Origin of the sequence: Paenibacillus sp. MY03 (assembly GCF_002165585.1) — a bacterium.
In the GTDB taxonomy this organism is placed as follows: Bacteria; Bacillota; Bacilli; order Paenibacillales; family Paenibacillaceae; genus Pristimantibacillus; species Pristimantibacillus agaridevorans.
Map to the genome: position 1 here is coordinate 57,672 of NZ_MXQD01000046.1, position 52,194 is coordinate 109,865.

Below are 52,194 nucleotides of genomic sequence, written 5' to 3' on the forward strand. Positions count from 1 at the left end.
CTCAATACCGTTTACTACTGGAGGAACGTTATCAACTGTCACAGTCATTTCGCTAGCTGCTGAAATATTTCCTGATTTGTCAACAACATAGATTTTATAATCTCCGTCCGAAGATGGTGTAACGATCCCAGTTGAATCACCAGCAGCTTTTGTCATCGTCACGCCTTCAGAAAACGAAGTCGTTCCAGCTGGCGCTAACCAAATGGTATCTTCACTATCGTCGGAAGGCTGAATCGTAATCAACGTGTTGCCTTGAGCAATTACATTTCCTCCAAGAACTTGATCTTGATTGGTAGGCGCTGTTTTATCAATATTTACAACTTTTGTTGTCGTAACTTCATTGCCGGCTCTATCCCTAACCATAATTTCAATTACGGTTTCTCCTTCTTGCGTAATGTCAAATGCTCCCGTATATTCTACGTATTCATCTACGCCAAGACCAGGAATTTTGTAGTATATAACAGAATTTTCGCCCTCATCTTGATGCTCTTCATCAAATGTTTTTGTAATGGTTACCGTTATATTTTCATTACTAAATACTCTGTCTGGTGAAATACTTACCGTCGGGAATACCGTAAGCTCTCGATTAATAACAATTGTACGTACAGCAATATCACTAACATTTCCTACATTGTCATAGGTTCTTGTTTCTATCGTATACGTACCTGCTTCAGTAAACAGTAGAGCTTCATCGTATGCCGTCCAATCTGCCTGGGCAGCGCCCGTTATACGATATTCTGTATAAGCTGCTCCTGATGCCGTATCTTGGCCAGGCGTAATTGAAATCGTGTAGTCACCGTTAAAAAAATCTCGATTAGGCTCAAGCTGTATACTAGGTGAGGTAGGCTTCCCCTTATCCATATTGGAAATTGCGATAGTTTGAACGCTCTCATTACCTGCGTAATCACGAACATAAACGGTATAAATACCATTCATATTAACTTCAAAGCTATCACTATGGACGGAAGTCCCATTTGCTATAAAATAGTTAGCGATTTGAAGGCCATATGCATACTTCACTACAGCAATTCCACTACCATCACTATCAGTAGCATTAATCGATACTAGAACCGAATCATTCACCCAGTCTGTTGTATCTGGATCCAACGAATGAATCGTTGGTGCAATATTATCAACAACAATGGTGGCATTACTAGGCTCTGATACATTACCTGCCGCATCCATAATATAAATATGATAGATGCCGTCAGTTGTTGGTGCATGAATCGTATCATAAGTTCCTGTAACGCTCGTAATCATAGTACCATTTGCGACTAAATCATCTGGTGCTGTTCCATGCGGTGCGACAAAGATGGTCAAGCCTTCACCAGCTGCTGCATCCAGTGTAATGACTGTATTGCCTTTAACAGCTTGATTACTGAAAAGTACATCATTCTGGTTAATAGGCGTAACGGTGTCTTTTTGAATGGTTTGATCGATCTCTGTACTTTCATTGCCCGCTGCATCAATGACTTTCACGCTAACCGTAATTGCTCCATCAGCTAATGCGTTAATATCGCTAGGATCAATACTCCAATCACCGTTTCCATCAGCATCTGTTGTAATAACGATTGTCTCTGAATCTTTATCTGTGAACGTTACTTCAACTTTTGCATCTCGTTCAGATGTGCCAGAAACGATAAGCTGTTTAGCCTCATATGAATTAATAACATTGTCTCTAGCGATTGGTACTTGAATTTCAGCCATATTAGGAGGCGTATTATCTACAATGACTGCATTTTCGGAAGCAACGGATACATTGCCATGAGCATCAATGACATACAAATAGTATGTTCCTTCTGCTTGAGGCGCTAGAATCGTATCGCCTGATCCATCGCCAACTAATTTCGTCATTGTTGAGCCTTCTTGAAAGCTTGTCGTACCACTAGGCGCTAACCACGCTGTTTCGCCTGCCGCTGGCGCATCAGATGTAATTTCAATGCTTGTACCAGGTTTAACCGTTTGAGACTCTATACTCGGTCGATCTGGAGCTATCGTATCTATAGTGAGCGTGTCCCAAACAAAGTCTTCTGGCAATGTTAAATTCGCATTGTTATGATTTCCATCCTGAATAGTTCCACCAGCTAGCTGCAGCGCCTGTTCAGCTGCAATACGAATTTCCTCCGTATCGTCGCCATCCTGTACTGTATATTCAAAGATTAACTCATTAGATGAGCTGCCGCTCAAATATGGCGCATAACCAGGCGTTGGGTTGCCAAGATCCAGTACTAGCTCAGGCAAGCCTGTAACGTTAACATCCTCATCGAAAGTAACTTTAATAAGAATAACGTCTCCTGCTTTATAACGAGTCTCAGGATCAACAACATCAACACTAACGATAGTAGGAGGTACTAAATCACTTACCGTAACCGTGAAAATTTGAACTGATTTTTTCCCGCTTGGATCAGTTGCTTCAATCGTAATATCTGCAGTTCCAGAAGCACCGGCAACCGGAGTAAAGCTAATTGTACGATTCTCATCTGTTCCACCAATAACAATACTACTGTCCGCTATTAGCTCTTGATTGGAGGAAGTAGCTGTAACAGTAATCAAATCAGCCGAAAAATACTCATCGCCTACCGTAAAGTCAATGACTTCAGAAGGATCGCTAATGTTTATACTTTGATCTTCAATCGTACTTATTGTTGGAGCCGTCTTTTCAACGACAGTAACTGTAAAGGTTTGCTGGATAGTCATATCACCATCATTAGCTAACAATGTGATTGTAACATCGCCCGCTTGTCCAAATACGGGCGTGATCGATACAATTCGATCCTTTCCATTTCCGGTAACAACAATATTTTCATTAGGAATAATTGTTGTATTAGAAGAGGAGCCTACTACCGTTACACTATAAGGACCCGTTTCTTCATCTGTTACCTGGAATGGAATTTCTTTCTTTACCCCTTCAGTAACCGATTGATTGCCAATGCTAGAAATCGCAGGTTGACTGTTAGGAAGTATTTTCAAAAAGCGACTAAAGGTTTCCGACCACGTACCGCTTTGATTTTTGGTTCTTAATGAAATCTTATAGGTACCAACACCATCACTAGTGAAATCAAGCTTTGGCGAGCTGCCTGTATAAACGACATCATTATCTTTGGTTACGGTCCATTGCTGCTCCGTTATGTCCGCACTACGAGGATCATAGCTTGTATTTTCAATTTGGATCGTGCTTTCCGGCCATACGAGCTGATTCGCGCTTAACTCAAAATCAGCGATTGGCTTTCCTGCGCCTGACTGTGTCGATTGATAACGCGAACGAGCCGTACTCCATGTGCCTTCATAGTCCTTAACCATAAGCTGAATAATGTAATCCCGGTTAGGCACAAAGCTCGCAGGCTGGCCGCTTGTCCATTCTTCGTCAGTCGTAAGCTTCCACTTCCAAATCGCCTCATCAATGCCGTTATTTTGACTTGAATGATCAAGGTCATACGATAAATTTGTTAATATAACCTCATTATTGCCGTTAACCTCAACATCAAAGCGACTCACCGGTTTTCTGTGTACATATAGTGTCTTCACAAGTACGTCTGAATAATAAATATCGTACTTTCCAACTTTATTGAAAGTAGGAAGGAAGTCATCCAAGTACTGTCCGCTATATGGGACAACCCCTGTATTATTATCATAAACGCTTGGGTCATGCCCGATTCTCCATTTACCTTGCGGCCAATCCTCATCCTTCGTATTCGTAAGCTCGGATGACGGAGAAACGATTAAATCATAATTTTGACCAAGTTCCAAATATTCATTGTTAGCTTCATTACGCGATTGATTCGCGATATATTCAGCCATTGCATCTACTTGCTGCTGATAGGTTGAACCCGAGCGATTAACAAACGTACCCTTATCGTTGTTTTTTCTAATAAAGGATTCTGCCTGATTTTGTGTTAAATCATTCGTGCCCGTACCGTCAGCATCTTCGCCCCAGCCAATATAATGGATTTGGTCGTTGTCCATTCTTGTCATAATTTCGCCAAGTGCAATGGAGTTATCGAAATCAGGCACCGTTTGGTCATTCAGGTTAACGATGTACTTTCTAGCCGAAGGTCTCCAATCTGGTTCACGAAGAACCTCCATGAAATCCTTTGAGATAACCTCTACTTCCTTACCTTTAAAAATCGATCCATTGTAGGCATGAAAATCCCATGAATCCTCAAATCGCTTAAAGCTACCAAAATAAAACTTAGTACCAAAGCTTACAATACTAGAATGACTAAAAACTTCGTTGTCTACTCCATTTAATTTCTTGAAGAGATACATGGTCGTCAACGCTGAACCATTATATGGATTTATATAGACTTTAAGCTCTTTAACTGCCGCTGGAACTGTATCTAGACTTAACGCAATAATTTCTCCAATTCCACCAACTGTGTCATCATAGTCTAATGTGCTTCCATATACTGCTGGATTATCATAAAACAGCTCTGCTACTTTTGAAGTCTGATTCCAGAACTCTACATGAGAATCCATGTCTATCCGTCCTGTAGCAGGTTTATCCCATTTTAAATTAAGCTTAAACTCGCCCTCTAAAATATTTGTTTCGTTTACTTGCACAGATTGAATATTAAGATTACTTGCACTTATTCCTCTGCTTTCTAATGCACTCTGTAGATCTTCCTTATAGGTGTCAATATTTTGCGTAGAATTATCTACCGCTAGTACGACATCTACATCATAGGCCTTCTGTACATCAATTCCAATCTCGACTGCTTCTGCTGCGCTAGCATGAATTGGTATTGCTACAGAGATTAGCGACACAATTAATGTGAAGCTTAGCATGGAAACTCCCAGCTTTTTTAGCCACCGTTTACTCACTAATGTTCCTCCTGTTGTTCGAATTTACTAAAGCAATTCATTTCTTTATTACTTCTTTCCTATTATATCAATCGACACTGAACAAATAATAAACAAACGAAGAATTGCTAATTAAGTATAGTCTGATTTTCACGGACATGTGAACATAAAGTCTCAAAAAAATCTATTACATTCTTTTTTAAACGAGAAAAACAGGACTTAATAACTACAAAAAGTTATTCTAGCAATCTAGCAAATGCCACACCCATTTTAATCTAGCTTGCTTATTGATTACATGTTGGCTTAATGAAACTGGTCTGCATAATTATTAAATGCCTAATTTATTGACTTTTACGTTCTTACAGGACCTAAAAAGCACTTATAAAACCACTACTCAACGCACTCGTAATGCAGGCCGGGGGTTCAATTTCCTTCATCAGCATCTTAAAAAGAACAATGACGCGGATTCTGGGAAACACCCGATCCGCGTCATTGCTTTTCATGCTTTATGAGCTGTTTCTTATATTTTATGCCGATAAGCGGTCGGCAGCATGCCAATCTCCCTACGAAACGTTCGGATAAAATAGCTTTTGCTATCAAAACCAAGCCGATCAGAGATTTGCTCAATGCTGTAATCACTATGATCCAGATATTCGCAAGCCCTCTCCATTTTTAGCCGCAACACATAGTCGACAAAATTTTCATTTGTTTCCTTTTTAAACAATCTGCTGAAGTAGGATGCATTCAAGTGAAGGCGCTGAGCTACCTCCGACATCGAAATTTTCTCATGCAAATGCTCCATTACATATCTTTGGGCCTCAATAATTTCGCGGCGTTTTGAGCTTGTGTTAATATACTGCACCACATGAAGCAAATCCGCCAATTGGGTCCACATCATATCTTGAAAATGATCCAACGATTCCACCCAAAACAAGTTTTGATGGACAACCTCCTCGGAAAAACGCGTTTCAAAATAATGCAGCGACTTAATTTTCATTCTGAGGTCGAGTAATATTTTAAGTCCCCATTCCCGTACCACTTGAGGCTTGTATCTTGTTTCCCTAATTAAAGCAATCCAATACGCCAGCTTCCGCTTAAGATTTTCGACATCCTCTTTCATAATAAGCTGCTGAAAGTGCTCGGTAGCTTCCACATGATGGATAAACAGATCTTCTTCGGAATATTGATAATCCAGCGCGTCCAGCTTAAGAATGGATCCCTCAAGCCGATAAAAGCAATGATCCTTTCCTTTAAGCAACTGCTTAATATTAGATTTGAGCGAAGTGGCATTTTCTGAATTTGTGCCGACAATGAAAGTAACCGAAAACTTCAAATAATCTTTAATAGCATCATTAATTGTCCTCAGTGTACCCTCAAGCGATTCATACACATTTGTTTTAACAAGATCCCGGTATTGAAATAACAGCACCGTTTCTTTTCCGTTATAGGACAAATGAAAAATCCCTTGCTCCTTCTCTTTCGCAACAACTTCCTCGATTACATTCTGCATGGAAAAAGACAGCAGTTTCTTAGACGAGTACCGCTTCTCTGCAACCTGTTGGCGATTGATAACACAGAGAACGGGGATGTATACATAAGTTCTAAAATCCAGTCCTATCTGATCCGTCTGATCGGCCCATGCCGCTTCATCTAATAAAGGATTATCTTCGAGCGATGTGATCAGCTCCTTGCTGACCTCCTGCTTTTTTAAAGTTTTCTCCTCATCTAGGCTATGCTTCATTTGCTCTAGCAGCTTTATTAATGAAACGGGATCAAGTGATTCCTTCAAAATATAATCCACCACATTAAGCTTGATCGCCTGCATAGCAAAAGAAAACTCATCATGACAAGACAAAATAATCGACCGAAGATTTTTTTTCCGCAACGTTAGCGCATTAATCAGCTCTAAGCCATTCATGACAGGCATTCCGATATCCGTAAGCAAAATATCAGGCAGATTTGTCGCGTAATCATACGCCTTTTGCCCATTGGAAAACCCGCCGATTACCTCCATATTAAGCGCTTGCCATGGTATGGCTTGCTGCAAATACTCAATTACCGGATAATCATCGTCAACCAGCATGACTCTATACATAACGTGCCTCCCCCGCTGTCATTGGAATAAGCAGCGTTATTTGCGTGCCTTGATCAGGAGCGCTATCGATCAACACCTTAACAGTAGGACCATATATAAGCTTCAAACGCTCATAAACATTTTTGACCCCAATTCCACAAAGACCGCCTTTTCTTTCCTCGGTATACAGCGCCTCTTCCTCCACATAAAGATGTTCGAGCAATAGCTTCCATCTATCTTCTGTCATCCCCTTTCCATTGTCCGCCACAGTTACGCGCAGGCACTGGTGATCCACACGGGATGTGATCGTAATCGTACCTCCGCTTTCATTTAAACCATGAATATAGGCATTTTCAATGAGTGGCTGAATAAACAAACGAGGTACCTCAACCATTCTTGCTTCCTCTGTCATATCAACCTCGTATAAAATCGGATGCTGCTGACGCATATTCATCAGCTTGATATAATGAGATACGATTTCAATCTCTTGATATAACGGAATAAATTCATTATTTCGGTTAATCGTCATTCGCAGCAAATGAGACATGGCTTGGATCAACGATGCATTTTCCTGATCGTTTTTCATTAAAATTTTAAGCCGAATCGAATTTAAAATATTAAATAAAAAATGTGGGTGAATTTGCGCCTGCAGCATCTCCAGTTCCAGCTTGCGCTTCTTTGTCTGATCGAGCACTGCTTGTTTAATCATCCCTTCAATCCGATCCAGCATTTTGTCAAAGGATCGGCCTACCTTTCCGATCTCATTATTCCCTTTAATTTTGGCACGAATCGTTAAATTCCCAGCTTCAATCTCCCCTGCAACTCTTCCAAGTCGAGCCAGAGGTTTGGTCAACTGTCGCACAAAAATAATCAATATAAATAGAAACAACGAAAAGAACGAAACCTGAATGAACAAATTCGTTCGCCAAATAAAATTAATTTTTTGGGTAGCATCCTTATAACGAGTTACATGAACGATAGACCAGTCCGAATAAGTCAACTTATGGCTTGCAAGTAAATATTGCTCCCCATCGATCGTCGTTACCTGAGCATCATCTTCATTAAAGCGAATCCGATCGGCATACGGAAAAGGCTGACCTATTTTATTGGAGTCTTGATGCGACAATACGTTCCCTGTCGAATCCACCAGCATAATTTCTTGATTGCCAGAAATCTTCGAAAAAGACTCATGAAAATCCGTTTCTTTAATGCTGATAATGGCATAGCCTGAAGGTACGGTAGAGTATTGAAGTTTTCTCGCTATCGTCATCAAATAAGGACTGCTCTGCTTGGATGACAGTATATAATTAGGCTGCCCCCCTAGCCAGTGCAGTTCATGAGCATCCGTTTTTTTCAGTTTGTCAAACCAAGGCTCATCATAAAACAGCTGAAAGTTATGATTATAGAGGGAGTAATTTGTATATCCACTCCCCTCTTCCTCTTCCGTCAATATGGTGATATAAATATCATTTAATGAATTTGCAATGCTCCCCAGCTTGTTTGTTATTTTTACATGATTAAGTGCGCGCTCTCCATCATTTTTACTTTCCTTGCCAGCACTGATAAGCGAATTCATCTCGCCATCAAACTGGATATAATTTGTAATATAGAGCATGGTGTTAATTAACCCGGACAAATTCAACTCGACGATTTGCATCGTTTCTCGGGAGTTACTGATGGCATTATCCATCAGCACATCCTTAGCAAAATAATTCGACACCGTCGTAGATATAAGCAGCGGTACCAGCAAACAAATTACGGCGGTAACGATCAGCTTTTGGCGCAAAGAGATCGTATTCCACTTATTAAGCAGCTTCTTCGTCACACTATACACGACCTTTTCTAGTCATCCGAAAAGCGGTACAGCAGAATAAGTGATTACCCTTTCACACCGCCAACGGAAATTCCTTCGATAACTTGCTTTTGAGCGACTAAAAATACGATTAACAACGGTATGATCGCCGACACGGCGCCAGCCATCGTCAAAGCATAAAATTGGCCTTCGCCATCGGCAAATTGACGCATTCCTATTTGAATGGTGTACAGTGCCTTATCGCGTATAAAAATAAGCGGCGTCTGATAGTCGTTCCACGTCCAAATAAAACGCAGGATCGCGTAAGTTGCAATCGCGGGACGAACTAATGGCAGCGCAATGCGAAGGAAGATTTTGAAATAGCCGGCTCCATCCATTTTCGCAGACTCAATAAATTCCGGATGTATGCCAATAAAAAACTGTCGCAGCATAAAGGTGCCAAACACGCTAAAGCTGTTTAAAAGAATCATGCCCAGATGTGAATCATAAAGATCCAACGATTTAAAAATCAAAAATTGTGGAACAAGAATAGCCTGTGTTGGAATCATATACAGCATCAAAATTAACACGAACAAAAAGTTCTTGCCTGCATATTGCAATTTCCCAAAGGCGAATCCAGCCATACTCGATATAATAACAGACACGACAGTCGTCAGTACAGCAACTTTCATCGAATTTAGATAATACAATAGAAATGGATATTGCCCCATCCAGACTTCGCGATAGTTCTCAACCATATTCCAGCGTACAGGCAACCACTCGATAGGGAAGTTAAATACATCATTCTCAAATTTAAACGAGGTTACAAGCATCCATACGAATGGCAGGAGGAAAATTAAACCCACGATTAACATAATTATTGTCGTAATAAGCTTTCTACTATCAATACGTTGAAGGCTCCGCATCTTCGTCCTACTCCCTTCTATTCATTTACCCATTTTTTTTGCGCTACCCATTGAATCAGGGTAATAATGAATACAAACAGCAGGAGCACCATCGCAATCGCTGAAGCATAACCTGATTTCAAATTAACAAATGCTGTATCATACAAATAATAAACTGCCACGGATGTAGAATTGGAAGGTCCGCCAGCTGTTAGCACAGCAATTAAATCAAATACTTTAAATGTTCCGATTATTCCGATAATAAGCAAGAAGAAGCTTGTTGAGGATAACATCGGTAATGTGATCTTTTTAAATTTATGCCAGCCATTTGCTCCGTCAATGTCAGCTGCCTCATATAAATCACGTGGAATGTTCTGCAATGCAGCCATATAAATAATTAATTTAAAGCCGATTTGCACCCAGATCATTATAAACATAACGGAAGGCAAGGCAAAGTTTATATCAGATAGCCACTTTGGCGGATTATCAATGCCAATTGACATTAAAAATTGATTGATCGGTCCAAAAGTAGGATGGAATAACACCTGAAATACGACTGCTACAGCTACGACGCTAGAAATATAAGGCATAAAGTAAATAACCTTCATCGTATTCTTCAAATAAACGTGACTATTAATAATAATAGCTAGCAATAGGGCAATCGCCATACCTATTGGAACGACAAATAACAATAAAAAGTTATTTTTCATAGATGTGAGAAAGATATCGTCGTCCAGCAATTTAGTGAAATTATCTAAACCGATAAACTTCGCTTGTTCAAATCCCGCTACGAAATTCCAATCCGTAAAACCCAGTACAATCGTTGCCAGCACGGGAATTAATACCAGTATGATAACCCCTATTAACATTGGGCCCATAAACATATAACCAGCCATGGTTTCCCTCTGTGCTGCTTTGCTTAATTTTTGGCCAGCCGCCACAATTCCCACCCTCTTCTCGCTGTCAAGTTACTCCATTGCGAATGTAATCGTGAAAGAGTACACTCCTTTGTCTGCATTTGTTATCTTCCAACATAATGGTAAGCATTGAATCGCAGGAAATACGCTGCTTATCAATTCCCCATTTCCAGTTTTTTTAGAGAACTGTTCTCCAGTCCCGCTGACTATGAGCGCAGCTGCTTGTTTAGTGAGTTGCAAACCGTTCTCTGTTTCTTTTACTTCTGCATGATCCGAGATAATAACCGGCTCGGTTATACTAAGTTCAGCAACTGGTATTTGAACATCAATATAATAGGTTTTAATGATTTGCTTGTCTGACCATTCGTAATCAATCGTATAAAATAATTGGCTTTCAATTTGTACCGCCAAAGGAACAGACTTTAATTTTCCAGTCACGCGAACCTTGCGCTGATCTTTCATCTGCTCATGGAAAAGAAGAGCTGGCTGGTGCTCATATAAGCTGCTAACGACTTCCCCATTTATAGCAGCTTCTATTCTGGGCGTTGTCGGTCCTTGAAATAATCCTGGGTATTGTGGCATATTAACGATTTCAATTCGCTTATATACCGTAGCAGAACCAGCTTGCACTGCACCTAGTTGTTCATTCCACAAATAAGACATCATGCCGCCGGTAGGAGCGTTTATACTGCCATAGCCGCTAATCGTTCCCATCCAAGACTGACTGCGTATATGCGCGCTATTAAGAGACGGATAATATTTGAAGTTAAAAATGTTGTCTGAAGGGAGCTGAGCCGTTTGGCTGGTTAATGCTCCCCATTTTCCATAAACCAAAGCAATGGCCAGGCTATCCGCCCGATTAAATGTGCTATGGATGCAGGATTCATCGAATATTTGCTCATGTGCCGGTCCATAACCAACCATGCCTTGTTTCGTTATGCAGCTAATCAGATAATCCATATTACGTTCTGCTGCAACTGCAAAAGCAGGGTCCATATCAGCCAATATCATAAACGCCATCTGACAGCCGTGGGCTGTTTTACTGCCGTACATGGTCCACTTATAACTGCGGCTGCCGAAGGAATTATCAAGCGAGCCATCCGGATACATCATCTCCATATGGGTTCGTAAAGCACGAACGGCTTCCGCTCTCACACTTTGATCATCTGTCAGCATCGCATATTCCGCTATGGCTCCAATGGTCATATCGATATTGTAGCCGATATCAATTTGATCGCCGGCAGCATGCGGAAACTTGGATTCACCTACTATAAATCCATCACGATTTATACGAAGCAGCGAGGTCTGCATTAAATTTCTGGCTTCTTCGGCATAATCAGCTCTTTGCAAAATTTGCGAACACCACTGTAAAGCGGCAGCCGATGAAATCAAATAATTGATATTATTTTTTGGAATACCGCCTTTACAAAAAGCCCAGACAAGGTATTCCGCTGCATTCTCAATCATAGGCAGTAATGGCTCTGCTTCTTTTTGTTCGCCAGCTTTCAACAAATAGTCGTAAGCATGACTTAACGATAACACTTGAAATACAGTCGTGCCTTTCCAGTCAGACGGCTCGTCATTGAGCCAAGAACCATCAAATAATTGTCTTCTTTGCATATAAGAAACAAGCAGCCGGGCTGCTTGCTTGTATCGCAGCTCTCCAGTTTCTACTGCCATAAAATAAAGCGGAAATATAGCATCGCCGCTGCGTCCATGAATACTTTTACACGCTGGACAAGCAAAGCCGCCCTTCCAGCTCGGCAATAAATCTGTTACCTGATGATCGATCAATGTATTACAAAATTGTTCGACCAGCTGCTTCATTTTTGTATAAGCCATCATCGTCCTCCTTCCATGCTCCGGGCAATACCTTATGTATCGCCCAGAGCTGAAGAGATAAAGTTAACTTGAATCAACAATTACTTATTCGTTTCAATGATTTTTTCAACTTTTGTTTTAATGTTCGCCATTGTTTTATCAATATCTTGTGTACCAAGCAAATACAATTGAGCCTCGTCAATAAATGCTTTTTCTGCTTCAGTAATATAAACCGGCGGGATGATTGTCTTTGCCGGCACCGATTTTTCAATCGATTTGATCAGAGACTCTTTATCAATGGCTTCAGGCCTTTTCGTTCCAGCTACAATATTGTCTACGGATTCGATCGTATTTGCTTGCTTCCAACTTGACAAGCTTGTACCTTGTACGTCAATCCCTTTCGTTGTAAACCAGCGTACAAATTTATAAGCCGCTTCTTTGTTAGCCGACTTTTTTGCTACGCCAACAATGTCGCCTTGCGGTCGAATATAGACTTCCTTATTTTCGGCATTTCTAGGCAAGGGAGCCCAAGCTATTGTAAAATCAGGCGTGAAATTCCCCCACTCGGAAATGAGCCAGCTTCCCGCCACCATCATACTAACTTTGCCGCCAAAAAATTGTTGACGGTAGTCAAGTTTTTGGGAAATCGCCTCTGACAATGGAACTGCCGATTTATCGACATTCTCCAACGTGTTGCGTAATTCCAACGCACTGCGATAGACTGGGTTGTCGCCATTATACGTATCGTCAGTTACGAGATAGTTTTTATCAGGCAGGCTCCCCTCTCTTACGACATAGTGCACATATGAATCGCGCAAGTAAGTACCATATCGTTTTGCTGCACCTTCGCCTTGCGTTAGTTTTTTAGAATACTCCGCAAACTCTTCCCATGTCCAATCTGTTGGAATCGGTAAATTTGCCGCATCCAGATGCTCTTTGTTCAACAAAACCATTGGTACTACATTTTTTGCAGGTAGACCATAATATTTTCCATCAATTTTTGGATCAAGCGTGTATTCTTCTGCCACATTGACGCCATCTTTAGCTAAAAACTCATCGATCGGCTCCATCATGCCAATTTTTACGCGCTTAGCAAATTCACCGCTAGTATGAAAAGCCACAACATCCATTTCTTCGCCGGATGCCGTCATCAGATCAAGCTTTTTCAAATAATCAGCTGCGTTTACGTTGTCAACCAACGGCATTGATTCCACTTTAATTCCTGGGTGCGCTTTTTCAAACTCTTCAATAAGACCGCTCCAATTTCCGCTGTTTTCGTTAAACCAATGTAAAAACTTAATAGTCACGACTTCTTCCTTGTCACCATTGCCCGGCTCTTTTTTCGATGGATCTGCCGGTGTGCTGGAGCATGCTGCAAGAAGCAATGCAACCGTCAATAAAACAGTAAGCAAACTCGTTATTCTTTTTCTTTTGTTCACTTGTAAAACCTCCCCAAGATGTATAATTATTGTTGTAACTACAACTTCTGTACAACATAACCGTAGAATATCATTTTCTTAATTGAGCCAGAAAGTGTACTCCCTCTACTAAATTGAGATTTTTTTGACTTTCTGCATCACTTACTATCGATGATCATACAATTTTCTACGTACTCCGATTTCTTTTAGCTATTATTTCCAATATTTTCTCTCTAGGCTTGACTCCACAGCGAGTTGCCCAACGATCATATTGCACGATCATTTGCTGTACTCTTTTAGGATATTGATCTGCTAAATTATAAATTTCAGTACGATCCTGAGCCATGTCAAACAGCTCCCATTCTCCAGGATAGTTTTTAACCAGCTTCCAATTCCCTTCTCTAACGGCCGCGTTGCCCTCATGCTCCCAAAAAAGGAATCGATCCTCGGCATGATCATCGCTCACAAAAAGCTTTTTCATACTTTTGCCTTCAGGCGGGCAGATAGCATGTCCATTATAAGTTGCAGGGTATGCTGCATTTGTAATATCCAGTATCGTAGCCATAACATCCGTTAATTGGCATGCCGTATGACGAATTTCACCCTTTGATTGGATTGCTTCCGGCCAATGAACAATAAACGGTGTTGCTATTCCGCCTTCATGAACCCAGTGCTTATACAGACGAAATGGCGTATTCGATAAATTAGCCCATGCAGTACCATAGCTCTGGAATGTTGTCTCTGCTCCCGGCATAACATCAGGTCGATTACCAAAGGCGACATCAGCTCCAGTACTTGTTCTACCCCAGTTTTTCGGTATTTTATTTGGTTGAACAGGTTCGAATTCCTCAGTACAGCCACCATTGTCTGATAAAAAAAGGATTAGCGTCTGCTCTAATTGACCCGTTTCCTCAAGAGTTTGCAAGATACGGCCAATTCCTTGATCCATGCTGTCAATCTGAGCGGCATAAACCTCCATGCGACGCTGTTCCCATTCTTTATGTGCCGCATCTTCCCATGCGGGCTGGCTGTTATCACGATCGGTTAATGACCAGCCGGCATTTAAAATACCCATCTCTTGCATACGCTGCATTCTTTCTATTCGCAGTTGATCCCACCCGGCATTAAAACGATCTTTATACTTAGCGATATCATCTTCTTTGGCATGCAGAGGCCAATGTGGAGCAGTATAAGCTACATACTGAAAAAAGGGTGTGTCCGGATACTCCTCGACATGCTCCTTAATAAACCTGACAGCCTCATCGCTAATAGCATCTGTATAGTAATAATCTTTATTTAACGCTTCATGTTCTATATTTTCATTATCACGTGTCAATGTTGACGGGTAATAAAAGTTTCCAGAGCCGGCCAACGTGCCATAGTAACGATCAAAACCGCGTTGCAGAGGCCAAGTATCAGTAACCTCGGAAATATTATTCGCGATATGCCATTTACCGCTCATATAGGTACGATATTTCGCTTGACGCAGCACTTCGGCTATCGTGACGCATTGCTTATTTAAATTGCCTTGATAACCCTCCGGCCCATCATCATCAACTAATACCCCTATTCCTGTCTGATGGGGATGCAAGCCAGTAAGTAAAGACGCTCTTGATGGACTGCAGCGAGCCGTATTATAAAACTGCGTAAACCTTAGCCCTTGTTCCGCTAATTGATTCAAAAAAGGGGTGTCCATCTCTCCACCATAACATCCAATATCTGAGTAACCCATATCATCATTTAAAATCAGCAATATATTAGGGCGTCTCGCCTCTTGCTCATGACTCCGCTTCTCCGCCTCTTCATCTCGCATCATTTTTTCACGTCCTATTTATTAACTTTGAAGTTTTCTGGTATTTCGATTAAACAACATAAATTGGTGAAATCCATGCACACTGCCCATTTACTTGTTGAACCTCAACATGATATACGTCGCATTCGTCTTCCTTTTCGGAATCCGAGAAGCTGCCGCTATATACATATTGCCCAACAGGCACAGCCGGGTGAATAACGACGGCTTCCGAATTAAAGCTATGTTTATGTCGAGTCATATTACCACTCAGTAATTTTCAATTGTCGTCACCATGCCGCTATCATTTAGATTCGACATTCAGTCTTGTGTTTTATTAAAGAATAACATGTAGCAAATCGATGCATGTAGACCACATCATTTACTTTATTGAGATTATTTTGACTTAAAAAACATATCAACTTGATAAACTTCGCATTCCTGTATGAGCAAGTACACAAACAGGCTGAACGGAAAACCTTACGTTTTCTCGCCCAGCCTTTTTATTTTGGGGACTTATTGGACGGCCCTAAGTGCTAATCATTGCGAAAAGTCAACCCGCCAAGCGGAGCTTGATCCAGCGAATGTTGCCGACTCCGTCTTCAACCGCCCAGAAACTTACGAAAATATGATTCGAATGCGTACGGATCAGCGAAGGCGCACCGAACTGCAATGCGGTGAAATCCGCTGCCATGTTGCCCGAATGAGCGGTCAGCCCTGACCTGCCGCTGCCCCATAACGGATACTCCGCTTCGTTCACCCATTCGTCGCCCGCGATCCGGGAAATATTCGCCCATAGCCCAGGCACATCCGTTCTGCGATAAACGGTCAGCACCCTGCCCGGCGCGATTTCCATCAAATTCAGCGTTTGCCCTTGCAAGCCGCATGACCGCGGCTCCGTGAACGGGCTGCCGATTCCCGCCGCGCGGGTAATGACGTAGTGATTGTCCCGATCCTTCCCCGCCTCCCGGTCATATACCCAGGCTGCAGCAAGTATTCTGCCGTCCGTCAGTTCAATCATCTTGGACTCCCAGAAAATATCGATGTCTCTCGCATCCGCCATAACATCGATGTAATCCGGCCAGGTGCTGCCTTGGTTATCGGAACGGAATGCGACCATCTTCATGCCGTTCGGGCAATAGCCGTCGAAGCCTTTCCAGGTACAGGTCGGCAATATCCACGTACCGTCGCGCAACGGCACGATCGGTGAAGTCATTTCGAATTCCGGGCCGACGAGCGGCGGGGCGATCGTCTGCGGCTCGCTCCATGTGCGTCCTCCGTCAGATGACCGGAACAACAACTGCTCGGTTTCGACGAACCCCAGATTGTCGGGATTGACAAAGCCGCAATCCTGACGGGAACGGTCATGACGAATAACGTATGCGATCACTTCTCCGTCGGCACCATGGGATAGGCGGCATGATTCCGACGTGACCCTGTCCGCCGTTCCGGGATATAAGCGGCCTTCATGCACCCACGTGGCTCCCTGATCGGAGGAGCGCGACAGTTCCGTGTGCAGGTCGGCGGATTCGAAGGCTTGGCCGACCGTAAACGATGCCAGCATCTCGCCGTTCGTCAACTGAATCACCGAAGGAAAATAGGCATGCCGGGCGTAGACATGGGGAAGCGGGTTACGAAAAACAAGTCCGGTATCGACAATTTCAAGTTTAATGTGATCGGCAGTCATGTCGGACATAGGTAAATCCCCTTTCGTCGAATGAATAGTCTGTTCGGATAATGCTGGTTCAGCCTGTCGATGGAATCCGGCGGCAATTGCCTTGCGCATCCTCTGGTAACGATTGTCCGTTACGGACCTGAACCGCAGGACAGACCTGTACGGCTACCTGTCCGGCAACATCCGTGCCAGGTATAACCGCCGTCACTTGAACGGATCCGGCATGATTCGGCGCCTGGAACAGGGCGGAGAACGCTCCGTCTTCACCGGTTGCGATTTCTGCAGGATCGATCATACCGGACGAAGCGGACAAGCGGACCGTAATACCCGCCATGCCAGCTCCCTCGGCGTCATACACGGCGCCGGTTACAACCGCTTGCTGACCAAACGCGACACGGTCGGCATCCATCGCGAACGAGATGCTGGCAGGAACCGGCGCCGCGTTCACCGTCACCGCGCTGGTTGCCGTCCATCCGCCATCGATGGCCGTTGCCGTTATATGCGCCAGGCCCGGCGAAATTGCGACGACCCGCCCCGCTTGGTCAACCGTTGCCGCTTCTTCATTGTCCGAGGTCCACAACACGCGCTTATCGGTCGCATGATCCGGCGCCAATGCAACGGTCAGGCGATAATCTTCTCCTTCCCGCAGTTCCAGTTCCGCAGGTGTCAATTCAATGCCGGTTGCGGCGAAAATTTTGGAGAAGCGAATATGGTCAATGTACAGCTCGTTCGTACCGGACTCTCTGTCAAGCGGAATCGAAGCAATCTCGATATGTTCCGGGTTCGGGTCTGCGAAGCCCATTCCGGCATGCTCCGCGATCTTCACCCCATCCAGCCAGAGCGAAATGGCCGATTCCCCGTCATAGCGAATTTCCCAAGCGTGGAACTGATCGTCATTCGGCATCTGAATCGGATAAGTACCAACATTGCGATAAGCCTGGTCGCCACGGAAAGTTACCTTGGCCTTCCCGGTAGCAGGATCATAGGAGTTGAAAGCCAGTACATACTTCAATCCGTTCGCATTCACCCGGAACAGGATGCCCCGGTCCGGCAAATAGTTGGCCGGCGTCATCAGATCGGCGAAACGTGCTGAATATTCCATCTTCCAAGGTCCCTGGCCGATCGCCAGATTGCGAAGCATCGAGCCCCACTTGCCGCCCGAATTTCCATCTCCATAAATCAGATATTGGCCTTCCGTCACCGGTTTCAGCGCAACTCCCTGCGGGTTGCCGAGCGTATTCGCAGAATCGGTGATGTAGACGCCCGGTTGCGGCGCCGTCACTCGCCAGCTCTTATCTTTCAGACTTGCAGCGTCATCGTTGAACAATAAGCTGCGCGGCGCCCCCTCGACATAGACGCTGTCCTGCGTCCATTCGGCGGGATACGCGAATGTATGCCACTTCCTCACTTTCACTTTGTCTCCCAGCTCACCGCGAATGACGCCGCCATTCGCCGCCGTTCCTCGCCAGTTGTTGTAAATATAGATGCCATCGTATCCGGCTTCATAGAACTGGTGCGCCCGCAACAAATATTGCTGTTTGCTCACATAATTGAACCCGGCGGTAATCGGAATGCCGCGCTTCTTTAACTCTTCCTCGATTTTGGTCATTTCATGGCCGGACAATGTCCCTGTTATACCGCCATACAGCTTCACATTCGTCCCTTCCGCCAAATCGGCGAACTCATCGATATTGCTGAAGAAACCTTCATGGTCAATCGAGGCCGGAATGAGAATGTCGATCAGTCCGTCGGCGATCCACGTTTGCAAATCGAGCGCAGTGACCGGATAATAAGGAACACGCACCGCAATTCGCTTGCCCGGCAACGCAATGCGAAGCTCGCGCAGGAAATCGGTCATGATCGTCGCCGTCGACATGCTCGCCGCCTCACTGCCGAACAAGTCCGGATAGCGATTAAAGTCGAGCTCCACGCCAGACACAACCTGCTCGCCCTGATCATTCGTCGCAAAGGCTGCTTCCACCAGCACATCCTTAACGAATTGCCGGAATTCGGGATAGGCATAGCTCATCCGGAAGCTGCGCGAGCCATCCCCCAATTGCTGCCAATACCCCTTGTTAACAAACTCATCGTATCGCGGCCCGTTCAAATAAGGGTGTTCTCCCGGATTGTAAAAGGCGTTCATCCGCAAGGAGGCAAACCCGTTCATCCCAAGCTCTTCAGCCCGTCCGGCTACAAGCGCCAACGGATCTTTGCCGCTGTTGATCAACTGCAGAATCAGATTCATTCCCCGAACGTCATCGGACCGCATTAAATCTTCCTGCTCCGGCGTCAGGTTTGTATATGGCTTCAACGCTGTCTCGCTGTCGCGAATAATCATCATCGTCGCCCCCAGCGACCAATAGATCGCTTCCGCGTCCTGGCCGGCCAGAAGATCAACGGCATACTCCTTCAGCTTCGTTTCATCCGCATACAATCCCGAAGTAAAGTCGCTATAACCATCGTTGTTGTAAATAACCCGTTTTCCTCCGCCAAGCGCTGTTTCGTCCGCTTCCATGTAAAGGGCGATTTCATCCGCAGTCAATTCTTTGAGTTTAACGTAGGCGATGCGCGCTTGTTTCCCTCCCGCTGTCTTCAGGGTGACGGTTCCATTCTGAAACTCGGAAGCGAAGGCGAAGACTTCCGCAATAGCCTTGTTGCCATACGACTGACCAGGGTCGATAGCGCTGCCGCCGACCGTTACCGTCTGCTCCAGCGTGCCGTCGCTAACGATAAACTGTTCGGTCCCGGTCACATAGCCGACATAAACGCCGAACCAGCCGTTCAGGTTGATCGGCAAGGAGAGCGTATGCGCGTCGCCGACATTCTCCAGGAAGACGCCGCCTTCTTCGGTTCCTTCATATTGGTACGCGGCAGTCTCCCAGCCGGAAGTTCCCTTCACAAACACCATGTTCGCCGTCTCATCCCACACATCCGTCATTGCCTTGTACAGATAGACCGCACCGGTCGTCGCCGTACCGCCTGCCACCGTCGCTTGCTGTCCGGGCGCGAGCGCCTCAACCGTCGGATAAACCTCGAGATTCCGGGTATACGTTGTCAGTTCGGCGCCGTTGTGCAGCAGCCTGACGGTCAACTCCATCCGGCCTGTCGCCGCCACGGCATCCAGCCGTACGGACACAGCCGGCCCGGTTGCCGCTTGCAGTTTACTGGCCATCATTGACCCGTTCTGCCGCAGGCTCGCTTCTACTTGCAAAGAACCATCCTGGTAGGACAGCGGGTTCGCATCATCAATGGAGACGACCGTCTCGATGCCGTTTGCTTGCGAGGAAGCCGGCAATATGGAGATACTCGTGATAGCAGGCGCGAATTGAGCCCAGTCTGGAAGCGCGTTCTTCACCAGACGAATCCGGTCAATGGCGGCTTCCGTCGTGCCGGTAACCGCTCCGGTCGCATCGTTGTAAATGCGCACACGATCCGGCCCGGTCTGTGCCATACCTAGCCCTTGCCAACTGCCCAACTTCATCCCATCAAATGAAACGATAATCTGATGCCGGTCGTAGGCAATTCCCCACTGATGAAATTGCTGGGCGTCCGGTATCGTCAATTCCAGTGTTTCGTAACCGCCATCGGCTTTCAGCAAGCGCAATTTTTCGCCATCATGCCAGACAAGCCGGTACAACTTGCCGTCAGCGACGATTTCCAGGCCAAGCCCCTTGGAAGGATCGCCGGCCGCAGCGTCCAACTCGACCAGTGATTGGATCCGGGCATCGAACTCCAACGCCCATGGCGCGCCTGCAATCGCGACCTGTTTGGATAGCTGAGCCGCCTGGCCGCTCCCCGCTGCCGCATAGGTCGCATAAGTGCCCTCGGCCGCCGGTTTCATGCCGGCGATTACGCCGTTTGTTTTCCTGTAGTCCGTGAAATAAGCATTCGCCGCCGGTGGATCGACCTGCCAGTTCATCGTCGGAAACCCGGACCCTTCATCATCGATCAATACATTCGGGTTGCCCTTCACGGATTTGCTCAATCGGATATCCTCGAAATAAACTTCATTTGCACCGGCTTCCCAATCCAGCGGAGCATTGAAGATATACAGACCATCCGCAGCGTTTACCGTTCCCGCAATGTTCTCGAATCGAGCCAGAACGACGCCATCGACGCTGACCGATACGGCATTTACGCCATCATAAGCGATCTTCCACGAATGGAACAGGTCATCGTTGGGCATATTCACCTCTCTGACATCCACCGCGCTGCCGGACCCGACCTGGGCCACAATGCGGTTGCCGGAGTTGAAGGCGATCTTGTAACGCTTTTGATTGGCGCGGACATCGAAGAATATGCCCCGCTCGGCCAGATAACGCGAAGGGGTCATCAACTGACTGAATTTCGCCGAAAATTCCAGTTCCCATGCCCCTGCGCCAATCGGCATACTTTGACTGATATAACTATATTTATTGAGACCGCTTGCACGCTGATCGCCATAGAACAAATACTGTCCGGCAGGGACAGGCTGCATGGCTGCCCCGTTCGGATTGCCGAGCGAATCGCCGGAGTCCGTTATATACAGCCCGTCGATCGGAGCTTGAAAGCGGGTCCAGCCGGCATCCGCCAATGAATGGGCGTCATCCTGCGCATAGACGTCCGGATTTCCTTTGTACAGTTTGAAATAATCAAAGTAAACTTCATTCGTTCCCGCTTCCCAGTCAAGGGGCAAGTTGCCGATGACGACGCTGTCGTTGCGCCCGGTTGCCGGAAGGGCGATGCCGGAGAAAGCGGCAACCTTGATTCCGTCAAGTTTAACCGAAACCGTCTGCAATCCATCGAATGTAATTTCCCACTGGTGGAAGGCGTTATCTTGCGGAAACTCGATCTCCTTGTCCTGGAATGTCGTGCCATGGGTATTGGTCAAGCCGTACAGCTTGTTCATCGCATTGAAGGCAATCTGATACCGCTTCTCGTTGGCATATACGACGAACAGAATACCGCGTTCTGCCGGATATTGTTTCGGCTTCACCAGGTCGACGATCCGGGCGGAGAACTCGAGTGTCCATTCACCTTCGCCGATTGCCACCGACTTGGTCATCATCGTATAGCGAATGCCGTCGCTTGCCTGCTTGTCGCCATAAAACAAATATTGTCCCGGATCGACCTGCTTCATCTCGATTAAGTTCGGGTTGCCGAGCGAACGACTCGCATCAGTCGCATAAACGCCGCTTTCGGGCGGCTTGCTTAACGTCCATCCGGCCTGCTGCATATTGTCGGCATCATCTTCGAACAACACCGGGAGGGCGTCGACGGAGGCGGGAGCAGTGCCCGCCCCGTCGGCCATGTTCGCATTCAATGGAAAGGCTCCAACCGGGAATATAAGTCCTGCAGTCAATACAGTGATCAACAACTTGCTGACAAACCTGTATTTCATCTACAACACCTCATTCTGATCTATTTGTATTCGCCTTTTACGCCGTTTGCCTTCATCGCCTCATTGACTTCCTCGATCATTTGCGTGCCGCCCTTGTCTCTCCATTCTTGAACCATCTTGTCCCAGTCGCTGATCGGCCGTTGCCCGAAGATCATCTTCGTCTGCTCTTCGTACAGGAACATATCCAGTTCCGAACCTTTGGAAATATAGGTCTCCGAGAAAATTTGGTAGATCGGATTGATAAAATGTTTCGTGTTTTTGTGCATTTCCTCCAGTTTTTGGGCCAATTCTTTAGCGGCGGGCGATTTATACGTTCGGGAATACTCATTGGCATCATCGCTTGGCGCCCACATCAGCCCGTCAATGTAGAAATTAATCGGAGCGAGCCCTTTCTCCGCGCTTTCCGCCTTGGCAGTGCCATCTTCAACCGTGTAGCCGGTTCCTTCATTGCCGTACATCCAGTCGTAATCCGGGTTGCTCTTGTTCCGTTCGTCCAACGGATAGAACGTCCGGCCGAAATCAAGAAACTCAAGCACACGATGCAACTTGTCCGGATCGTCGGCCAGCTCTGCGCTCAACATCGTCATGCCATAATACGCCTTGTAGGCCATGAATCCCTGTTCTCCATCCGGAGCGACGAACGGTTCGATCGGTTCGATCTTCGCATCCGGGTTAATATTCAGCAGTTCGTTGAACGCCGCTTCATCCATCCCTCGCGGAGAGCTAATCCAAATGCCGGCTTTGCCGGAGAAGAAATCATTAGTCGCCTGTGTGGCATTGACAACAGCGGAGTTCGGCGTCAGCGCTCCTTCTTTCTCCAGATCGGCCAACCAGGCGACATGTTCTTTGCGCGCATCGGATATGAAGTTCGGGATGTAATTCCCTTCCTCGTCCTGATGATACCAAGAGCGGAATTCCCAATAACCGCCCAATTCATAAGCCGGGTTGACGTATTCGGAAATTGCCATGCCGTAAGTATCATTCTTGTTATTGCCGTCCGGGTCGTTCTTCGTGAAGGCAATGGCCACTTCCTTCAGCTCTTCATAGTTGGTGGGCGCCTTCAGACCAAGCTTGTCGAGCCAATCCTTGCGAATAATCGGCGAACCTAGGTAAGAGGATGGGAAATACCGTGGAATCGCATAGATTTGGCCGTCGAGCGTCATCGACTTCCATACATAATCAGGGACGAGCTTCAACGTCGGGTACTTGTCGATATAGTCGTTAAGCGGCAAGAACGCCCCTTGCTTGGCCCACTTGTAAAAGTTGGCGATCGGCCCTTCCATCGTCATAATATCGGGTACCTCGCCGGAAGCGACGTTGGCGCTCAACTTCTGCATATAATCGTTAATGACGACAAACTGCGGCTTGTAATCGATATTGAACTTCTCGTTGATCATATCCAGTCCACGGCCGGTTGCCGGCGGAATCGCGGCAGGGTTTCTAAAGTCAATCGCATTAATCGTAAATTTCTGTCTGCGAGCATTGTCTCCATTGCCGCTTGTTTCGCTCGCCGAAGGTGAATTTGATGCAGATGGCTGATCTCCTGTCGACGGTTTGCCGGGATTGTTTCCGCCGGTTGAACAAGCTGTAAGAACCAAGCATAACAACACAGTTGCGATGGCCTTGTTTCGTTTCATGTGGATCCCCTCCTGAAATGAGTTCCTTGCACATTCGATTGCACGATGCCAATCATTATACAGCCTTATCCCTTAACCGAGCCCAGCATCACCCCCTTGACGAAATGTTTTTGCAGGAACGGATAGAGGATCAGGATGGGCAATGTGGCCACCAGTGTCGCCGCCATCTGTACCGTTTCCCCTGGCGGAGCGAATTCCCTGGGCATATTCAATGCGGCCAGCGGTTCGTTCACGATGACCATCTGCCGAAGAATGACCTGAATCGGCCAGTCGGCCGGGTCATTCAAATATAAGATCCCGGTAAAGTAATTGTTCCAATGCGCTACCGCATAGAACAACCCGAATGCGGCCAAAGCCGGTTTCGACAGCGGAAGCATGATTTGCGCAAAGATATGCAGATCATTCGCGCCGTCTATGGTGGCCGCTTCGCTCAACTCCCTCGGAATATTGAGAAAGAACTGACGCACAACGACCAGATTAAACGAATTGATCGCCGCCGGAATGATGAGCGCCCAGATCGAATTCAGCAATCCCGTCCCCTTCACAACGAGATACGTAGGAATCATGCCGGCCGAGAACATCATTGTAAAAACGACCAGAAACATCATAATGCGCTGTCCGATAATCGGACGGGCAAGCACGTACGCGAACGTCGTGGTGAAGAGCAGGTTCACCAATGTTCCGATGACCGTAATTTCCACCGTCACGAACAACGAACGTACGAACCGTGAAGAAGCCAGAATATATTCATACGCATCCAGGACGAACGACTTCGGAATAAGTGTAAAGCCGTGCTCCAGATAATCCCGGTAAGACGAAATCGATATAGAAAATACGTACAGAAAAGGAAACGTCATAATAATTGCGATCAGAAACAGAAATACATAGTTGAATCCCTCGAACAAACCGATGCCTTGGTTTCGGCGAGCAGCCCGTTTGCTCATGGACATCTTCCTCCTTTCATTGTCTCGTCCAAAATTGCCTCAGTAAATGCCCTCTTCCCCCATTTTCTTCGACAATACATTTGCCGCGCTGACCAGAACTAGCCCCACGACGCCTTTCAACAATCCAACCGCCGTAGCGAAACTGAAATCGGATTGCTCAATTCCTTTGTAGAACACATAGGTATCCAGCACTTCTCCAGTCTCTTTGTTGAATGGATTCAGCATCAGAAAGAGCTGTTCGAAACCGACATCGAGCACGCTGCCCAGCCGGAGAATGAGCAAGATGACGATCGTGCTTCGAATGGCCGGCAATGTAATATGCCACGCCTGACGCAACCGGTTCGCGCCATCCATCGTGGCTGCCTCGTACAATTGCTGGTTAACGCCGGCGAGTGCTGCCAGAAATATGATCGTTCCCCAACCTGCTTCCTTCCAGATCACCTGCAGGATAACCAGCGGCCTGAACCAGTCCGGGTCGGTCAGGAACGGCACCGGAGACATGCCGAACAGGTTCTTCAATGCCCCGTTCACCAGACCGTCGCCCTGAAGGAAAATGACGAATATGCCGACAACAACAACCCACGATAGGAAATGCGGCAAATAGATGATGGTTTGAACGACTCTTTTGAACATCCGATGACGAACCTCATTCAGCATCAGCGCCAGTACAATCGGGATTGGGAAAGCGAATACAATTTGCAAAAGGGAAATGACAAGCGTATTCCATAACACATTCATGACTTCAGGCTCTGCGAAGATCGCCTGGAAATGCTTCATCCCCACCCACGGACTGTCGAAAAAACCGAGAAACGGGCTATAGTCGCTAAAGGCAATCACAAGACCGAACATCGGGGCAAATCGATAGATCAGGTAATACAACAAGCCCGGAAGCCCGATCATCAGCAACAACCAATCTTTACGCAATCGTCTGGCAACAACCATGCACACTCTGCCTCCCTCTGTCACGACTCTCTCTTTTCGGATGATGGCGGTTCTCCAAGCATAATGGCAACCTCGCTTACGCGGGGCGTGCTGCCGCTATTGATCGCTCCCAGCGCCAATCGATATTGCACCCATTTGCCGGATAGAGATCCGACGACGGTTTCTCCGTTCTTCTCGAACCAGCTATCCGCGCCGTTTTTCCCTATCCAGGGAGCGCCATTCAGATCCGCCTCGCTGGGTGCGGTGCGAATTTGCGCTTTCACCCACGTTTTGGCTGGTATTTCCGCCATCCAAGAAATGCCGCCGATTCGTGAATCTTCCGACAATTCAATCGGTCTTGATTCATAAAGTTCTTCATCTCCGCGATCGGCGATGTTGCCGATATCCGAATGGGTCATCCCGTGCGGGCCGAAGGTCGGAAGCTTGGTTACGCGTCGTTCAGTGAAACCTTCAGGGCCATTCCACCATACATAAGACATGCCGGGATGGTTGCCTTGCGTCTTGTGATTGACGACTGCCAGATCGATGAAGCCGTCTTCGTCGAAATCGGCGGCCAACGCTCCGGCAGCCGAATGATGCGGCAAGACGGTCCGATTGGATTCGGAATACACGCCTCCCGAGCCGCCCCAATAGATGAAGGAGTCGATGTCACGGCTCCGCAGGCCGTGATAGCAGGAGACGAAAATATCCAATATGCCGTCGTTGTTGAAGTCGGCAATCGTAATATCCGCCGCGAAGCTGGCCGGAAGCTGCGTTCGACGATCGTTGGAGAAGCCTTCCGGCCCGCCCCAATAGATATAGACGAACGTATTGTACGGGTCTCCGGGATCGTCTCCCTTGTACCCGCCCACGATCAGATCCAGCCATCCGTTGCCGTTCAGATCGGCTGCCCGCGAAGATATGGTCGGACCTGAGGGAAGCAGGGTCGCACGGCTGGCGGCGAAGCCGTCGGGGCCGCCCCACAAGATGATTGTTTTGCCGGAGGAGCCGCATTCGGGAATCACAAGATCCAGCCATCCGTCACGGTTAAAATCGGCCAATGTCATGAACCTCGGATTGTCGAAGACGATTCCTTCGATGTCCAGCCTGACCCGCTTCGGCTCATCGGCGAATCCTCGCTCGGATCCGTAAAAGATGAGCAGCTCATTATTGCTGAAGCCGACAACGAGCAAATCCAGATAACCATCTCTGTTCAAATCCGCGCAGCACGAGCTCATATTGTAACGGGTCGGCAATTCCACCCGGTGATTCGCGGAGAACCCGTTCGGGCCGCCATAATAAAGATAGGATCCTCTGTCCAGATGCATCGCATTTTCATTGCTGTTCACAACAAGCAGGTCTACATGCCCATCGTCGTTAAAATCGCAAGCCCGCACTTCCGTCGCGGCCCAGCCCGGCAACTCCTCTCTGCGGTCCGGCGAGAACCCGTCCGGACCGCCCCAGTAAATATAAACGGGAACATTGCCCAGAATCCGGTTGGAGAGATGATTCAGAAACACGAGCCGCGCCGGCTCGCCGACCGAATCGCGGGAAATGAAAGCATCCAGAGCACAATGGGTTTCCAGCCGGATCGGCGGCTGATGGATGCCTGCCGGAGAGCACCTATAGAGAAGGGAATGGTGGCTGTACCACTCTTCCACCTTATCCTGACAAAAGACAATGTCCCCGCAGCCGTTGTCATTGCCGCTCAGACGACCGATGATCACGTCGTTGGCGCCGTTCGTAGCTACGGCTGTCCGCCGTTCGTTCGCGTAACCACCCGGTCCGCCCCAGTAAATCCAGGATCGTTGCCCGCCCATTTCGTCGGTCTGCCGCGAGGCCAGTACAATATCCTGTTCGCCGTTTCCCCGGATGTCTCCCACAGCAGCGCTCATCGCCTCCCCGCTGTTAAGTACAAGCGGCTCACCGGCTTCGCGGTTCGTACCGAACGGAATAAACAAGGTCTGTTCTCCTATGCAAACAAACAGATGCGGGCGGCTCTGCAGAGCGACGACTTTCAACCGGGGCCTCGCCGGAACGCCGTATACGCGCAGCGTCGCGCCTCCTGCGCCGCTGGCAGCCAAATCGATCCCAATCCCGATGAGCCCTTCCCCGGACAAGCGCTTGTCCAGCTTCGTCCGCCTGTCCGCACGAATCCCATCCGGCCCGCCCCAGTACACTGCGATCGACCGGTCGCTGGAGCGGACGACCAGGTCGGCGTATCCGTCGCCGTCCAGATCGGCGGCGGCAATCGACTCCAGATCATGCGGCAGATCGATATCCGTATAGCCGCCGGAAGCAAATCCTTGCTCTCCTTGGTAGAAAATCCGCAGCTTCCCCCGGCTGATCAACGCGATGTCAGGTCTGCCGTCGCCGTTGAAATCACAGATTTCCACATCTTTGGAGGAAGGAGCCCACAGCTTCAACATCCGCTTGACGCTGAAGCCCTCGGCCGATCCGTAATAAACTTGCGCATATACCTCGTTGGATACGCCGTCATATTGATTGGCGATGACCAGATCGTCATACCCGTCGCCGTTAAGATCTCCCATCGCAGCTGCATAGCCGCCGTCCGTAGGCAACTCCAGGCGTTCCCCGCTTACGGCAGGATTCCGATAAATATAGACCGGAACCCGCGTATCATCATCATGCGAATTGGCAAACGGCAGATCGATATAACCGTCGCCGTTGATATCGAAATGATGGATGCGCTGAATCGTTCCGGCACGGGAAACGTACAGATTTTGCCCCGCATTGCCGAACGCCCCTCGTCGGAATGTCTCAAACCCGGATTCCTTGATAGCGTTCATTTTTTCGTTGCGCCCTAGCGGCATGTCGGTCACTCCTCTTCACAGATCAAACTGTCGCGAATCCTCGTTCTCTTTGTTCAATTCCGATTTCGGCCATGGCTCACTCTTCGGATTCACGGCTTCAGCATAAGGCATCCTGCATTACAGCACAATTTTCATTTCACAGCACGCCTGTTTATAAAGAACAATATCGTTGCGCAAAAGAAAAAACCCGCAAAATCGCTGTAGCGACGCGGGTTTCAGGCGATGGTTCGAATGGATAAGTCAGGAGTGGGTCATTCGTCTAGTCGAGATTTCTTCCGGTAATAACCAGGAGGGTCGTTCGTCATCTGCTTGAATATTCTCGTGAAATTTTGCACGGAGGCGTAGCGCAGCCGTTCAGCAATCTCGCGAATTGGCATTTCGGTATGAGCAAGCCATTCCTTCGCTTTCTCGATTCGGTAACGCAAGACGTAGTCGCTGAACGACTCGTTGCGCTCTTCGCGGAACAACCGGCTCAATTGCGGGGGCGTTATCTGGAACGTATCGGCCACATGCTGCAAGCCCAGATCCGTGTCGTAATGCAAATGAATATATTGCAGCACCTGCTGAATCAACTTCGTCCGTTTCGGAATGTTCGCATCTTGCAGCGCATTCGTCACCAGCGGGAAAACCGTATCCGCGAACCAACGCTCCGTCTCCCCCAGCGATGACATGGCCAGTAATTGTTTGTACAGTTCCTTCGTATCCAGTTCCCCTCCGCCATCGCTCCACTCGCGCACGAGTTGGTCGAACTCTCCGATCAAATAAGCGAATGTGCCCAGCACGGATTCAACGTTATGCATGTGTTGCGGAATGGCTTCGATCAGCGCCGACAAGCTTGACCTCGCTTCGGATTCGTCCCCCTTCGCCATCGCCGACAAAATCTTCTTCTTCAGTTCGATGAGCGAATATCCGGTCGTACCCAGCGGCATTCTGACGGAATCTTGCACGATCAATTCATCGCTGCCGAGCAACATCCGGTAACCGATCAGTTCGGACGCATCCTGATAAGCTTCGCTAATTCCGGTGTAGTCCCGGCATGCCCGGCTGAGCGCCACAGTGACAGGCAGGTGAAAATGATTCTGACTATTGCTGCGGAATTCCATCGCTTTCCGCCGTACAGCCTCATCCGCCCGTTCGCTGGCGTCTTTTGTGCCGATCAGCACCGCAACCTGATTCGGCAGTGGAGATACCGTTACGCAGGAAAAATCGTTCTCGCATAATTCTTCCAACATTTTGCGCAGGGCATAGATCATAAGAGAACGGTCGTTTTCCTTGTATTTTTGCTTAAATTGAGCGAAATCATCCATCTCCACAAGACATACATAGAAGCGCGAACCTTTCAACAGAAGGCCGTATCGTTCCGTTTTTCCGCGTATCTTATTATCGGACATCTCCCCCCTTATCAGTTGAAGGAAAATCGAATCGCGAAGATAAGGCAGTTGTTCGCGGAATTCCCCCTGCAATTTCTGTTGCATCCGCTGAATAGGGGAATAAAGCCGATTCGAACCAAGGAACGCCATCAAAATGGCCAAGCCTACAAGCGAGCCAGCCAGCCCGAGCGTGAACCGGCGCACTTCCCCAGCTTTCTTAGTCAACTCCGTGTAAGGAGTAATCGCGATGTACGACCAGTTGTTGTAGGAAGAATGGATCGACGCGGAGAGATAATCTTCCCCATTCATCGACACTTTGCCTGCCTCTTCCCTTGACGATTCCGCTGAAACAACTCCGGCTTTCCCCCGAAACATGTACGGTTCCAATGTTGCCGAAATTCGCGAACCGATCTCTGCGGCATTCTGGCTGAATACGACCGCGCCCTGTTCATCCGTGATGAGAATTTTCCCGTTATGACCCAGTTCTACCTGTTCCAATATTCCAGTCAATAGAGACGGATCAATATGAAAGACGAGGATGCCATCCGGACGGTCCGAATAAAATGCCGGCACCGGGCGCAGCATGAGCAACTCATGCGCGCGTTGGCCAGTTTCCGGCGGAACGACGACCATCGAGTTGAACCGGACGCCGACCGACTTCAGCAGATCGCGAAAAGGAAAATCGGTCAAATCGACAAACCCATAGCGTGTCGAATACACTTGTGCCTCTTCCATGTATACCAACGACACGTCGAAATGAATTTCTTGCATGCTGCGGGCTTTTTTGATCACATCGATCGTACCGAACGTATATCCCAAATCATTGTTGATCGGTCCAATTTCAACCGACTTCTCCACAATGCTGTTGTTGGCGATTTGAAAAGATGCCCGATCCATACTTTTCATAAACTGATCGAATTGATACTGAATTTGGCGCAATACCATCAGATGGTTGCGGTCTACTTCCTGCTGAACGATCGATGCCGCGTTATTCGATGAGAACATGCCAAGAACAAAAACGGGGATGACGCTTAACAACAAGACAATAAGCATCAGCCGATGTTTGAAAGTTAAATTTTTCGAATAGTGTAAATTCCGTGTCGGACGCATCATGCGTTCATCCCCAATGAGAGCGTTTTCAAAAATATTTCCACCCGAATTCTGTCAAGATTATATCATCCTCAATCAGAAAGAACAATGGAATGGAACAGCCCGTAACGTGATGCGATTCTGGACGGCACGAACTACGTGGAATTATCAAGTAGGGGAGGTCTTTCGCCTCCCCAAAAACTATACAACCGGTAACTCGCTCTTATCCAAGCACCCGATCGACTGCCGCAATAAGGCGCTGCATGTCATCCTGCCTTACATCGCCGATGCTGCCAATTCGAAAGGTGTCCGCCGAAGAGATTTTGCCTGGATAGATGACGAATCCGGATCGCTTGAGGCCTTCATAGAAAGCAGGAAACGCAAAATCAGGTACCTCGCTGGCATGAGGATAATGAAAAGCCGTAATAAAAGGCGATTGTTGCTCCGGCGGGAGCAGCGTCCGGAAACCGAGACGCGCCATGCCGTCCACCAGCGTCCACTGGTTATCGGCATACCTGATATGTCTGGCTTCCGGTCCTCCTTCTTCCTCCAACTCTATCAGTGCCTGGTCGAAGGCGCGTACCACATGCGTCGGCGAAGTAAACCGCCACTTGCCTCGTTGCTTTTCCATCGTCTCCCATTGGTCGAACAAATCAAGCGAAAGCGAACGGGCCCGTCCCCTGCAAGCTTCGAGCGTTTCCCTTCTGGCGATGACAAAACCAAAACCGGGCACGCCCTGAATACATTTGTTGCTGCTGCTGATTAGAAAATCGATCGACAGCTCCGCCATATCGAGCGGGATGCCGCCAAAGCTGCTCATGGCGTCGACGATCGTGGTAAGGCCGCGCCGTTTGGCCGCATGAGTCACCTCGGCGATCGGATTTAACATGCCCGTCGTCGTCTCACAATGGACAACCGCCAAATGCGTGGCGTCCGGGTGGGCATCAAGCGTCTCCTCCAGCATTGCGGCGCTAATTGGCGATGTCTCGCCTACATCTACGGCAACGACTGGCACATGCAGCACGCGGGCGATCTGGACGATGCGCTGCCCGTATGCGCCGTTTACCAGGACGACTATTTTTCCGTCTTGAGAAACGACGGAGCCTACGGTTGCCTCGACGCTAAAGGTGCCGCTGCCTTGCATGGGAACCACCGTATAGGCATCCGGCTCCAGCCTGCTCGCAAGCCGGACAAGCCGGCTCCGAATATGCTGGACAAGGCCATTATATTCGGAGTCCCACGTACACCAGTCGCGCAGCATGGCCTCTTTAACCGAAGCCGTCGTCGTAAGCGGCCCAGGCGTAAGCAGCAGGTAAGGATTATCGGGTAATACTCTCGTATGGTTTTTTTCCATTTTTGTCTTTCCCCTTCCGCTAGAGCAATGAAGTTTCCAGGACCATCCGTACAACTTTCGCTGCTTCGGCCCGTGTTACGTGGCCCTGCGGATCGAATAGACCGCCCGGCTTGCCGCTCAATATGCCGGCGGATTGCAATTGCCGAACGGAAGAAGCTGCCCAGATGGATATCGCTTCCAGGTCTTCAAACGGCCGGGATTCGTTCGTTGATGGCGACTCGATTTTCGCATGGTGCATAAACCTGGCAATCATGATCGCCATTTCCTCCCGCGTTATTTGACGATCTGGAGCAAACTCGCCCGCTCCGATCCCGTTTACGATGCCATGCTCGTCCGCATAAGCGATATAAGGAGCGTAATAGGCGTCGCTGCTTACATCCTGGAATGCGTTAACCGAAGCAACTCCTTCAATGCCGAGCATACGGCCAAGCACCGTAACGAACATGCCTCTTGTCACCGATTCGTCGGGGGCGAACCGTTCGTTGCCGACACCGAGGAACAAGTTTCTTGCCGCCGCAAATTCGATATTCGGCTTAGACCAATGATTCGCCGCGTCCGTAAACGTCTTCGCGTTGTAGCCGATTTCGTACGTGCCCGCTTCGTTCGCGGCAATCAAGACCTGCCCATCCAGCATGGCAGATTGGGAAATGATCGTCCTTTGCCCGCCCATTGTCCGATAAGCGACGATACCCTGGTTCGTTTCAGCGTTAGCCCGTTCATAAGGAATCGATAACTTCAGCTTCCCATAGAAGCTCTCGATTACTTTTCCATCCGCGGTAATGACAATGGTCCTAGCCGGCTTCTGTTCCGTGCCATTGGCTTTGTCGATTTGAATGTCCACGCGGCTGTTCCCCAACTGCTTGAGATCCAGCGAATCGATCTCCAGGCTTCCGATCGGCGTTAGAATGGCCAATATTTTGCCGCTGGCTGCGATTTTCTGCATCGTTTCCTGCTCCAACTCCAGCCGTACGCTCCTTGATGGGTTTGGCGCATCAACCCTGATCGTCGTGCGTTTGACATGTCCGTCATCGATAACGACTTCCTGCGTCGCCTTGTTGTCCACGCTGACATTAACCGTCCAAAGAACTCCTTGGACAGTAAAAGTTCCCGCCTTGCTCGTCATGTCGGCTGGCGTGTTAACTTCCACGAAACCTTTCAAGTCCGTTACCTTGAAAGGTTTAACTCCAGATTTTTTAGCCTTGAAGGTCAATTGCGCGATCGCAACCGGGTTGTTCGACTTAAAACCGTCGACGTGGACGGCGGCGATTCTAACCGTGCCGCTCGAGGCATTGACTTTATGCTCGAACATCCAGCCCGTCACGTCGGCGCCTTGGGCGACGTCCCGGTCGGCGATTTCCAGCGCATCACGATCGTAATGAAGCGTGAATTCAAAGGTCTTAAGTCCTTTCGGCCGATTTATGACAATCTCGACGGCGGCGCTTTGGCCCAGTCCCGCCTGAACGGACTTGACCTCCAGTTCGGGCTTGCTTCCTTGCGCATTGGCAAATGCGGCAGAAGGGATGAGCAACGACAATATCAACAAGCAGATCGTCCATTTCCAGGTATGTTTGTACATCGCTATTCCCTCCTAATTACGACCTTTTCCCATTACTCTGCCAGCTTGTCCGCGATCATCTGCAGAAGCATCAGAACGTCGTTCGTGTCAACCGTGCCGTCACGATTAATGTCGGCCTTGGCAAGCACAGCCTCGCTTCCTCCACCCGACACGATGAGCTTCAGAATCGCTCTTGCATCAAGCAAATCGGAGCTGTCGTCGCCGTTTAGATCGCCCGGAGCCCGGCTGACGATCGTGATGACCGCATCGTCCGTTTGAATCGGAACGTACTCCGATTCGCCCGTCTCGCTTGGCACGATGCCGCGCACGCTGGCGAACGAGATTGCCGTCGTTGCATCCGCTGAAAGATCCGCTTTCGCGCGGAAGGTCGCGTTTGCGACCACGGTTGCTTCGTCCGTGGCCAGCGCGTCGCCGGATATGCCCGCGAAGCCGACCTTGCCCGGTGTCTCGTCATTTACCGCATTTGTCGAGTCGAACACCGCGAATTCGAAGCTTTCAAGCTCGAGCAGGCTGGAGTCGTAGTTCAGGATTCCCTCCAAACCGACCAGCTTGGCCCCCTTCTCTATCGTGACCGGCACCGTAAAGACGCTGCCCTTGTTTACCGATTGATCCGCGGCGGACAGCCGAATTTCCTCGTCAGGCCCCCCTTCTCCAGGCGTTCCCGAATGCAGATTCAGCTCCATGGAGAATTGATTTTTCGCGCGGAACAACTGGTCGTTCTTTACGGAGTACCAGTTTACGTCCACGTTATCGCTGCCTTCCTTAAACGTCATGAGCATGATCATGCCGAGATCTCTCGGGTCCATGTATTGCGCATCCGCCAGAACCTGCTGCACGATATTGCCGTGCTCGCCGAGATCCTTCTTTACGACCAGATCCGGATGGCCGATATGGCCGGACAAGACGAGCACGATATTATCATGCTTTTTCACGAATTCGTTCCACATATCGTCGCCGTTGTTCGCATCGCTAATATAAGAGCTGGGATAATGATGGTGATCGGTGCTGATCTGCTCGCCGTTGTGATACATATAGGTATGCGTCGACATGATCACCTTTTTGTCCGGATTCGCCGCCACGACTTCGTTTGCCCAAGCCAGCACGGCGTCGTTAGGCGCAAATTCGATGGCAAGAACCATATATTCCACATCGCCAATGTTGAAGAAATGGTACGTATTCTCCATCTTGCCTTCGGCGAAGGCTCCTCCGAAAGTCGGCTCCTGCGAATATTTGCTATACGGGAAATATTGATTGTAATTCGTATAATTGCGGGTCAGCTGCGCATTGTTCAAGATGACGTCGTGATTACCCGGCAACAGGACGTACGGGATAACCCCGTCCAGTTCGGCATACGCGTCGGCGGCCGCGGCCCACTCCGTCGTGCTCGAAGGCGTGTCGACGATATCGCCCACGCTAATCGCCAGCTTGATGTTCATGTCGTCGGCGTGATCCTTCATCCACTTCATGTAATCTTTCATCGCTTGGGGATGCAGCCTGGCCATGTATTGCGTATCCGGAATGACGGCGATCGTGTAATCGCCTTCCGCGAAATCGGGCGCCAGCCAGTTCGAAGTCACTTCGTCATACGGCAGCGCGTCGTTTGCGTAAGGCGAAGAGTCCGAATACACGCCGTTTTCGGCCGTATCAAGCTTCCAGTTGCCCATGAGTCCTTCCTCTGTTCCTTGCAGCGACTCCTTGTAATGCGCTTTGATTTCTTCGGCCGTTCGGGTGGTCGACCATACCCGCAGATCCGCGATTTCCCCTTTAAAAGACATCGTGGTCCCTCTGAAATCGGAGCCGATCTTCATCTCGCGGGAGGTCGTATCCTTTGGAAATTCCGGGATAGCGAGCGTTTCTTCATGAACTTTTTCGCCGTTAATGTACGTTGTGCCCGTTTTGTTCTCTTCATCGAGTGCCATCGCAATATGCACCCAATCTCCCGCGTTCACGTTCACGTTATTGGCCACATAGTTCAATTGATAATCTTTGTGGTTTACCCAAAACAATCTCGGAGCCCCGTTGTTGAAAATTTCGAAGCTGAATCGCGATACGTCGCTGTACGAGGCATTTTCGTAATTGCCCATAATGACGCCCACGCGTTGGCCGCTCGGCGTATTCGCCGGAACGTTTACCCATGCCTCCAACGTGCGCGGAGCCGCAGCCACATGATTTTTTGTCGCGATCTCGAGGCCGCCCGCAAAGTTTGTCCCCGTGCCTTGGAACTCGCTCGCGTATTGCCGTTCGAAGCCTCTTGGCGTGCCGTCAATCTTGCCGGCCTTGTCCCGGATGACGTTCATAATCCCGTTAAGCGACGAATCGTCGAGCGTCCATGCATGCATAAGTCCCTCTTCGTCGCCTTGGATATCCGCATCGGCATTGTCGCGAAGCTCGTCCATCGATCGCACGTCGCTCCACAGCCTTACTTCCGCAATTTCAGCTCTGACGTGATAGCCATTTCTCGTATCGGTGCCGATGCTATGAATGCTTTCCATAACGACCTGCTCCGGCAGATCGACATTTTCAAAGGCCGCTACCACCGTTCCGTCCTGAATCACATCGATCTTTTTGTTTGCTGCGTCGCGTATGATGGCCAGATGAGTCCATTGACCTGTCGTAATAGACAAGCCCGTCGTCGATTTGTCGATCAGCTTGCCGCCGTTCGAAATCTCATAATATCTGAACTGGTTGTCGGCCTTAAGCTCAAGGCTAAATTGCGTGCCGGCCCCTGCCCGGTAATTGCCGAACAGTACTTGCCGCACGCCTGGATTGGCCGCGAATTTCGCTCGCATCTCGAAAGTGGCCGGAACACCTTCCAGCATCGCGTTTAAAGCGATGGAGTTTTGTTTCGCCGGGTCAAAGAGCAGGCCTTGCGGAGCGTCCGTCTCCGCAGATACAGCCGAGATCGCTCCAAAGCATTGCGCTGCAATGGCAATGACCAGCATCCAAACCGCCAGCGATTTTCTGACAATCATGATTTTAATCCACTCCTTTTGGGTATATGGGTTTTGCCCCAAACTGAGTATATAGAAAAACGGCAATTATAAGCAATATAAATTACATGTTTTTGCAGTATCTTAATATTTCACATCGAATATTGCCGCTAAATATTGCACATTGGTGAAGGCGCTTAAAATGTGATGCGTTTTTTCACAAAAAAATAAGCGTATTCGACACCGCTTGGAAACGGCGACAAATACGCTTTCCGTCATTCTCCGTCCAATCGGACGGCGTAAATCAGTTTTGCGGGTAAACGACCTTAATCCCCGAATTTTTATATTTTCTCACGACGTCTTCGTTGATCGTGGAATCCGTCATGATCATGTCGACGTGATCCAGCGGGCATACGTTCAGGTACGACACCTTCTCGAATTTGCTGGAATCCGCCGCGACGATCGTCTGTCTGGCGCTGCTCATGATCGCTTTGATAATATCGATCTCGTGGATGCGGAAGTCGGTCAGTCCTTTGGTCACGGAAATCGCGTTGATGGATATAAAAGCCAGATCGATATTGTAGCCCGCGATATCCTCTTCGCACTTTTTGCCGTACAGCGCATACTCCTGCTGATCCAGCACGCCGCCTGGCACAATGACCGTAAAGCCCGGCTTGTTCGCGAATTGCTCGATAATGCGCAGACCGTTCGAGATGATCGTCAGTCGCTCGAAGCGTTCCGCCAGCTTCTTGGCGATTTCCAGATTAGTCGTTCCCGCGTTTAACGCAATGGCTTGTCCTTCCGAAACGTGTTCGCATACGAGCTGCGCAAGCTCGACCTTTTTCTCCTTGTTCTTGCTCTCGCGATAGGAGAAGACGTTCTGGTCGCCCCGCTCCTCGGGCAGGATGGCGCCGCCGTGCACGCGCTTTAGCAGCTTCTTCGTCTCCATATTTTCCAGATCGCGCCTGACCGTATCGATCGACACGTTAAGGACGCTAACGAGCTCCGTCACCTTGACGGAATCATTCTGCTTCAGTATCTCCTGAATCTTCTTATAACGTTCTTCCTGCAGCACTTTATCCCCCGCTCCCGCCATCAATTCCGCTTCTTCTCCCTCTAGTATACATGCCCGCTACGAGCTCCTCAACTATTTTAGTTTTTTGTACTACTTTTTGCTTCTTTTTACCGTTATAAAGACACGCAAAATACAGCGCACCCAAACATGAGCGGCTGTATCTTACCCTTAAGCGTTGACTGCCAGCTTTCTTTTAATCCATCTTGCAAGAAGCTCCAGAAGGATCGCGAACGCCAAAATCATATACGTAATAAAGCCGATCTCGCGGATATCGAAATAGAAGTTGCTGGCCATGAACATATCGAATCCGATGCCGCCTGCTCCCGCAGCTGCACCCATAGCCACCGCTACGGCGAAATTGATTTCGAACCGCACGAACGTCCAGGAAATGATATACGAGATCGAAGACGGCAGCACCGCCTGGAATACGATCTGCCACCATCCCGCTCCGCTGGCGCGAAGCGCTTCGATGACGCCGTCTTCCAGCTCCTCGATCGACTCGGAGTAGGCTTTGACCAGATAGCTGATGGAATGAAAGGTCATGCCGATGACGGCGGCAACACTGCCAAGTCCCGCGGCTACGGCGAAGATCAACACCCATAACACGGTAGGCACGGCGCGTATAAAGGCTACAACGCTTTTGATCGCGAGCGAGACAGCGGGACGGGACAGATTGCGCGCCGTAAGTAAAGCAAGAAACAGCGCGATGACCGCTCCGAACAGCGTCGTCAGGAACGCAAGTCCGATGGTGATGGTGACTTGCCCGAGAGCCTCGCCGAAGGTGAAATGTTTGGCATGCGGCTCGATCAGCATCGTCCCCAGCGTATCCCCCGTCTTGCGGATCGCTTCCGATAATACCAGATCCTTGTAATCGAACGTCAGCAAGCCGAACAGCGTAAGCGTGACAAGCATCAGCAATGTCATTCGGATAACAAAAGATGATTTGTTAAACGGCTTGGCCGGTATGTTGGTGTTGGCATGCATCTTACATGATCACTCTCCTGACGTAATTCGAGACCGATTCGATGATCATGATGGCGACGACGATCGCGATGACGGCTAGGGAGGCCGAAGCGTAATTCAAGCTTTTGTAATATAGGTTAAACAAGAAGCCGATTCCGGTCCCTGTTAATATTCCGATTAAAGTCGCTTGCCGAATATTGGTCTCGATTGTAAACAGCACCCAGCTGATCAACTGCGGCAGACTCGACGGGATGACCGAATGCGCCACAATATGGATATAACCCGCTCCCGTTGCCCGAAGCGCCTCGACGGAGCTCATGCTCATCTCGTCGATCGACTCCATAAACGCGCGTGTCAGAAAACCAAAGGAACAGAAGAACAGCGCCAAATATCCGGTGAGCACGTTCTGGCCGAAAGAAAACAGCAGAATCATCGACCATGCCGCGACGTCGATATTGCGGAACACGGTGGCGATCCAGCGGCTGACCATACTAAACGGGCCTCCGATGCCCGTCTTCTGAGAGCCTAACACGGCAAAGACAAGCGCGAATACCGCAGCCGTGCTGGTCGCCGCGATTGATACCAGCAGCGTTTCGAGCAGTTTGTCGATAATGTCCGGCAGCTTATCCAACGCCTTTTCATTCGGGACAAAATTGCTGACCGCCCATTCCGCCGCCTTGGGGACGGAAGTAAACCCTTTAACGACATCATACTCCGTAATGATGATCGCAATGATGGTAAGCGCGAGCACAAGCGCGCAGAAAAACAACGTGTTGAGCCGTTTGCGAAGGAAAAAGCTACCCGACATGGCGACCGCCTTCCTCTTCCGTAAGCTTGTCATAATCGGCGCCATAGATCGCGCGAAGCTTTTCCTTCGTCAGTCCGGCAGGCGGACCGTCATAAACGACCGTTCCTTTATTGACCCCGACAATGCGATCCGAATAGTTCATCGCTACATCGACCTGATGCAGGTTCACGACGACCGTGATTCCCATCTTGGAGCAAATATCGCGCAGATGCTCCATGATGACTTTGGACGAATTGGGGTCGAGCGAAGCGATCGGCTCGTCGCAAAGCAGCATTTTCGGATCCTGCACAAGCGCCCGCGCAATGCCGACCCTTTGCTTTTGACCGCCGCTAAGCTGGTCGCAACGCTTATACACTTGCTCTTGCAGCCCGAGCACCTGCAGAAGACGGTAAGCCTGCGCCTTCTCCTCTTTGGTGTACAGGCCCAGCACCCCGGCGATAGTCGACTTGTAGCCGAGCCTGCCATGCAGAACGTTTTCGATTACGCTGAGCCTGTTGACGAGATTATAATGTTGAAAGATCATGCCGATCCGGGTTCTCAGCTTCTTAAGCTCATTTTTGTTCAATGCCAATACGCTTGCGTCGTCAAAGACGATTTCTCCGCTGCTGGCGTCAATCATGCGATTAATGCAGCGAAGGAGAGTCGATTTCCCCGCTCCCGAAGGACCGATGATTGAAACGAACTCCCCTTCCTTCACAGCGAAGTTAACATCCGACAACGCGCGCGTCTCCGAGCCGTATTGTTTGGATACATGCTTGAATTCGAGCAGCGTCCTCATGTTAATTCCTCATTTCTTATTCATGCGCTAGTAGACGTTTTCCATGGCGTAGCTATCCCAAATTAGTTGCCCGACAATTCTCTTACCGGGTCAAAGAACGCATCTTCAACGGCCACGAATTTCTCTTCGCCCGACTTTTTCTTAAAGATAGCTGTACCTTCCGCGTCTTTCGGCAAAAATATTTTTTCGTTGTTCGTTACCGCATCGGATGTAAACAGCTCGAGCAGCTTCTTCTGGTCGTCGGCGCTAAGCGTATCGGTATTGATCGCAAACGGCTGGTTCAGTACCGGCGTAACGGAGATCAGGACGAATTCCTGGCCGGTAATCGTATTAAACGGCTCCTCCGCGCCTTCTTTTACCTTGTAGACCGAGCCCGGCTTGTTCGCGTCGCCGGATACCAATTCCACATAGTTGGCTACGCACGTGTCGCAAAATGCCGCGACATCGGACTTGCCTGTCAACAGATTGACCGCGGAACCTTGATGCGAGCCGCCAAACAAAACTTCTGTAAATACTTTGTCGCTGCCGCCTTGCAGCAGGTCTTCCGCCGTAAGCTCTTTGAACTTTTCCATTTGGCTAAAGTGGTTTACGATACCCGCGGAAGGCACTTTAAAGCCGGAAGTCGACGAGTTGGATACAAACGAAAACTTTTTGCCGGCGATGTTGTCGATCGAGAACTCGCTGCCGCTCTTATAAGCGTCCTCTTCGCCTTTCTTGACCGCCAGCCAGCTGTAATATACGGCATCGTCAAGGGTGCCGGACTCGCCGCTCTGCACGAACAGCGGTTGCACCTTGTCGCTCTTCGCGTTGGCTTCTACGTAACCTTGCGCGCCCATGTATCCAATGTCGGCATTGCCGTTAGCCATGGCTTCGATTGCGATAATGTAGTCCGTTGTCGTTTGATGCTCGACCTTCTTGCCCGTCGCTTCTTCGATAATGCGAGAGAATTCGTCCCGCGCGCCCTTGAGCTCCGCGCCGGATTCGTTAGGATACCAGACCATCGTGATCGTGTCCTTGGATCCGGAAGAAGCCGAACCACCGTTGTCTCCGGCTCCATTGCCGCCGCATGCGGCGAGAAGCCCCACGAGAACCAAAGTAAGAACGAACGATAATGCCTTTTTCATTTCAATACTCCTCCATCATAATCGGGATTTGTTAACGCTATGTGTTATAGCAATGAAGCCAACATTAAATTCAACTCTTCCGGCGTAATGGCAGCCGGATTATTATCCATTCGGCCTTTGGTGTACGCATGCGCCACGATCGTCTCGATATCTTGCTCCGCCACGCCGTAAGCCTTAAGGGAATCGGATAAACCGTAGGCGGCGTAAACGGATTTTAGAAATCGTTGCACGCCATCCGCATCTTCCGCTCCGAAAGCGCGAAGGAGCTTATGCGGCTCGATCAAAGTTGCATAATTATGTTTCAGAACGACGGCTAGCGACAGGCTGGCCGCGATGCCGTGATCGATACCGTGAAGCAGCGTTAGCGGATAGGAGATCGAGTGGCATGCCGTCGTCTTGGTATTGCTGAACGCGAGTCCGGCCAACACGCTTCCGAGCGACAGCTTCTCTCTGCTGTCCAGATCATTCGGATTCTCCTTAAGCTGGGGAAGCGCCTCGCGAATCCGTTCGATCGCCTGCAGCGCGTAAGCGCGGGAGATCGGATTGGAATGCACGGACCAGTACGCTTCGGTCGCATGGCACATCGCGTCCAACGCGGTGGCCACGCTTAAGCGGAGCGGCATCGTTACGGTCAGCTCCGGCAAAATAAGCGCAGCATCCGCAAACAGTCTCTTGTCCGAGACCGAATATTTGCAGCCGCGTTCCTCATCCCACACCGTCGCCCAGCATGTCACCTCGGAGCCCGTCCCGGATGTGGTAGGAATACCGATCCAAGGCGCGAGCGACGGCTTGTTCGCATACATCTCGTTCGTAATGTACTCCCTTACGTCCGCAGGGCTATTGATTTGCGCGTGTTGCAGGGCCGAGAGCGCCTTCGCCGCATCCATGACGCTGCCGCCGCCGATCGCGATGATCATCTGATAGTCAAAGTCGCCTACGCTCTGGAGCAATTTATAAATATCCGCGATATCCGGATTGTTGAGCGTGACTTCAAGCACTCTTGTATGCTTGCCTTCAAGAGCATCTATTAACGGCGCCAGCAATTCGTTACGATCCACGCCGCCGCCTCTAGTCAAAATCAATACCCGGCTGAAGAGCGAACATTGTTTGCGTACTTGCTCCGCGCAAGCCTGCACGGATTCTTGACCGAAGTAGATCGCTACCGGGTTGTAAAAAGAGTTCATTACAATCCCCTCGCCAATCTATTGCGTTCCAGCGTTGCAATCTCCCCGGGCAGTTGCGAGATGGAGTCAATAATATAGTCCGCTCCCGCCTTTTCGAACGTGCGCCTGACTTCATCCTTCCTTGCCTTCAGCTCGTCCTCGTCCATATCCTGCACTTCCGCCTGCGTCAAGCCCAGCTCGCTGCTGCCCATAATAATGCCAATCGTCCATACACCCGCATTTTTTCCTTCGTGGATGTCCGATAAAGTGTCCCCAACCTTAACAACAGATTCCGGAGGAAATACGCCAAGCTCGTTCATGTTCTGAAAGATCATGTACGGATAGGGTCTTCCCGCCCTCACCTCGTCCGAAGCTACCATGTAGTCCGGCGAGTAGCCCTTTCGCCGCGCTTCCGGCACGATGACCTCCATCATCCCCTTCGTGTAGCCGGTCGTCGAACCGATGATCAGTCCGGCAGCCCGCAGCTTCTCGACTGCTTCCAGAGCCCCCGGGATAGGATCGGTATATTGTTTCAGCGACTCCATCAGCGTGCTTTCGAATCCGGCATATAAACGATCGACATCCTGGATCCCTGGCTCTTTGCCATGTCGCTCCGTCCACGCCTTCTTGACTCTATCCATTTTAAGGATCGTCTGAATATGATCCCGCTTGAGCATCCCCATCGGTTCTCTCGCTTCCCGATTCGTAATCGGTACTCCCTCTTGCTCGAATGCGTTCAGAAAAGCATGCATAGGAGCGAAGCAGCCGTAATCCACTACCGTTCCTGCCCAATCGAATATGACCGCTTTAATGCGTCCGCCGTTGTCCATTTATGTCTCCTCGTTTCGTTAGTCTTAGGTTCGTTTAACAATTTTGATTATAGAGCTCTCCTACGCTTACTTCAAGAGTTTTTGCGTTATTTTACGTATTTTTAACATTTCTATTGCGTTTTTATGCTGTTTTTACACTCCGAAAACAAAATAAAACAGCAAAAAGCCCTTTTCTCTTCATTTTGTGAGAAAAGGGCTTATAGATTTGCACGGATCGTTTATGGAGTGCAAGAGCTCTATCGTGCGGACTCCCCCGGAGGTTTGCGACCCTCGTCGGCCTTTGATTGTTGTTGCCGAAGCTTGACTAACTGGTCGTACCGCTCGCGGATATTCGGTATTGCCTCCTCGCGTAGCTTTTCGAGCCTCTCAGTTGATAAACGATTGAGTTCCTCTTTCTGCTCCGGGCTGACCTTGTACACTTTCGTCGTTATGATTTCGTCTGTTTCATACACCTTCGCTTTCTCCAGAGCCTGTTTCTCTTTGTCCCTGTTCGACACGTTCTCTCGCCTCCTGATTCGGTGAACGACCGCTTGATAACTAGGTCCTTCATCTTAGTCTTGTTTATATTTTTCTTTTAGGATACTTGAGCCGATTCCCCCAGCTATCATTAAAAACAAAGAACCGAAGTTCCAAAAAAATGATCCGCCATACAGTGTAATCTCGAGTGGCGTTACTTTGTTTAGGAAGAGGACAACGAGTTTGATTACCAACAGCGCTAAGCCCACTAAAACGAAGAAATCAAATAAAAACTTTATCTTCGGATGGGCTAATTGCTTACTTTCTTTTATCACCTTTTTTGTCAACTCTTCGTCACTCTTTAATAACTCATCGATAGTTACCCCAAACAGATCGCTTATTTTAATTATGATTTCAATGCCTGGGTAGTTCTGGCCATTCTCCCATTTCGAAACCGACTGTCTGCTTATAAACAGTTTCTCAGCAAGTTCTTCTTGAGACCAGCCTTTCTTATTTCTTTCCGTTTTCAACTTCTCTCCAAAGATCATAGCCGCAACTACCTTTCTGCAATTTATAAGCCTATATTGGATTAACCCCTTGCAGAAGTAAAGACCGCTTTGGTTGCGTGGCCCCGCAACCCCTAGTTGCATGTGATCGTACTGGGCTTGTTAAGGTTTTTTCACTGGATTCATTTCATGCTGTTTGCGTCTGACGCTGTAATAACGCATCGCGGCGGGTACGCCTTTTATTTCGAGAACTCCATCATAGATCAGCTCCCTTAGCCGATATTCAAAATAAGAATCCCCGATATATTGCTCGCAATAACCAATCGCCTCTCCAATTAAACGTGCCGACTTCAGGAAGCCGTTATCTTTCACAGGTGGCTTAAGACCGTCCAGCTTCTCTAGCAGGTATTGATCAAAATATTCTGCTGACACCTCAAGAACGTCGTTGTCCTGCCAAATGCGCAGCGTTCCTGTTTGTTCCGTGAGCTTCTTCCATTCCCGTACCAGCCCCGCGATATCAGCAGTGCACAACTTACCTTTGCCCTCCAGTTGAATGATCGCTTTCTGTAGTTTGTCCGAAGGAATTTCTCCCGAATGCCTATACTCCATGTATGCATCTGGTCGGTTATAAAGCTCCTCACAAAATGCGCATGCGTCATTTACGGAAATGGCGTTTCTTTTGTTGCGAAGCAGATAAAGCGCGTGTCTCATTCCTGCCTGCTCGCATGTATTGCCACTGGTCCAAACGATGATTTCCGCCTGTTCCGGAATTTGTCCTATCTTTTCTAAGAGCTCATTGTATTCATTTTCGAATTCAGTGTAAGCTTCGAAAGCTTCCGTAATATTGTTGCGGAACCAATCGCCGCGTGCCATACGTCCTTCAGGTAAGTCCAGACCGTAGATCGGGCCAATCGCGTAATTTTCCCTTAACGATATCAGTTTGTGCGTTTCCGTGCAGCCTAGTCCTTTTAATGCCTGTTTCATGCTCCCCGCAAAGGAATCCCCGATAACGATATGGACATGGGTACAAGTCGGTACTGGCCTCCAGACCGCTCTTTTTTCCTGAAGCCCCATCAACTCGTCATACAGCTCAATCAGTTTGGAAGCCGCTGCTTCAAGCGTATCTTCCTGCTCCTTCATCAACTTGATTTCTGCCAAAATAAACTGCAGATAAGGCTTCAATTCCTCTGCTCCCAAACGATCGGTTGCCTGTTTAATTGCAAAAATATCTTTCAATTTGATTTCACCGCTCCCCGTATTCGCTTTATCTTGATGTATATTTGTTTCTGCTATTTCTTTTATAAGCACTGGCTCCCTTGTTAACTTATCCATGTATCGTTGGCTTTGGTAACTTGCCATTTTCCGTTTAGGAACTCTACTTCGACCAATGTTCCAATCGCACCTTTTGCGGACTTGTATACGGAACCTTTGATGGTAACCTTATTTTCCATGATTTCGGTGCTCTCCACTCTAAGTAAAACGCCATCGATTGAACTAGCATCCTTAACTAGACCTTTCTCCTCCAATTGCTCCAAGTTGCTGTCCATTATGTCCACGTTATATTTACTAAAATACTCTAATATCTGCTTTTTATTTTTATCAGATAAATCCGTTAAGTTGCTCATATCAATGGCGATATACTTCATGTCATCAATAAGTCCCTTCCAGAGCGGTAAATAAGCGTCTAAAGCGAGCTGATAAATTTCTCCCATTTCTCTTTCTGGATCGGAATCATCCGTTTCTCCCGATATATCTATACATTGACCTTCAGGACATCGCACTGTATTGAGCGCTTTAACATATTTATCATTATGATTCACAACAATAACGTCTCTGTCATCTTCGTCTTTAAACGCATATATCTTGCTACCTACCGCTAGAGCGTTACTATCTCCATCCTGTTTCACATAAGGTTGTTCAATAACGCCATCTTTGATCGAAATCAAATCAAAACTAGAGATATCCCTTTTAACTTGCCCGATCTCGCTTCCTACTTCATCATTCTCGACGATTGTATTGGTAATCCTATACGTCTGACCATTACCCCAATGAACGAAAGGATATGGCCAAGACGCTTGACTGCTGACTCCATCTTTAGACGGTGGGGCTTGATCAGACTTCACTGCGGTTGCATGATCAACGTCCCTTGATTGACCGCAACCACTCAAAATCAAAAGAAATACTAATAAGTAAATTCCAATAGGATTCCATTTGATCATTCTGCACCTCCCAAACTGGTTTTGCTTTTAGAACGTACCAATGACAGTAAATGTTACACTATCCTTCCCGTTCAACAAACAACGGCAACCGATAGACCGGTCGCCGTTATGTTATGGTGCAGTCGTTCCGCGTTGGCGAAACACCTTGTATGTTATTTCTCCAACTCATAACGGGTCGCGATAATGCCCGACTTGAACGTTCGGCTGGACAGCAGCTTGAGCCTGGTTTTCTCGCCGCCGCCGTCGAATACCGATTTTCCGCCGCCGAGGACGACCGGACAAATTGTAAGCAGGAATTCGTCGATCAGGCCGAGCTCAAGCAGCGTCTTTGCCGCTCCCGGGCTGCCGAAGATAACGAGATTTTTGCCAGGCTGCTCCTTGAGCACCTTGATTTCCTCTGCGATATTATCCTTGATCAGCATCGTATTGTTCCATTCCACCTTGTCCATCGTGCCGGAAATGACGATCTTCTTAACATCCTGCAGCCAGTTGGCATGCTCCATATCGTGCTTCGACGCGTTCGGATTGTTCAGCATCGTGGGCCAATAGCTCTCCATCATGCGATACGTCGTGCGTCCGTAAACGGGAGCTCCGACTTCGGCCACGATCTCCTCGGCGTATTTCTCTAATTCCTCGTTGTACGGAATCCAATCGAGTCCCCCGTTCGAATCCGACGCATACCCGTCCAGCGACACATGCATAAACAATACGAGTTTTCTCATGTCCGTTTCTCCTCCGATTTTGAATTTACTTTGTTCGATTTATATGGCCGTTGGCCCGCGTTCCATCCTACTGTTTCGTTTATAATAAATCATTACGTTACGTAAGGTTCAAGTGGAAATCTTCATTTTCTTTATAGTAATCCTCTGGCTGTTGTTTCTCTACAGATCATAGCCGGTACACTCCATTCCAGTCCACGTTACATGTTGACAATTTGCATCCTTGATTTTATAATGAATAAAATTTCATTCATTAAAGGAGCAACCCAAATGCCCCGTACACCTGAACAATACGAAGCCATGCGCCTTGCAACTCGCACCAAAATCCAGACAGCAGCGATGCAGCTATTCGTTCGTCAAGGATACGGCTCCACCAATGTGCAGCATATTGCCGACCAGGCTGGCATTAGCACCGGTCTGCTGTACCGCCATTACAAAACAAAGGATCAGCTATTCGAGGAATTGGTGCAGTTCGCCATGGCCGGACTTGAGACGCTGATCGTCAAATTTCAGACCAGCGATGAGCCTGCTGAGGAACTGGCACGATTCGCAAACGAGGTATATCTCGATCTGTCTTCCGGCGATGACTTGGGACACCTCTTACTGCTGATGACGCAATCCTTCTTCTCCACGGAGACGGACGGGTGGAAAGCGGCTCTCAAGCAGATCCATACCGATCTGCTGCAAGCGACTGCCGAGCTCATCATCCAGGGGCAGCGACAAGGCAAGCTCCGAGAAGGGAACGCTTTTGAGATGGCGCAATATTTCTTTTCCTCCATTCAGGGACTTGCGATGATGAAGATGATGCTGGAGGAAAAATTTTCAATGCCGTCGAGATCGCTCTTGACCTTAGTATTCGAAAAGGAAGGTGAAACGTTGTGAAGCACTCAGGCGCATTTGAGGTTGTCCGGGCAGACCGCGCTGGAGGAGAGGTCAGACACCAGATGGCGGAAATTTTCGCCGACGGCTTCTCCCAGTGGCTCACGTATTTCTCTAGAGACCGGGATGTCATCGTAAACGCGTTCGCCCATATGTTCGTGCTGGATCAATTTTATGTGGCGCTCGCCGGCGATCGGGTGGCAGCCTTCGGCGCATGCACGGACTGTCGGAACTTCTCCCTAGAACTTCAGAGCGCACCGCTCCGTCGGCACCTGGGCTGGTTCAAGGGCTCGATGGCTGCACTCATTCTGAAGAGGGAGTTCCAAAAGCCGTTTGTCGACCCGCCATCCGAAACGGGCTCGGTGGAATTCATCGGTACTGCCTTATCCTTCCGCGGCCAAGGAGCGGCTTCGGCGGTTATTCTACATATGCTGGATCATTTGCCGTACCGTAACTTTATTATCGAAGAGGTCGCCGATACCAATATCCCGGCCATTCGATTGTATGAGAAGCTGGGGTTCACGGAGTACAAACGCAAGTCCCTATCCCCCAAGCAGTCTCGCAGATCTGGTATCAATCACATGGTCTCGCTGTGTTTGGAGAAGGCCTGAGCCACAACAAGCGCCGATAACATTTATAAGATTTGCGTATCCTTCAGATATCGTTACATTTATTAAGTATGGTTATTCATTAGTCAAGTTAATAATCTTATCAAAACAAAATGAATCTTTGTCATAGCCATTGCGCTCATAAAAAGCATGGGCATTGGTTCGCTTCATCCCGGTACATAGAATAATGCTGGATATTCTATTGTCCTTCGCATAATTTTCAGTGTATCGTAGCAGTTCAGTGCCTACCTTATGACGCTGTAATTCCTTATGAACAGCAAGGCCGGTTATATGCAGATAACCATTTTCGGACCCTACAGCTAATCCATGAACGATAGATATGAAACCAACAACATGATTCTCAAGTAACGCTACAAACGTTTTGTAATTGCCGGCTTTGATCATCTGTTCCATCGTAACGCGAAAGTTCTCATCCGTAACCGTATGCACTCCAAGTACATCGTTCCATAAAACAACAACTTCGCTATATTCATCTGCTGCAATTTCCCGTATTTTAATTTCCATGCCCTACCCCCGTTAACGTAATGAAGCTGCCGGTCAACACCGACAACTTCATTTCGTCGTTTATTTAACTATCGTTCTCCGATAACGTAAAATCCGCCTTATTAACCCTGGTTAGTTAATCGAATAACATCTAACAAGTTAATCTTTTGTTCTGTTCGTTCATGAATCAACCAGTCTTCTCGAACATGATCAACAAATAAAACGCCGTTTAAATGGTCGATCTCATGTTGGATGCATCGGGCTAGGTAACCTTCTCCTTTAAAAATAATGGACTCCCCTCGGCGGTTTAATGTTTTTACCATAACGGTAAGAGATCTCTTAACAATTCCGTAATAACCGGGAAAAGACAAACAAGCTTCGGAACCGTATTGTTCACCATTCATTTCTAATATCTCAGGATTTATTAGTTCTATAAGTCCATTTCCGCAATCCATGACAATCAATCTTTTCAGGACTCCTACTTGAGGTGCGGCAAGACCAGCACGTCCGTCATCAGCATACAAGGTTTCAGCCATGTCATTAAGAAGTTTTATCGTTCTTCCATTGATCTCAGTCACTGGCCTAGCTATTTTACGCAAAATCGGATCTCCAAAAGGCAGAATGCTCTTTACCGACATGTCTAACCCCCTTTCACTTTTTGAGGGGAAGTGTGTACCCATAAGTCATTGGGGGTGCATTCCAAAGCTGTGCAAAGTGCATCCATAGTCTCGGATTTCATTTGCCGTGGTTCGCTATTTAATAAACCGCTAATGGAAGCACCAGACAGGCTGTAATTCGCTTTTAGTTTCAACAGTCGCGCTAAAGCTACTCCAGTCCAAATCCCGCGATCGGCCATTACTTGCCGCAATGCCCATTCAAGCATCAAATGCCCCCTTAAGCACTGGTTAATTTTATTAGCTGCTACCTAATTAAATTACCATAAATAGGATCTGATAAAAAGAGTACTGTAAAACTTTTTTTTCGTCCATGCAAAAAATATCTCCTTCGATAAGTGTTGTCATTTTGGCCCTGCAATCGGCAATGTAAAACAAGCGGTGGATCGCTTCCACCGCTTTACCTTCATATCCGTTAGCGTAATTCACAATCAGACAGACTTATCTATAATGTTTTTCTGCTTAGAGTTCGATTTACTTATTTCGATCAGTCTGTATATTGCATCATCTAAATCTTTACTTTTTCTAAGCTGTCTATTCCACATAACCAAATTGAGAATCAAAAGGATGATGATTATGATCATAAGAAGTAAACTGAATATGAAAAAATCCCCAGTTGCCACATTACTCCCTCCTCACTTTGAGCTAACGTTCCCCGATAGCTTAATCCTATTTTCTCAATAATTCATTGAAAAAAGGTAACTAATTATTTTGTCGTTTGTTAACTTCAATTGTAATAAACTCCGGTAAGTAGTCAGGTGTACATCCCTTTGATACCATTTCATCTTTGTAAAGACCCGTTTTTTCACCAAGTTTAATACAACGTGCACGATTCTTTTCATCATAAACGCCTATCCAGCCTGCGGTGAAATTCATAGCCCATTGAACTTCCGGTTCTTCCTGCGTAATATTAGCTTCTATTGTAGAGATTAATTCTGCGGTGTTATCAGGCGGTGTTTGTCCAGTCCATCTCAATCGCGCTTGATAATACCAGAAAACTCGTCTTTGAAGAGCAGAAGGGCTATTTTCCCATGACTCCATCAATGCAATTGTCTTCTTGTCTTTGGAGAGCTGATTAGCCATTAACCAATCCATTAAGTTATTTCTCTCATCAAAAGCGTGAGTCAGCATATCCTTATCAAGTTTATTTAGCACTTCTTGTGAAAGAAGTTTTTTATCCATAATTAAGATTGCTAATAATCTGGGCAAATACTCCTCGGTTGACCAAAGTTCCATGGCTAGTTCATGATCTTTTTTAATGTCCTTTGCGATTTTTCTTAAGTCGCCTAACATAGTTTTACTATTGATCTGAAGTAGAATGTTTTCTGCTTTTGAAGAACGTTTTATTTCCGTACCTTTATTTTCATTCATTTTATACAACTCCTTTAATAAAGCACTGTTTCATAATGTTGCATCTGATAGACTAAAAACAATGTGGACATATCCACCATAATACCACATATTGGTACTTTCCTACCCATTACTTCAATAAACAACGGTAACCGAATGGGTGGCCGACTGCCGTTTTGTCATGATGCTATCGTTCCCAGTTGGTTCAATGATTCGTACTTCTACTTATGATACGGTTCTCCGGGTTGTCTGTAACGGCAAGTTTTAAGGCCATCCTTTTATGAACTGCTCCCCGTCAAGTAGACAGTACAA

The 52,194-nt window shown here is 48.1% G+C and carries 36 protein-coding genes (1 of these 36 cut by a window edge); 2 read left to right on the plus strand and 34 right to left on the minus strand.

The window, feature by feature from the left end:
- From B1748_RS28160 to B1748_RS28305, 30 genes are all read right to left on the minus strand, one after another.
- A protein-coding gene (locus B1748_RS28160; RefSeq protein ID WP_087571289.1) for an S-layer homology domain-containing protein crosses the window boundary here: on the minus strand, positions 1 to 4,821 show its 5' portion. The gene continues 2,772 nt to the left of window position 1, outside the view; only the first 4,821 of its 7,593 coding nucleotides appear in the window; it begins with the start codon at positions 4,819 to 4,821; the stop codon falls past the left edge of the window.
- 499 nt (positions 4,822 to 5,320) lie between these two features.
- Positions 5,321 to 6,895, minus strand: coding sequence for a response regulator transcription factor (locus B1748_RS28165; protein WP_087571290.1), 1,575 nt, complete (start codon positions 6,893 to 6,895; stop codon positions 5,321 to 5,323).
- Entirely contained in the window at positions 6,888 to 8,699 is a 1,812-nt protein-coding gene (locus B1748_RS28170; RefSeq protein ID WP_087571291.1) for a sensor histidine kinase, read from the minus strand. The genes B1748_RS28165 and B1748_RS28170 overlap by 8 nt, the downstream gene beginning before the upstream one ends.
- A 53-nt stretch (positions 8,700 to 8,752) precedes the next feature.
- Positions 8,753 to 9,592, minus strand: a complete 840-nt coding sequence (locus B1748_RS28175) for a carbohydrate ABC transporter permease (RefSeq protein ID WP_087571292.1) — start codon at positions 9,590 to 9,592, stop codon at positions 8,753 to 8,755.
- 17 nt (positions 9,593 to 9,609) lie between these two features.
- The gene (locus tag B1748_RS28180; RefSeq protein ID WP_087571324.1) at positions 9,610 to 10,467 is read right to left on the minus strand and encodes a carbohydrate ABC transporter permease; all 858 of its coding nucleotides are present in this window, start codon (positions 10,465 to 10,467) and stop codon (positions 9,610 to 9,612) included.
- A gap of 72 nt (positions 10,468 to 10,539) precedes the next feature.
- Entirely contained in the window at positions 10,540 to 12,330 is a 1,791-nt protein-coding gene (locus tag B1748_RS28185; protein WP_087571293.1) for an ulvan lysase-like protein, read from the minus strand.
- Between the two features lie 80 nt (positions 12,331 to 12,410).
- Positions 12,411 to 13,748 carry an ABC transporter substrate-binding protein gene (locus B1748_RS28190; RefSeq protein WP_179215873.1) on the minus strand — a complete coding sequence of 446 codons (1,338 nt, stop codon included), beginning with the start codon at positions 13,746 to 13,748 and terminating at the stop codon, positions 12,411 to 12,413.
- Between the two features lie 166 nt (positions 13,749 to 13,914).
- Complete coding sequence (locus B1748_RS28195; RefSeq protein ID WP_218781664.1) at positions 13,915 to 15,543, minus strand: arylsulfatase; 1,629 nt, start codon at positions 15,541 to 15,543, stop codon at positions 13,915 to 13,917.
- 526 nt (positions 15,544 to 16,069) lie between these two features.
- Positions 16,070 to 17,212 carry a sialidase family protein gene (locus B1748_RS28200; protein WP_179215874.1) on the minus strand — a complete coding sequence of 381 codons (1,143 nt, stop codon included), beginning with the start codon at positions 17,210 to 17,212 and terminating at the stop codon, positions 16,070 to 16,072.
- Between the two features lie 49 nt (positions 17,213 to 17,261).
- Positions 17,262 to 22,571 carry an Ig-like domain-containing protein gene (locus B1748_RS28205; RefSeq protein WP_087571296.1) on the minus strand — a complete coding sequence of 1,770 codons (5,310 nt, stop codon included), beginning with the start codon at positions 22,569 to 22,571 and terminating at the stop codon, positions 17,262 to 17,264.
- Between the two features lie 20 nt (positions 22,572 to 22,591).
- Positions 22,592 to 24,208: an extracellular solute-binding protein gene (locus B1748_RS28210; protein WP_087571297.1), complete on the minus strand. Its 1,617-nt coding sequence runs from the start codon at positions 24,206 to 24,208 to the stop codon at positions 22,592 to 22,594.
- Positions 24,209 to 24,273: 65 nt separating this feature from the next.
- On the minus strand, positions 24,274 to 25,152 hold the full coding sequence (locus B1748_RS28215; RefSeq protein ID WP_087571298.1) for a carbohydrate ABC transporter permease: 879 nt from the start codon (positions 25,150 to 25,152) through the stop codon (positions 24,274 to 24,276).
- A 39-nt stretch (positions 25,153 to 25,191) separates the two neighbouring features.
- Positions 25,192 to 26,094 (minus strand): ABC transporter permease, encoded by a 903-nt coding sequence (locus B1748_RS28220; RefSeq protein ID WP_087571299.1) that lies wholly within the window; start codon positions 26,092 to 26,094, stop codon positions 25,192 to 25,194.
- Positions 26,095 to 26,114: 20 nt separating this feature from the next.
- Positions 26,115 to 28,907 carry an FG-GAP-like repeat-containing protein gene (locus tag B1748_RS28225; protein ID WP_087571300.1) on the minus strand — a complete coding sequence of 931 codons (2,793 nt, stop codon included), beginning with the start codon at positions 28,905 to 28,907 and terminating at the stop codon, positions 26,115 to 26,117.
- A 251-nt stretch (positions 28,908 to 29,158) separates the two neighbouring features.
- Complete coding sequence (locus B1748_RS28230) at positions 29,159 to 31,390, minus strand: helix-turn-helix domain-containing protein (protein WP_087571301.1); 2,232 nt, start codon at positions 31,388 to 31,390, stop codon at positions 29,159 to 29,161.
- A 199-nt stretch (positions 31,391 to 31,589) separates the two neighbouring features.
- On the minus strand, positions 31,590 to 32,720 hold the full coding sequence (phnW, locus tag B1748_RS28235; RefSeq protein ID WP_087571302.1) for a 2-aminoethylphosphonate--pyruvate transaminase: 1,131 nt from the start codon (positions 32,718 to 32,720) through the stop codon (positions 31,590 to 31,592).
- A 19-nt stretch (positions 32,721 to 32,739) separates the two neighbouring features.
- Positions 32,740 to 34,296 carry an S-layer homology domain-containing protein gene (locus tag B1748_RS28240; RefSeq protein WP_087571303.1) on the minus strand — a complete coding sequence of 519 codons (1,557 nt, stop codon included), beginning with the start codon at positions 34,294 to 34,296 and terminating at the stop codon, positions 32,740 to 32,742.
- A 32-nt stretch (positions 34,297 to 34,328) separates the two neighbouring features.
- Complete coding sequence (locus B1748_RS28245; protein WP_087571304.1) at positions 34,329 to 37,268, minus strand: LamG-like jellyroll fold domain-containing protein; 2,940 nt, start codon at positions 37,266 to 37,268, stop codon at positions 34,329 to 34,331.
- A 262-nt stretch (positions 37,269 to 37,530) separates the two neighbouring features.
- Positions 37,531 to 38,322: a DeoR/GlpR family DNA-binding transcription regulator gene (locus tag B1748_RS28250; RefSeq protein WP_087571305.1), complete on the minus strand. Its 792-nt coding sequence runs from the start codon at positions 38,320 to 38,322 to the stop codon at positions 37,531 to 37,533.
- Positions 38,323 to 38,469: 147 nt separating this feature from the next.
- Entirely contained in the window at positions 38,470 to 39,285 is an 816-nt protein-coding gene (locus tag B1748_RS28255; RefSeq protein ID WP_087571306.1) for a PhnE/PtxC family ABC transporter permease, read from the minus strand.
- A gap of 1 nt (position 39,286) precedes the next feature.
- Positions 39,287 to 40,072: a PhnE/PtxC family ABC transporter permease gene (locus tag B1748_RS28260; protein ID WP_087571307.1), complete on the minus strand. Its 786-nt coding sequence runs from the start codon at positions 40,070 to 40,072 to the stop codon at positions 39,287 to 39,289.
- Positions 40,062 to 40,850 carry a phosphonate ABC transporter ATP-binding protein gene (gene phnC, locus B1748_RS28265; protein WP_087571308.1) on the minus strand — a complete coding sequence of 263 codons (789 nt, stop codon included), beginning with the start codon at positions 40,848 to 40,850 and terminating at the stop codon, positions 40,062 to 40,064. The genes B1748_RS28260 and phnC overlap by 11 nt, the downstream gene beginning before the upstream one ends.
- Before the next feature lie 62 nt (positions 40,851 to 40,912).
- Complete coding sequence (locus tag B1748_RS28270) at positions 40,913 to 41,974, minus strand: PhnD/SsuA/transferrin family substrate-binding protein (RefSeq protein WP_087571309.1); 1,062 nt, start codon at positions 41,972 to 41,974, stop codon at positions 40,913 to 40,915.
- A gap of 44 nt (positions 41,975 to 42,018) precedes the next feature.
- Positions 42,019 to 43,158: a phosphonoacetaldehyde reductase gene (locus B1748_RS28275; protein WP_087571310.1), complete on the minus strand. Its 1,140-nt coding sequence runs from the start codon at positions 43,156 to 43,158 to the stop codon at positions 42,019 to 42,021.
- Complete coding sequence (phnX, locus tag B1748_RS28280) at positions 43,158 to 43,967, minus strand: phosphonoacetaldehyde hydrolase (RefSeq protein ID WP_087571311.1); 810 nt, start codon at positions 43,965 to 43,967, stop codon at positions 43,158 to 43,160. Before phnX ends, B1748_RS28275 begins: the two co-directional genes overlap by 1 nt.
- A 236-nt stretch (positions 43,968 to 44,203) precedes the next feature.
- Complete coding sequence (locus B1748_RS28285) at positions 44,204 to 44,464, minus strand: hypothetical protein (RefSeq protein ID WP_087571312.1); 261 nt, start codon at positions 44,462 to 44,464, stop codon at positions 44,204 to 44,206.
- A 54-nt stretch (positions 44,465 to 44,518) separates the two neighbouring features.
- Positions 44,519 to 44,971: a helix-turn-helix domain-containing protein gene (locus B1748_RS28290; protein WP_087571313.1), complete on the minus strand. Its 453-nt coding sequence runs from the start codon at positions 44,969 to 44,971 to the stop codon at positions 44,519 to 44,521.
- 120 nt (positions 44,972 to 45,091) lie between these two features.
- Positions 45,092 to 46,261: a DUF1835 domain-containing protein gene (locus tag B1748_RS28295; RefSeq protein ID WP_256975980.1), complete on the minus strand. Its 1,170-nt coding sequence runs from the start codon at positions 46,259 to 46,261 to the stop codon at positions 45,092 to 45,094.
- A complete protein-coding gene (locus B1748_RS28300; RefSeq protein ID WP_087571314.1) occupies positions 46,249 to 47,148 on the minus strand; it encodes a hypothetical protein in 900 nt (299 codons plus the stop codon). The genes B1748_RS28295 and B1748_RS28300 overlap by 13 nt, the downstream gene beginning before the upstream one ends.
- 152 nt (positions 47,149 to 47,300) lie before the next feature.
- Entirely contained in the window at positions 47,301 to 47,870 is a 570-nt protein-coding gene (locus tag B1748_RS28305) for a dihydrofolate reductase family protein (protein WP_087571315.1), read from the minus strand.
- A 267-nt stretch (positions 47,871 to 48,137) separates the two neighbouring features.
- Here B1748_RS28305 and B1748_RS28310 point away from each other — a divergent pair, with 267 nt between their 5' ends.
- The gene (locus tag B1748_RS28310; RefSeq protein WP_087571316.1) at positions 48,138 to 48,749 is read left to right on the plus strand and encodes a TetR/AcrR family transcriptional regulator; all 612 of its coding nucleotides are present in this window, start codon (positions 48,138 to 48,140) and stop codon (positions 48,747 to 48,749) included.
- Positions 48,746 to 49,357 (plus strand): GNAT family N-acetyltransferase, encoded by a 612-nt coding sequence (locus B1748_RS28315; protein ID WP_256975981.1) that lies wholly within the window; start codon positions 48,746 to 48,748, stop codon positions 49,355 to 49,357. The genes B1748_RS28310 and B1748_RS28315 overlap by 4 nt, the downstream gene beginning before the upstream one ends.
- 72 nt (positions 49,358 to 49,429) lie before the next feature.
- Here B1748_RS28315 and B1748_RS28320 read toward each other — a convergent pair whose 3' ends face one another.
- The 4 genes from B1748_RS28320 to B1748_RS28340 form a co-directional block, all read right to left on the minus strand.
- Positions 49,430 to 49,879 (minus strand): GNAT family N-acetyltransferase, encoded by a 450-nt coding sequence (locus B1748_RS28320; protein ID WP_087571318.1) that lies wholly within the window; start codon positions 49,877 to 49,879, stop codon positions 49,430 to 49,432.
- A gap of 101 nt (positions 49,880 to 49,980) precedes the next feature.
- Positions 49,981 to 50,496 (minus strand): peptide deformylase, encoded by a 516-nt coding sequence (def, locus tag B1748_RS28325; RefSeq protein ID WP_087571319.1) that lies wholly within the window; start codon positions 50,494 to 50,496, stop codon positions 49,981 to 49,983.
- A gap of 2 nt (positions 50,497 to 50,498) precedes the next feature.
- On the minus strand, positions 50,499 to 50,741 hold the full coding sequence (locus B1748_RS28330; RefSeq protein ID WP_087571320.1) for a helix-turn-helix domain-containing protein: 243 nt from the start codon (positions 50,739 to 50,741) through the stop codon (positions 50,499 to 50,501).
- 493 nt (positions 50,742 to 51,234) lie between these two features.
- Positions 51,235 to 51,903 carry a DNA alkylation repair protein gene (locus B1748_RS28340; RefSeq protein ID WP_087571322.1) on the minus strand — a complete coding sequence of 223 codons (669 nt, stop codon included), beginning with the start codon at positions 51,901 to 51,903 and terminating at the stop codon, positions 51,235 to 51,237.
- Positions 51,904 to 52,194: the final 291 nt, after the last annotated feature.

Coding starts and splice junctions, on each gene's coding strand:
- B1748_RS28305 (WP_087571315.1), bottom strand. CDS start 47,870: ATGAGAAAACTCGTATTGTTTATGCATGTGTCGCTGGACGGGTATGCG.
- B1748_RS28205 (WP_087571296.1), bottom strand. CDS start 22,571: ATGAAATACAGGTTTGTCAGCAAGTTGTTGATCACTGTATTGACTGCA.
- B1748_RS28250 (WP_087571305.1), bottom strand. CDS start 38,322: ATGGCGGGAGCGGGGGATAAAGTGCTGCAGGAAGAACGTTATAAGAAG.
- B1748_RS28175 (WP_087571292.1), bottom strand. CDS start 9,592: ATGCGGAGCCTTCAACGTATTGATAGTAGAAAGCTTATTACGACAATA.
- B1748_RS28245 (WP_087571304.1), bottom strand. CDS start 37,268: ATGATTGTCAGAAAATCGCTGGCGGTTTGGATGCTGGTCATTGCCATT.
- B1748_RS28310 (WP_087571316.1), top strand. CDS start 48,138: ATGCCCCGTACACCTGAACAATACGAAGCCATGCGCCTTGCAACTCGC.
- B1748_RS28225 (WP_087571300.1), bottom strand. CDS start 28,907: ATGCCGCTAGGGCGCAACGAAAAAATGAACGCTATCAAGGAATCCGGG.
- B1748_RS28295 (WP_256975980.1), bottom strand. CDS start 46,261: ATGGATAAGTTAACAAGGGAGCCAGTGCTTATAAAAGAAATAGCAGAA.
- B1748_RS28195 (WP_218781664.1), bottom strand. CDS start 15,543: ATGATGCGAGATGAAGAGGCGGAGAAGCGGAGTCATGAGCAAGAGGCG.
- B1748_RS28185 (WP_087571293.1), bottom strand. CDS start 12,330: ATGGCTTATACAAAAATGAAGCAGCTGGTCGAACAATTTTGTAATACA.
- phnX (WP_087571311.1), bottom strand. CDS start 43,967: ATGGACAACGGCGGACGCATTAAAGCGGTCATATTCGATTGGGCAGGA.
- B1748_RS28260 (WP_087571307.1), bottom strand. CDS start 40,072: ATGTCGGGTAGCTTTTTCCTTCGCAAACGGCTCAACACGTTGTTTTTC.
- B1748_RS28180 (WP_087571324.1), bottom strand. CDS start 10,467: ATGGCTGGTTATATGTTTATGGGCCCAATGTTAATAGGGGTTATCATA.
- B1748_RS28200 (WP_179215874.1), bottom strand. CDS start 17,212: ATGTCCGACATGACTGCCGATCACATTAAACTTGAAATTGTCGATACC.
- B1748_RS28210 (WP_087571297.1), bottom strand. CDS start 24,208: ATGAAACGAAACAAGGCCATCGCAACTGTGTTGTTATGCTTGGTTCTT.
- B1748_RS28270 (WP_087571309.1), bottom strand. CDS start 41,974: ATGAAAAAGGCATTATCGTTCGTTCTTACTTTGGTTCTCGTGGGGCTT.
- B1748_RS28215 (WP_087571298.1), bottom strand. CDS start 25,152: ATGAGCAAACGGGCTGCTCGCCGAAACCAAGGCATCGGTTTGTTCGAG.
- B1748_RS28220 (WP_087571299.1), bottom strand. CDS start 26,094: ATGGTTGTTGCCAGACGATTGCGTAAAGATTGGTTGTTGCTGATGATC.
- B1748_RS28240 (WP_087571303.1), bottom strand. CDS start 34,296: ATGTACAAACATACCTGGAAATGGACGATCTGCTTGTTGATATTGTCG.
- B1748_RS28340 (WP_087571322.1), bottom strand. CDS start 51,903: ATGAATGAAAATAAAGGTACGGAAATAAAACGTTCTTCAAAAGCAGAA.
- B1748_RS28320 (WP_087571318.1), bottom strand. CDS start 49,879: ATGGAAATTAAAATACGGGAAATTGCAGCAGATGAATATAGCGAAGTT.
- B1748_RS28300 (WP_087571314.1), bottom strand. CDS start 47,148: ATGATCAAATGGAATCCTATTGGAATTTACTTATTAGTATTTCTTTTG.
- B1748_RS28275 (WP_087571310.1), bottom strand. CDS start 43,158: ATGAACTCTTTTTACAACCCGGTAGCGATCTACTTCGGTCAAGAATCC.
- def (WP_087571319.1), bottom strand. CDS start 50,496: ATGTCGGTAAAGAGCATTCTGCCTTTTGGAGATCCGATTTTGCGTAAA.
- B1748_RS28330 (WP_087571320.1), bottom strand. CDS start 50,741: ATGCTTGAATGGGCATTGCGGCAAGTAATGGCCGATCGCGGGATTTGG.
- phnW (WP_087571302.1), bottom strand. CDS start 32,720: ATGGAAAAAAACCATACGAGAGTATTACCCGATAATCCTTACCTGCTG.
- B1748_RS28230 (WP_087571301.1), bottom strand. CDS start 31,390: ATGATGCGTCCGACACGGAATTTACACTATTCGAAAAATTTAACTTTC.
- B1748_RS28165 (WP_087571290.1), bottom strand. CDS start 6,895: ATGTATAGAGTCATGCTGGTTGACGATGATTATCCGGTAATTGAGTAT.
- phnC (WP_087571308.1), bottom strand. CDS start 40,850: ATGAGGACGCTGCTCGAATTCAAGCATGTATCCAAACAATACGGCTCG.
- B1748_RS28290 (WP_087571313.1), bottom strand. CDS start 44,971: ATGATCTTTGGAGAGAAGTTGAAAACGGAAAGAAATAAGAAAGGCTGG.
- B1748_RS28255 (WP_087571306.1), bottom strand. CDS start 39,285: ATGCATGCCAACACCAACATACCGGCCAAGCCGTTTAACAAATCATCT.